General features: G+C 64.6%; 54 protein-coding genes, 1 tRNA gene and 1 pseudogene (1 of these 56 only partly in view). 39 read left to right on the top strand and 17 right to left on the bottom strand.

The genetic code is table 11. The features are described from left to right. From IT472_RS00875 to IT472_RS00865, 3 genes are all read left to right on the top strand, one after another. Positions 1–517, top strand: the 3' portion of a protein-coding gene (locus IT472_RS00875) for a dicarboxylate/amino acid:cation symporter (RefSeq protein ID WP_297176953.1). It extends 800 nt beyond the left edge of the window; only the last 517 of its 1,317 coding nucleotides appear in the window; its start codon lies beyond the left edge, outside the window; it ends in the stop codon at positions 515–517. Positions 518–669: 152 nt separating this feature from the next. Continuing rightward, positions 670–1,275, top strand: a complete 606-nt coding sequence (locus IT472_RS00870) for a DUF3828 domain-containing protein (protein WP_297176949.1) — start codon at positions 670–672, stop codon at positions 1,273–1,275. Positions 1,276–1,410: 135 nt separating this feature from the next. Next, on the top strand, positions 1,411–1,983 hold the full coding sequence (locus tag IT472_RS00865) for a DUF3828 domain-containing protein (protein ID WP_297176946.1): 573 nt from the start codon (positions 1,411–1,413) through the stop codon (positions 1,981–1,983). Positions 1,984–2,212: 229 nt separating this feature from the next. Here the strand turns inward: IT472_RS00865 and IT472_RS00860 are convergent. Then, positions 2,213–2,297, bottom strand: a tRNA-Leu gene (locus tag IT472_RS00860). A 299-nt stretch (positions 2,298–2,596) separates the two neighbouring features. Between IT472_RS00860 and rnr the strand changes: the two genes are divergently transcribed. The 3 genes from rnr to IT472_RS00845 are packed head-to-tail and all read left to right on the top strand — an operon-like array spanning position 2,597 to position 5,939. Continuing rightward, entirely contained in the window at positions 2,597–4,900 is a 2,304-nt protein-coding gene (gene rnr / locus IT472_RS00855; RefSeq protein ID WP_297176980.1) for a ribonuclease R, read from the top strand. A gap of 29 nt (positions 4,901–4,929) precedes the next feature. Continuing rightward, positions 4,930–5,676: a 23S rRNA (guanosine(2251)-2'-O)-methyltransferase RlmB gene (rlmB, locus tag IT472_RS00850; RefSeq protein ID WP_297176943.1), complete on the top strand. Its 747-nt coding sequence runs from the start codon at positions 4,930–4,932 to the stop codon at positions 5,674–5,676. Continuing rightward, on the top strand, positions 5,676–5,939 hold the full coding sequence (locus IT472_RS00845) for a hypothetical protein (protein ID WP_297176940.1): 264 nt from the start codon (positions 5,676–5,678) through the stop codon (positions 5,937–5,939). The genes rlmB and IT472_RS00845 overlap by 1 nt, the downstream gene beginning before the upstream one ends. 68 nt (positions 5,940–6,007) lie before the next feature. Here IT472_RS00845 and rnt read toward each other — a convergent pair whose 3' ends face one another. Continuing rightward, entirely contained in the window at positions 6,008–6,700 is a 693-nt protein-coding gene (gene rnt, locus IT472_RS00840; protein WP_297176937.1) for a ribonuclease T, read from the bottom strand. 64 nt (positions 6,701–6,764) lie between these two features. Between rnt and IT472_RS00835 the strand changes: the two genes are divergently transcribed. Further along, entirely contained in the window at positions 6,765–6,977 is a 213-nt protein-coding gene (locus tag IT472_RS00835; protein WP_297176935.1) for a hypothetical protein, read from the top strand. Between the two features lie 304 nt (positions 6,978–7,281). On the opposite strand, the gene nth is transcribed toward IT472_RS00835, so the two are convergent. From nth to IT472_RS00820, 3 genes are all read right to left on the bottom strand, one after another. Beyond that, positions 7,282–8,001, bottom strand: coding sequence for an endonuclease III (nth, locus tag IT472_RS00830; RefSeq protein ID WP_297176933.1), 720 nt, complete (start codon positions 7,999–8,001; stop codon positions 7,282–7,284). After that, on the bottom strand, positions 7,998–8,372 hold the full coding sequence (locus IT472_RS00825) for a hypothetical protein (protein WP_297176930.1): 375 nt from the start codon (positions 8,370–8,372) through the stop codon (positions 7,998–8,000). The genes nth and IT472_RS00825 overlap by 4 nt, the downstream gene beginning before the upstream one ends. A 106-nt stretch (positions 8,373–8,478) precedes the next feature. Beyond that, the gene (locus IT472_RS00820; RefSeq protein WP_297176927.1) at positions 8,479–9,261 is read right to left on the bottom strand and encodes an enoyl-CoA hydratase-related protein; all 783 of its coding nucleotides are present in this window, start codon (positions 9,259–9,261) and stop codon (positions 8,479–8,481) included. A gap of 220 nt (positions 9,262–9,481) precedes the next feature. Here IT472_RS00820 and IT472_RS00815 point away from each other — a divergent pair, with 220 nt between their 5' ends. From IT472_RS00815 to IT472_RS00795, 5 genes are all read left to right on the top strand, one after another. Then, positions 9,482–10,225 (top strand): FKBP-type peptidyl-prolyl cis-trans isomerase N-terminal domain-containing protein, encoded by a 744-nt coding sequence (locus IT472_RS00815; protein WP_297176924.1) that lies wholly within the window; start codon positions 9,482–9,484, stop codon positions 10,223–10,225. Positions 10,226–10,374: 149 nt separating this feature from the next. After that, entirely contained in the window at positions 10,375–11,001 is a 627-nt protein-coding gene (locus IT472_RS00810) for a CoA pyrophosphatase (protein ID WP_297176921.1), read from the top strand. Continuing rightward, complete coding sequence (locus IT472_RS00805) at positions 11,001–11,849, top strand: sulfurtransferase (RefSeq protein ID WP_297176918.1); 849 nt, start codon at positions 11,001–11,003, stop codon at positions 11,847–11,849. The genes IT472_RS00810 and IT472_RS00805 overlap by 1 nt, the downstream gene beginning before the upstream one ends. A 3-nt stretch (positions 11,850–11,852) precedes the next feature. Then, the gene (gene arsC, locus IT472_RS00800) at positions 11,853–12,212 is read left to right on the top strand and encodes an arsenate reductase (glutaredoxin) (protein WP_297176916.1); all 360 of its coding nucleotides are present in this window, start codon (positions 11,853–11,855) and stop codon (positions 12,210–12,212) included. Between the two features lie 36 nt (positions 12,213–12,248). Further along, positions 12,249–12,662, top strand: a complete 414-nt coding sequence (locus tag IT472_RS00795) for a DUF6157 family protein (RefSeq protein WP_297176913.1) — start codon at positions 12,249–12,251, stop codon at positions 12,660–12,662. Between the two features lie 134 nt (positions 12,663–12,796). Here the strand turns inward: IT472_RS00795 and IT472_RS00790 are convergent, their stop codons facing one another. The 3 genes and pseudogenes from IT472_RS00790 to uvrA all read right to left on the bottom strand — a co-directional run. Beyond that, positions 12,797–13,555: an enoyl-CoA hydratase/isomerase family protein gene (locus IT472_RS00790; RefSeq protein WP_297176910.1), complete on the bottom strand. Its 759-nt coding sequence runs from the start codon at positions 13,553–13,555 to the stop codon at positions 12,797–12,799. A gap of 68 nt (positions 13,556–13,623) precedes the next feature. After that, the gene (locus IT472_RS00785) at positions 13,624–14,043 is read right to left on the bottom strand and encodes a thioesterase family protein (protein WP_297176907.1); all 420 of its coding nucleotides are present in this window, start codon (positions 14,041–14,043) and stop codon (positions 13,624–13,626) included. 53 nt (positions 14,044–14,096) lie between these two features. Beyond that, positions 14,097–16,934: pseudogene (uvrA, locus tag IT472_RS00780) on the bottom strand (excinuclease ABC subunit UvrA); the annotation flags it as partial. A gap of 227 nt (positions 16,935–17,161) precedes the next feature. Here uvrA and rplU point away from each other — a divergent pair. From rplU to IT472_RS00760, 4 genes are all read left to right on the top strand, one after another. Beyond that, entirely contained in the window at positions 17,162–17,479 is a 318-nt protein-coding gene (rplU, locus tag IT472_RS00775) for a 50S ribosomal protein L21 (RefSeq protein WP_297176905.1), read from the top strand. 12 nt (positions 17,480–17,491) lie between these two features. After that, positions 17,492–17,752 carry a 50S ribosomal protein L27 gene (gene rpmA, locus IT472_RS00770; protein ID WP_297176902.1) on the top strand — a complete coding sequence of 87 codons (261 nt, stop codon included), beginning with the start codon at positions 17,492–17,494 and terminating at the stop codon, positions 17,750–17,752. Between the two features lie 224 nt (positions 17,753–17,976). Further along, positions 17,977–19,023: a GTPase ObgE gene (gene obgE / locus IT472_RS00765; protein WP_297176899.1), complete on the top strand. Its 1,047-nt coding sequence runs from the start codon at positions 17,977–17,979 to the stop codon at positions 19,021–19,023. Positions 19,024–19,389: 366 nt separating this feature from the next. Beyond that, on the top strand, positions 19,390–19,842 hold the full coding sequence (locus IT472_RS00760) for a hypothetical protein (RefSeq protein WP_297176895.1): 453 nt from the start codon (positions 19,390–19,392) through the stop codon (positions 19,840–19,842). A 133-nt stretch (positions 19,843–19,975) separates the two neighbouring features. Here the strand turns inward: IT472_RS00760 and rpsT are convergent, their stop codons facing one another. Then, on the bottom strand, positions 19,976–20,245 hold the full coding sequence (rpsT, locus tag IT472_RS00755) for a 30S ribosomal protein S20 (protein WP_297176976.1): 270 nt from the start codon (positions 20,243–20,245) through the stop codon (positions 19,976–19,978). Between the two features lie 210 nt (positions 20,246–20,455). Here rpsT and murJ point away from each other — a divergent pair, with 210 nt between their 5' ends. The 11 genes from murJ to recJ all read left to right on the top strand — a co-directional run bounded on the left by murJ (position 20,456) and on the right by recJ (position 36,163). Beyond that, entirely contained in the window at positions 20,456–22,048 is a 1,593-nt protein-coding gene (murJ, locus tag IT472_RS00750; RefSeq protein ID WP_297176973.1) for a murein biosynthesis integral membrane protein MurJ, read from the top strand. 98 nt (positions 22,049–22,146) lie between these two features. Beyond that, the gene (locus IT472_RS00745) at positions 22,147–23,100 is read left to right on the top strand and encodes a bifunctional riboflavin kinase/FAD synthetase (RefSeq protein ID WP_297176892.1); all 954 of its coding nucleotides are present in this window, start codon (positions 22,147–22,149) and stop codon (positions 23,098–23,100) included. 59 nt (positions 23,101–23,159) lie between these two features. Further along, complete coding sequence (gene ileS, locus IT472_RS00740; RefSeq protein ID WP_297176970.1) at positions 23,160–25,949, top strand: isoleucine--tRNA ligase; 2,790 nt, start codon at positions 23,160–23,162, stop codon at positions 25,947–25,949. Further along, positions 25,949–26,455, top strand: a complete 507-nt coding sequence (gene lspA / locus IT472_RS00735) for a signal peptidase II (protein ID WP_297176889.1) — start codon at positions 25,949–25,951, stop codon at positions 26,453–26,455. The genes ileS and lspA overlap by 1 nt, the downstream gene beginning before the upstream one ends. A 9-nt stretch (positions 26,456–26,464) precedes the next feature. After that, on the top strand, positions 26,465–27,403 hold the full coding sequence (ispH, locus tag IT472_RS00730; protein WP_297176886.1) for a 4-hydroxy-3-methylbut-2-enyl diphosphate reductase: 939 nt from the start codon (positions 26,465–26,467) through the stop codon (positions 27,401–27,403). Positions 27,404–27,536: 133 nt separating this feature from the next. Further along, positions 27,537–28,691, top strand: a complete 1,155-nt coding sequence (gene carA, locus IT472_RS00725; RefSeq protein WP_297176883.1) for a glutamine-hydrolyzing carbamoyl-phosphate synthase small subunit — start codon at positions 27,537–27,539, stop codon at positions 28,689–28,691. Then, positions 28,688–29,806: a hypothetical protein gene (locus tag IT472_RS00720; protein ID WP_297176880.1), complete on the top strand. Its 1,119-nt coding sequence runs from the start codon at positions 28,688–28,690 to the stop codon at positions 29,804–29,806. The genes carA and IT472_RS00720 overlap by 4 nt, the downstream gene beginning before the upstream one ends. A gap of 2 nt (positions 29,807–29,808) precedes the next feature. Further along, entirely contained in the window at positions 29,809–33,072 is a 3,264-nt protein-coding gene (gene carB, locus IT472_RS00715; protein WP_297176878.1) for a carbamoyl-phosphate synthase large subunit, read from the top strand. Beyond that, the gene (gene greA / locus IT472_RS00710; protein WP_297176967.1) at positions 33,069–33,533 is read left to right on the top strand and encodes a transcription elongation factor GreA; all 465 of its coding nucleotides are present in this window, start codon (positions 33,069–33,071) and stop codon (positions 33,531–33,533) included. Before carB ends, greA begins: the two co-directional genes overlap by 4 nt. Positions 33,534–33,545: 12 nt before the next feature. Beyond that, positions 33,546–34,469: a phosphoglycerate mutase gene (locus tag IT472_RS00705; RefSeq protein WP_297176875.1), complete on the top strand. Its 924-nt coding sequence runs from the start codon at positions 33,546–33,548 to the stop codon at positions 34,467–34,469. Continuing rightward, complete coding sequence (gene recJ, locus IT472_RS00700) at positions 34,466–36,163, top strand: single-stranded-DNA-specific exonuclease RecJ (RefSeq protein ID WP_297176872.1); 1,698 nt, start codon at positions 34,466–34,468, stop codon at positions 36,161–36,163. The genes IT472_RS00705 and recJ overlap by 4 nt, the downstream gene beginning before the upstream one ends. On the opposite strand, the gene IT472_RS00695 is transcribed toward recJ, so the two are convergent. After that, positions 36,108–37,295: an acyltransferase gene (locus tag IT472_RS00695; protein ID WP_297176869.1), complete on the bottom strand. Its 1,188-nt coding sequence runs from the start codon at positions 37,293–37,295 to the stop codon at positions 36,108–36,110. The genes recJ and IT472_RS00695 overlap by 56 nt on opposite strands. 155 nt (positions 37,296–37,450) lie before the next feature. On the opposite strand from IT472_RS00695, the gene IT472_RS00690 reads away from it, so the two are divergent. Beyond that, complete coding sequence (locus IT472_RS00690) at positions 37,451–38,329, top strand: LytTR family DNA-binding domain-containing protein (RefSeq protein ID WP_297176866.1); 879 nt, start codon at positions 37,451–37,453, stop codon at positions 38,327–38,329. A 416-nt stretch (positions 38,330–38,745) separates the two neighbouring features. Here the strand turns inward: IT472_RS00690 and thrC are convergent, their stop codons facing one another. The 3 genes from thrC to thrA are packed head-to-tail and all read right to left on the bottom strand — an operon-like array spanning position 38,746 to position 43,462. Next, positions 38,746–40,056, bottom strand: a complete 1,311-nt coding sequence (gene thrC / locus IT472_RS00685) for a threonine synthase (RefSeq protein ID WP_297176863.1) — start codon at positions 40,054–40,056, stop codon at positions 38,746–38,748. Continuing rightward, complete coding sequence (locus IT472_RS00680) at positions 40,053–40,970, bottom strand: homoserine kinase (RefSeq protein WP_297176858.1); 918 nt, start codon at positions 40,968–40,970, stop codon at positions 40,053–40,055. Before IT472_RS00680 ends, thrC begins: the two co-directional genes overlap by 4 nt. 5 nt (positions 40,971–40,975) lie before the next feature. Then, the gene (gene thrA / locus IT472_RS00675) at positions 40,976–43,462 is read right to left on the bottom strand and encodes a bifunctional aspartate kinase/homoserine dehydrogenase I (RefSeq protein WP_297176855.1); all 2,487 of its coding nucleotides are present in this window, start codon (positions 43,460–43,462) and stop codon (positions 40,976–40,978) included. A 376-nt stretch (positions 43,463–43,838) separates the two neighbouring features. On the opposite strand from thrA, the gene lipA reads away from it, so the two are divergent. From lipA to IT472_RS00620, 11 genes are all read left to right on the top strand, one after another. Continuing rightward, on the top strand, positions 43,839–44,876 hold the full coding sequence (gene lipA / locus IT472_RS00670) for a lipoyl synthase (RefSeq protein ID WP_297176852.1): 1,038 nt from the start codon (positions 43,839–43,841) through the stop codon (positions 44,874–44,876). Between the two features lie 306 nt (positions 44,877–45,182). After that, positions 45,183–45,491: a YerC/YecD family TrpR-related protein gene (locus tag IT472_RS00665; protein WP_297176849.1), complete on the top strand. Its 309-nt coding sequence runs from the start codon at positions 45,183–45,185 to the stop codon at positions 45,489–45,491. Positions 45,492–45,523: 32 nt separating this feature from the next. After that, entirely contained in the window at positions 45,524–46,438 is a 915-nt protein-coding gene (gene hisG, locus IT472_RS00660) for an ATP phosphoribosyltransferase (protein WP_297176845.1), read from the top strand. Continuing rightward, positions 46,435–47,733 (top strand): histidinol dehydrogenase, encoded by a 1,299-nt coding sequence (gene hisD, locus IT472_RS00655; RefSeq protein ID WP_297176842.1) that lies wholly within the window; start codon positions 46,435–46,437, stop codon positions 47,731–47,733. Before hisG ends, hisD begins: the two co-directional genes overlap by 4 nt. Next, complete coding sequence (hisC, locus tag IT472_RS00650; protein ID WP_297176838.1) at positions 47,730–48,821, top strand: histidinol-phosphate transaminase; 1,092 nt, start codon at positions 47,730–47,732, stop codon at positions 48,819–48,821. Before hisD ends, hisC begins: the two co-directional genes overlap by 4 nt. After that, on the top strand, positions 48,818–49,897 hold the full coding sequence (gene hisB / locus IT472_RS00645; protein ID WP_297176836.1) for a bifunctional histidinol-phosphatase/imidazoleglycerol-phosphate dehydratase HisB: 1,080 nt from the start codon (positions 48,818–48,820) through the stop codon (positions 49,895–49,897). The genes hisC and hisB overlap by 4 nt, the downstream gene beginning before the upstream one ends. Beyond that, entirely contained in the window at positions 49,894–50,493 is a 600-nt protein-coding gene (gene hisH, locus IT472_RS00640) for an imidazole glycerol phosphate synthase subunit HisH (protein ID WP_297176833.1), read from the top strand. The genes hisB and hisH overlap by 4 nt, the downstream gene beginning before the upstream one ends. Continuing rightward, the gene (hisA, locus tag IT472_RS00635) at positions 50,493–51,227 is read left to right on the top strand and encodes a 1-(5-phosphoribosyl)-5-[(5-phosphoribosylamino)methylideneamino]imidazole-4-carboxamide isomerase (protein ID WP_297176829.1); all 735 of its coding nucleotides are present in this window, start codon (positions 50,493–50,495) and stop codon (positions 51,225–51,227) included. The genes hisH and hisA overlap by 1 nt, the downstream gene beginning before the upstream one ends. Continuing rightward, positions 51,221–51,991 (top strand): imidazole glycerol phosphate synthase subunit HisF, encoded by a 771-nt coding sequence (hisF, locus tag IT472_RS00630; protein WP_297176826.1) that lies wholly within the window; start codon positions 51,221–51,223, stop codon positions 51,989–51,991. Before hisA ends, hisF begins: the two co-directional genes overlap by 7 nt. After that, positions 51,988–52,593, top strand: a complete 606-nt coding sequence (gene hisIE, locus IT472_RS00625) for a bifunctional phosphoribosyl-AMP cyclohydrolase/phosphoribosyl-ATP diphosphatase HisIE (protein WP_297176823.1) — start codon at positions 51,988–51,990, stop codon at positions 52,591–52,593. Before hisF ends, hisIE begins: the two co-directional genes overlap by 4 nt. Positions 52,594–52,629: 36 nt before the next feature. Further along, positions 52,630–53,985: a calcineurin-like phosphoesterase C-terminal domain-containing protein gene (locus tag IT472_RS00620; protein WP_297176819.1), complete on the top strand. Its 1,356-nt coding sequence runs from the start codon at positions 52,630–52,632 to the stop codon at positions 53,983–53,985. A gap of 9 nt (positions 53,986–53,994) precedes the next feature. Here IT472_RS00620 and mtnC read toward each other — a convergent pair whose 3' ends face one another. The 4 genes from mtnC to IT472_RS00600 all read right to left on the bottom strand — a co-directional run. Continuing rightward, positions 53,995–54,690 carry an acireductone synthase gene (gene mtnC / locus IT472_RS00615; protein WP_297176965.1) on the bottom strand — a complete coding sequence of 232 codons (696 nt, stop codon included), beginning with the start codon at positions 54,688–54,690 and terminating at the stop codon, positions 53,995–53,997. After that, on the bottom strand, positions 54,684–55,241 hold the full coding sequence (locus IT472_RS00610) for an acireductone dioxygenase (protein ID WP_297176816.1): 558 nt from the start codon (positions 55,239–55,241) through the stop codon (positions 54,684–54,686). Before IT472_RS00610 ends, mtnC begins: the two co-directional genes overlap by 7 nt. Before the next feature lie 11 nt (positions 55,242–55,252). Next, positions 55,253–55,888 (bottom strand): methylthioribulose 1-phosphate dehydratase, encoded by a 636-nt coding sequence (locus tag IT472_RS00605; RefSeq protein WP_297176812.1) that lies wholly within the window; start codon positions 55,886–55,888, stop codon positions 55,253–55,255. 79 nt (positions 55,889–55,967) lie between these two features. Beyond that, positions 55,968–56,550 (bottom strand): class II aldolase/adducin family protein (locus IT472_RS00600; protein ID WP_297176809.1); only part of this gene is annotated, 583 nt, incomplete at its 5' end.

The following is a 56,550-nucleotide window of genomic DNA, read 5'->3' as shown; positions in this document are numbered from 1 at the left end:
TGCTTTCCCTGGCATGCAGGTTGGTTTCGTCGCATCAAGCAGCTTCGCGGCGTTGCCGGTGTCGCTGCGCTGCTCGATCCACAACCACGGGGTCGACAAGGACTACGCCGCGTTCGCGGTTCCGTTGGGGGCCACGATCAAGATGGATGGCTGTGGTGCGATCTACCCGGCGTTGGCAGCGGTGTTCATCTCGCAATACGCCGGCATCGACCTGACGCTGTCGCAGTACATCACCATCGCGATTGCGTCGGTGCTGGGCAGTTTCGGCACTGCGGGCATCCCCGGCACCGCGGTCATCATGGCCACGGTCGTGCTCAGCGCGGCGAACCTGCCGCTGGAAGTGATCGGCTATCTGTATGCGATCGACCGCGTGCTCGACATGATGCGCACCATGACCAATGTGACCGGGCAGATGCTGGTTCCTGTGCTGGTTGCCCGCGAGACCGGGATGCTGGATCACGAGAAATACGAGGCGGCTTCCACCAATGTCGGGCTGGAATCGGGGGATGCGGCCTGACTCCCGCGCCCCAGTCAGGCTGCTTGCGTTGGAACCGGCCTGCCATTCAGGATGACTGGTCAGCGTGATCCGGGCCTTGACCACGGGCCACAATCCGGTTTTCCTGTTCCGGTTGTCGGTCAAGCCCGCATGTCTACCCACAGGTGTTCGCCATGTTGAGATCAATGGTCATCCTGCTCTCGGTCTTGCTCCTCGCTGGCTGTGGTGACAGTGATCTGTCCGACCCCACGAAGCCGCGTCCGCGCCTGCTGACGTCCGGGCCCGCCGCGGCCGGGAGCGCAGCGCCGGCAACCGGGACGACGCCCGCCGCCGCGCCAGCCGCGGCAGCGACAGAGGAGCCTTCACAGCCCGCCGAGGATTTCGCACGGGAATTCTTCCGGACCTACCTTGATACTTTCGAAGACAAGTCCTGGTTCGGCGACGCGGACCTGATGGCACCCTGGTTCACGCAAGACCTGGCCCGGCTTGCGTTGGCCAACCACGCGGCCTGCCAGAAGAATCACGACGGCTGCATCGAGTTCGACCCGATCATCGACGCGCAGGATTACGACGATGAGATCTATGCAACATTGCACACCGAGAGGCTTGGCGCCGGCGAACCAGTGCGGGTCAAGGTGACGTTCGAAAACCTCGGCAGCACGACGTCGATGACCTATACACTGGTCTTGGTCGATGGCGGTTGGCGGATTTCGGACATCGATTCGTCGAATTACGGATCACTGTCGGTGTTGGTGTCGAAGGGATCGCCTGCGATCTAAGGCAACACTGCCAGCCATGGCCGGCGGGAGTCTCCGGATTGCGGTTCCCGGAAGCGCAGGCAACCATGGATTGACCGCACTTCGGGTTTGTTTTTGACTGCTGTCATCGAAGACCAACTGATCGTGGGGGAAGGAATGCTGCGCACACTCTTTGCCGTTGCCCTCTGCTTTGGATTCACCGCCAGCGCTTGCAGCAATTCGGCTACGCCTGCACGCACCGTGGCAACCGCGACGCCACCGACTGAAGCCGCGATTGCGAACACGCCTGGAAGCCCTGCGGATGAAGTTCAGGAAAGCCAGCCGGCGCCGGCTCCTGAAGACTTCGTGCGTAGCTTCTTCAAGGAGTACCTCGGTACCCTGAGTGACAAGTTCTGGTACAACGATCGCGAGCTGCTGTCTTCCTGGTTCGATGGCGACCTGGTCAACCTTCTGCTGGACAAGATGCCTTGCCAAGAGGGTGTCGCGAATTGCAATCCTGCGTTTGACCCAATACTCGACACTGCCTTGTATGAAGGTGGCGTGCTGCCGACATTGCAGGTGACTCGGTTGGGTGCGGGCCAACCGCCTCGGGTCAGGGTTGATTTCCAGGTTTCCGGTGAAGCCAGGACGATGACCTATACCTTGGCCAAGGACGGTGCGGGTTGGAAGATCAGCGACATCGAGTCGAGCAATTACGGCTCCCTGCGGGGATTCCTGGAAAGAAGGTAGGCAGGTGGCCGCACCGCGAGTTGTACCGGTCTGGGCGCCGCGAACCCTCAAGCTTTCGTAATCGCACCCGGGCACGGAAGGACGTCCTGCCGGACGTTGGCCGGCGCCCGGGTTCTCGCGAATGGATGGGCGCAAGGATTGCTTGCAGTTTGCGGCAACAAAAAAACCGCCATGTCGACGGGTTTCAGGGGATTTTCAGGGCGGCATGGAACTGCCTGAAACTCGACATTGGTGCCCAGGAGAGGACTCGAACCTCCACGGTTTTACCCGCTAGTACCTGAAACTAGTGCGTCTACCAATTCCGCCACCTGGGCAGGTGGTGAGCTGCGCATTGTCCGGTTCGGACGGGGTGCTGTCAACGGCGACATGCCGATATGCCTGGATTCGTTGCCAGTGACCCTGCGACGCTCGCGTGGGCAAGTCCGCCCGAGAACGGGAACGGGGCACGCGGCCATGAGCGGGCCTGTACCATTCACGCATGAGCAAACCTCCCAGCAAGCGCGGCGGCAGTCGTGGCCAGGGATCCGGTGGCAAGCGTGCTGCCGGCACGCAGACCGGACAATCTCCGACATCGGCGGGCAAGCGCCCGCCATGGATGCCGGACTCGATGGCGATGCACGCGCCCCGCAAGGGTGGGCGCGTGGACACCCACCCCACTGCGCCACGCCTCGATCCCCACGCCAAGCGCGAGGCGCAGCGCTATGAATATCCGATCGCCAGTCGCGAAATGATCTTGCAGGTGCTGGCGGCCAACGACGGTCCGATGGATGCCGGCGAGCTGGCAACCAAGCTGGCGCTGACCGCCGAGGATCGCTATGCCGCACTGGAGAAACGCCTGCAGGCGATGCTGCGTGACGGCCAGTTGCTGCAGAACCGCCGTGGTGGATTCGTGCCGGCGTCGAAGACTGCGCTGGTTGCCGGCACCGTGATCGCCAATCCCGATGGCTTTGGTTTCCTGCGGCCGGAGGCCGGTGGCGACGACCTGTTCCTGCCCCCGTTCGAGATGCGCAAGGTCAGTCACGGCGATCGCGTGTTGGCCAGCATCACCGGCATCGACCGGCGCGGGCGCGGGGAGGCCAGCATCGTGGAAGTGCTGGAACGCCGGCTCACCCGCCTGCTCGGTCGATATGCGGAGGAGTTGGGGATCGCCTACGTGGTGCCGGATGACAGGCGCATCCAGCGCAACGTGATGATTCCGCAGGACGCGCGCAACGCCGCCCGGGCGGAGCAGTTGGTCGTGGTCGAAATCACCACGCCGCAGGACGCGCACCGACCGCCGATCGGCCGTGTGCTGGCGGTACTCGGTGACAAGCTCACCGCGTCGCAGGCGGTGGAGGCGGCGATCCACGGCCACGACATCCCGCACGAATTCTCGCCCGAGGTGATGGCGCAAGCCACGGCGGTGCCGCTGGAGGTGCAGGCCGAAGACATCCGCAACAGGGTCGACCTGCGCAACACCCCGCTGGTCACCATCGATGGCGAGGACGCCAAGGATTTCGACGACGCAGTCTGGTGCGAGACGAATGCCGATGGCTTCCGCCTGATCGTGGCGATCGCCGACGTCTCGCATTACGTGCGTCCAGGCACGCCGCTGGATGACGCGGCGCAGTTGCGCGCGACGTCGGTGTACTTCCCCGGTTTCGTGGTGCCGATGCTGCCGGAAACCCTGAGCAATGGCATCTGTTCACTCAATCCGCAGGTGGACCGACTGTGCTTTTGCTGCGAGATGCAGGTGGGTCGCGATGGCATCGTCACCACATCGCGTTTCTTCGAGGCAGTGATGCATTCGCACGCACGGCTCACCTACACCGACGTGTGGAATGCGGTGGGCGAGGGCATTCCGACCGACGACCACGACGCGGCGCAGGCGAAGATCGGCCCGCTGCTTCCGCAGATCCAACGCCTGCACCAGCTCTACAGGGTGCTGGACAAGGCGCGGGCGAAGCGCGGCGCGATCGAGTTCGAAAGCAGCGAAGTGCGCTTCGTGCTCGATGCCAAGGGCGCGGTGGCGCAGGCCGGGATGCTCCAGCGCAATGATGCTCACAAGCTGATCGAGGAATGCATGATCGCGGCCAACGTGCAGGCCGCGTTGTTCCTGCTCGATGCCCGCGTGCCGGCCCCGTACCGCGACCACGACAAGCCGCCGGAATCCAAGTACGCCGACCTGGAGGCATTCCTCAGGGAATTCGCGCTGCGGCTGCCGCCTTGGGCCAAGGTCAAGCCGAAGGATTTTCGCAGCCTGCTGGAAAAGGTCCGCGAGCGCCCCGACGCCGTGCTGCTGGAATCGGTGATCCTGCGCAGCCAGGCGCTGGCGGTGTATGCGCCGGACAACATCGGTCACTTCGGCTTGGCGCTGGAGGCATATGCGCACTTCACCTCGCCGATCCGCCGCTACCCGGACCTGCTGGTGCACCGCGCGATCAAGCACGCGCTGCGCGGTGGCAAGCCCGATGCCTACGGCTACTCCCCGCACGAGATGGCGGCACTCGCGCTGCAGTGCTCGGAGCGCTCACGTCGTGCCGACGAAGCCCAGCGCGAAGTCGACGAGCGTTACCGGGCCGCGTGGATGGAGGAGCACATCGGCAAGGAGTTCGATGGCGTGATCAGCGGCGTGACCAGCTTTGGCCTGTTCATCGAGTTGGACGAGTCCAAGGTCAACGGCTTGGTGCATGTGACCCAGCTGCCGCGTGACTTCTACCACTTCGACGCGGTGCGCAAGACGCTGAGTGGCGAGCGCCGTGGCCACGAATACCGCCTCGGTGACCGGGTGAGGATCGTGGTCCTCAAGGCCAGCGTGGAGGAACGCAAGATCGATTTCCGGCTGGTGGAGGGCGAGGGCCGCGATGGCGACGCCAGGACCGTCAAGCCCCTGCCGGAGCGCGGCAAGCCGGCGAAGCGGGTGAAGCAGGCATATTGAGATCCGATCAGTGCAGGCAGAATAGCCGCATGAACAATTCCTCCCAATGGATCGTCGGTATCAACGCGGTGGCGTCCGCGCTGGAGCACGATGCGGACAACGTACGTGAAGTGCTGCTGGAAGCCGGCGGCAAGAACCCGCGTATCGTCGAGATCGAACAGCAGGCCCGACGCAAGGACATCGACGTGCGCCGGGTTGCGCAGCAGGCGCTGGATGGCGTGGCCGGCGGGGTGCGTCACCAGGGTGCTGCGGCGCGCTATGCCGCGGCCAAGACCTGGGATGAGCATGCGCTGCCGGCGTTGCTGGATGCCGCCGATGGCCGAGCGCTGTTGCTGGTGCTGGATGGCGTGCAGGATCCGCACAACCTCGGTGCCTGCCTGCGCAGCGCGGCGGCGGCAGGGGTGACCGCGGTGGTGTTTCCGAAGGACAAGGCGGTGCAGGTCAATGCCACCGTGCGCAAGACCTCGGCCGGTGCAGCCGACACGCTGCCGATCTTTCCGGTCACCAATCTCTCGCGCACGCTGCGTGAGTTGCAGAAACTGGGCGTGTGGATCTACGGGTTGGCAGGTGAGGCCTCGGTCTCGCTGTATGCCATCGATCTGACAGGCAATGTCGCACTGGTGCTGGGCAGCGAGGGCGAGGGCCTGCGCCGCTTGACCCGAGAGAATTGTGACCAGTTGGTCAAGATCCCGATGCCGGGGGGCTTCGAGAGCCTCAACGTGTCGGTGGCCACCGGCGTGGCCTTGTTTGAAGCCGTGCGGCAGCGGGGGATGTGATGACACTTGCGTGGTACGACGGGGCCGGTCTCGCCGGCACCGGAATGATCCTGCTCGGCTTCGCCCTGTTGCAGGCAGGCAAGCTGTCGGGCACTGGGCTGGTCTACCAGTTGCTCAACCTGTTCGGGGCCGCCGGTGTGCTGGTCTCGCTGCTGGGTACATTCAACCTCTCGGTGTTCCTGCTGGAGAGTGCGTGGATGCTGGTCAGCCTGTACGGCATTGCCCGCTCGCTCGCGGCCAAGCCACCGGCTGCGCCGGCCTGAGGTCTGCCGCATCGCGATCGAAGACCATGGCTGCGCCGCGGGGCGCGCCGAGAATGCCTCGATGCACGCTAGCCGGCGCCAACCATGGCGCCGATGGCTGCTGTGTTGTCCCCGGGCATGGCGACCGACGCCGTGGCCCCCGTCTGCGGCCATGCGTTGGCGATGATGCAGAACAGTCGTGCGGTTTGCTCGGCGTCGTACACCGCCGAATGCGCTTCTTTCGGGTCCCAGCCGATGCCCGCAGCCATCGCTGCGCGTGCCAGTACGGTCTGGCCATAGGCGAGGCCGGCCATCGTCACCGTGTCGAAGACGCTGAACGGATGGAACGGATTGCGTTTGTGCTGAACCCGTGCAACCGCTGCGTTGAGGAAGTTGAGGTCGAAGTGGGCGTTGTGGCCGACCAGGATGGCGCGCTGGCAGTCGTGCTTCTTCGCGGCGGCGCGCACGGGGACGAAGATCGCATCCAGCCCGGTGCGCTCGTCCACCTCGAATCGCAGCGGATGGCCGATCTTGATGCCGGTGACTTCCAGCGATTTCGGATCAATCAACGTGCCAGATGCCGGGGCGATATGGGCATGCGCGGTGGCGCCTGGCACGAAGCGGCCTTCGCCATCCAGGTCAATCGGCACCGCCGCGATTTCCAGCAGCGCGTGCTTGTTCCAGTCGAACCCTCCGGTTTCCACGTCCACCACCACCGGCAGGTAGCCGCGGAAGCGTTCGGCCATTGGGGGGCTTGCACAGTCCGCCGTGGAATGACTCATCCTTGCGGCCTTGTCGTGGCAAACCGTATCAACCCAGGGCCGGAATGGGTCAATGGTGTCCTGCGTGCTCGTCCGCAGCGCGATTCGTGGTTCCGCCTTCATTCGCGGGTTTCATTGCCGCGTGGTGGGCATCGAACTCGGCTTTGCTGATGAAGCCATCACGGTTGCCGTCGATGCCGGCAAAACGTTCGGACTTGCCGTCGTGTACTGCAGCGAACTCGGTGCGGGAAATGCGGCCATCGTGGTCGGTATCGATTTGCGTGAACGTGTGACCTGAGTGTTCGGTGCCACCCATCGCAGCATGGTCCTGTATTCCGCCTTGGTCATGGGCGTGCGCCGGAAGCAGACTGGAGAGTCCAAATAGAAGTGCGGCGGCGAGGGTGGGGGCGAGTGAAGATGCGGAGTGCTGCATGGCAATGGCTTCAATACGGTGGGCGTGCGCTCATCCTAGCAATGCGACTGGGGCTCCGCCAGCACGATCGATGGGTTTCACGGTAAGTCGCCTGAGGCAACGCTGATTCAATCGGCGTTGTCTACCGACCATGGACAGTCGTGCGCTGACAAGTCCAGGATGGACTTGTTCAGCGCAGCCCTGACGGAAGGGCGAACCCACTGTCAGCCGTGTTGACTGGGGTTTTGGCCGACCATTTGCACAGGCTGTTCAGCAGGCAATGGGCGCAGTCCGGCTTGCGCGCCTTGCAGACATAGCGGCCATGCAGGATCAGCCAGTGGTGGGCGTCGCGCGCGAATTCGGACGGCACCAGTTTCACCAGCTTGTCCTCGACCGTGCGCACGTTCTTGCCGGGGGCAAGCCCGGTGCGGTTGGCGACTCGGAAGATATGCGTGTCCACCGCGATGGTGGGTTCACCGAACGCCGTATTGAGCACCACGTTGGCGGTCTTGCGGCCCACGCCTGGCAGAGCTTCGAGGGCTTCGCGGCTGCGCGGCACGTCGCCATCGTGTCGCTCAAGCAACTGCCGGCAGAGCGCAATCACGTGGGCGGCCTTGGCGTTGTACAAGCCAATGGTATTGATGTAGCCCTTCAAGCCGTCTTCGCCCAGCGCCAGGATCGCGGCAGGGGTGTTTGCTCGCGGAAACAACCTGCGGCTGGCCTTGTTGACGCCGACGTCGGTGGCCTGTGCCGAGAGCACCACCGCCACCAGCAATTCGAAGGGGGTGGTGTATTCCAGTTCGGTGGTTGGATGCGGATTGCCTTCACGCAGGCGCGTGAACAGTTCGGCGATATCCTGCCGCGCGAGCTTGCTGCCGCGTGCGGCGCGTAGACTGCGGGACGGGCTCATGAATGCCGGGCCTTGGCCTTGGCCAATGCGCGGGCCAGGGCCTCGGCGGCGACACTTGGCAATGCGGGCGTCGGCGTGGACGTGGCGTCGGGCACTTGGCGGGGGCTCCGCGCTGCGTCGCGTTCGCGCTGGATGCGCCCCAGCCGTGCAGCACGCGCGCGGTGGCGTCCGCGTGCGGCCAGTGCGAAGCGGCGGGCCTCACGCATGGCGACCAAGGCAGCGTTGCACGCGGCGGCGCAGCCCGGACACGGCTGCGCATCCAGCAAGCCCAGCGCCAGCGCCGCATCGAGGTCATCTTCGCCCAGCGCGATCAGCACCGCGTGTGCGGGATGGTTCGATGCGCAGGGGCAGGTGGGGCAGCAGGAGTGCATGGGGACTCGTCATGGACGCAACGGCGGGCATTCTGCCCGCGCATCGCTCCACCGTGCGGGAAGCCACCCCGCATCCGCGGGACTGACAGGGGTGGCGTGGCGATGTTTACTTGCCGGCAAATGTCGGTGTGCGCTTTTCCAGAAACGCCGACGTGCCTTCGCGCATGTCCTCGGTGGCGAACATCAGGCCGAATTGCGCGGACTCGTATTCCAACCCTTCCTCGATCCCGCATTCGCCGCCGATGTTCACGCAGTCCAACATCCCGCGTAGCGCCAACGGTGCGGCCTTGGCCAATTGGCCAGCCAACTGCATCACCGCAGATTCAAGTTCGGCTACGGGGACCACGCGATTGACGATGCCCAGCTGCAGGGCACGCTCGGCATTGATCGGCGCGCCGGTCAGGCACAGTTCCAGCGTCGCCGCTCGCCCACACAGCCGCAGCAGGCGCTGGCTGCCGCCGAAGCCCGGGATCAGGCCGAGGTTGATTTCCGGTTGGCCGACCTTGGCGGTATCGGCGGCGATCCGCAGATGGCAGCACATCGCCAGTTCCAGTCCGCCGCCCAGCGCAAAGCCGTTGACCATGGCGATGACCGGTTTGGACAGCGTCTCCACCCGCCGCATCATGCGGGTGCCGCGCAGCGAGAAATCGCGGCCCTGCACCGGGGTCAGGGTGTTCATCTCGCTGATGTCGGCACCGGCCACGAAGACCTTGGGGCCGGCACCGGTCAGCACCACCACGCGCACCTCGGGGTCGTGGTCGGCTGCCGCGAACGCGGCATCCAGCGCATCCAGCGTGTCGGCGTTGAGCGCGTTCAGCTTGTCCGGGCGGTTGATACGGATGGTGCGGATGCCCGCGGCGGTGTCGATGAGTAGCAGGTTGTCGGTCATGGGCGGTCCAAGCAGTCCAGGAAATTGCGTGAATGAAGGAACGTCCCCTGCCGTCGCTTGTCGCAGAGGAGCCTCAGTAGCCGTTAAGGGCTGTGGCGGTTATCCTAGCGTGTCCCGTTGGCGGCTTGCCGCCTGCTACCGGCAATTCTCCCCGGCCTCGGCCGGTTTTCCCCCTTCCGGGCCGCGATCGCGGTCCTTTCCCTAGCGAATGAGGTTCTGGATGAAGCTTCATGTGATTGCTGCCAGCGTGGCGGCCCTGCTTTTGAATGCTGGTGTCGCCACTGCGCAAGCCCAGACTGCCCCGGCAGCTGCTCCTGCCGCGCGTCCGGCAGCAACGGCACCCGCCGCCCCGGCCCTGCCGGTGGTCGACAAGACCCATGCCAGCTATGCACTGGGCTGGAACCTCGGTCAGGAATTGCGCTCCGGAGGCGAGCCGATCGATATCGCCACTGTCGTGCGTGGCCTACAGGATGCGTTCGGCAACAAGCAGCCGGCTTACACCGACGACCAACTGCGTACCGCCTTCGGCGGCTACCAGCAGAGGATGGAAGCCAAGGCGCAGGCGGCCTTCCGCAAGGCACTGGATGACAACAAGGCGCAGTCCGCCGCGTTCATCACCCAGTACAAGTCCCAGCAGGGCGTGGTCACCATGCCCAGCGGCATCATGTACCGGATCGTCAGGCCCGGTACCGGTGCCAAGCCGACTGCCAACAGCGAGGTACAGATCGCTTTCCGCAGTTTCCTCGGCGCGGTGGGCGTGGCACTCAGCGGGGTGCAGACGCCGCCGCCGTTCAAGGTTTCACAGGCACCAATCCCGGCAATCCGCGACACCCTCCCACTGATGCAGCAGGGTGCGGTCTGGGAAGTTGTCATTCCGCCGGGCGGTGGTCTGGGTTCGGGTCAGAATTCCCAGTTCGCACAGCAGGCGATCGTGATGCAGGTTGAATTGGGTTCCGTGAAGTAACGAGCCTGTCAACTGGCAGGCGTGGAGATTCGTCACGCCGCCCGCACTGTGGCATCGATGCGCCGGACTCGTGCCGGCGCATCGTGTTTCCGAGATTGGCCGAGAGTGTCGAATTGCATGGGGAGACCGGTTGATTGGACGCTGGCGTGATGGGGCCAGAACGGCTTGCAGGATGCCTGCGGCAAGCCGTCTACCCTCCCGAAACCCCTCCGGCCTCTCCACCATGGAACCTGGGGGACCTGGAGGGGCTCGCGCTGGACGCGGACCCGCGGCCGGCTGCGGTCCTGGTCGGCGTCATCGCGCGTCCTGCGGGTTCCAGCGTCCTGTTGACGCGGCGCACCGAACAATTGCGCCATCACGCGGGCCAGGTCAGTTTTCCCGGCGGGCGCATCGAGAGTTCGGATGCGAGTCCGGTTGCTGCGGCATTGCGCGAAGCGAACGAAGAAATCGGCCTGCAGTCCGGGCAGGTGCGGGTGCTGGGTTACCTCGATCCCTACCTGACCATTACAGGATTCCAGGTCTTGCCCGTTCTCGCCTTGATTCGCGCTGATTTCGTTGCGCGGGCGAACCCGGACGAGGTGGCCGACGTGTTCGAAGTGCCGCTGGAGTATCTGCTTGATCCGGCGTGTCTCGAACGGATTGAGATCAACTTTGGCGGGCGTGCCCGCCATGTGCTGCAATACCGGTATGCTGCACACCGGATCTGGGGTGCGACTGCGTCGATCCTGTACAACCTGCGCGAGCGGCTTGCGGGCGTGGAGCAAGGAGGGACGTGATGGCAGGATGGACGACATTGGTGCAGCCAGAGGTCCTGGCGATGGCGCTGGAGCGCCGCGACCTCGTGATCGTCGATTGCCGTTTTTCGCTGCTCGATCCCAAGCAGGGCGAGCAGGAATGGCTGCGCTCGCGGGTTCCGGGTGCGGTGTATGCGCATTTGGAGAGGGACCTGTCCGAAATCGGCTTGGCCGGGCAGGGACGGCACCCGTGGCCGACGATTCGGCCATTCCTGGACCGCCTGCGTCGCTGGGGCGTGACGCCGACCACTCAAGTCATCGTGTATGACGGCGGGGATGGGGCCATCGCTTCCCGGCTGTGGTTCATGCTTATGGTGATGGGACACGAGAAAGTTGCGCTGCTCGACGGCGGCTGGACGCGCTGGACCTCACTGGGCTTGCCGGTGTCCACCTCGATGCAGCAGATCCCAGGTGCATCGTTCATCAGTGGCAGCTTCGATGCCAGTCGCTTGGTCGATGCCGATGCCGTGGCGGCGCATCTCGCCTTGGGCGGATTGCTGATCGATGCGCGGGCACCGGAACGCTTCCGCGGTCAGGAGGAGCCGTTGGATCGAATTGCCGGCCACGTTCCGGGCGCCATCAACCGTCCGTATGCAATGAACCTTGAAAACGGTCGTTTCAAATCCCCGGTCCGTCTTGCGGCCGAGTATCGCGAGTTGTTGGGCGGCCTTGCACCTTCGGAAGTGGTGGTGATGTGCGGATCGGGAGTCACGGCTTGCCACAACCTGCTGGCGATGGAGCGCGCTGGTTTGAAGGGCGCGAAGTTGTACGCCGGCTCCTGGAGCGGTTGGATTTCGGATCCGACCCGCCCGGTGGTGACGGGGAGTTGACGGATGCCGAAACAGCAGCGCGTCGAGATCTGGCATCGCACCACCTGCGGCAATTCGCGCGGGGCCTTGGATCTCATCCGCCAGGCCGGCATCGAGCCGGAGGTCGTCGATTACATCAACAACCCGCCCGACAAGGCGCGCCTGCGGCAGGCCATCGCCGCTGCTGGCTTGCGCGTGCGCGATGCGCTTCGCAGCAAGGAGCCTGCCTACGCGGAGCAGGGGCTGGATGATCCTGCGCTGAGTGACGATGCCTTGCTGGATGCGATGGTGGCAACGCCCATCCTGATCAACCGGCCGTTCGTGTTCACCGCCAAGGGCGTGCGCCTGTGCCGGCCGCCGGAGACGGTGCTGGAGCTGCTCTGACGCGTAGCGCAGTGGTTCGCCGCAGGTGGGGCGACGATGAATTATTTCAACACCTTCATCGAGGTTGCCGCCGACTGCAAAGCCACGCAAGGCGTGCCGCCGAAACCGCGCGCGGGTAAACCCACGGTGGCTGAGCTGGAATACGCGCTGATTTCGCAGGCGCCGTATGCACACACCCAAGAGGACGTGCAGTTTCACGTGCATGCCAGTCGAGCGGGCATCTCGGCAGGGCAATTGGCGGCCAGCGGTGTGCGGCTGCGCGAGGATTTCTTTTCCAAGCCGATGGCGTGCATGCGCACGTCGCCGCTCGCGAAGACCCACGGCTGGGGCTTGCATTTCGATGAGCGAGGCCAGGTGGCTTTGGTCTCGGTCGATACGGCGCGCTACCGGGCGCTGGCTGACGATCCGACGCTTGCGCATACCCGTGCGATGCGCAGCAGGCGTGCGTGATCAGACTGGCGTGACCAGACGCGTGCCGGCGCCGGGATCACGCGTCGGGGCACCGGGTTGGCATCGGCAGCGAGGAAGGCCGTCGTGGCGTTTCCGCAAGCTTGCGTCCCTCGGCCTTCGGCCTCGGTGCGATCCTACTTCCCGATCCGCGCCAGCATCGCCCGCAGCCCGGCTTGCGTGTCCGGATGGGTCCAAGCGGTGACGAAGCGATCAAGGTCGATGCGTTCCGGCGCCAGCGCTGCGACCACGTCGCGTCGGGCAATTGCACGGGTCTGCAGCATCGGCTCGCGTGGGAGTTGGGTGAGGGCCGCAAGCCAAGCCTGCGCACGACGCTCCACCTCTTCAGCCGCCGCGAGTTCGTCAACAAGGCCGATCGACAGCGCCTCCTGTGCATCCGGCATGTGCCCCGCCACCAGCAGGCGCTCGGCCCGATGTGGGCCGACCACGCGCGCCAGCAGGGCTTGGATGCCCTCCGGCGCCACCAGGCCCACCTGGGTTTCATTCAGACCGATCCGGAACGGGCCTTCGGCCAGCACCCGGTAATCGCAGCACAGGGCCAGCACGCAGCCGCCGGCGGGCGCGTGGCCGGCCATCGCCGCGATCACCGGCACCGGGCAGGCGGCCAAGGTGCGGGCGGTTTCGAAGAATGCCTCCCAAGCCTGCAGCAGGGCGTTCCGGTCCGCCTCCAGCGACAGCAGGTAGGGCACGTCCAATCCAGCGGAAAACACCTTGGCTCCCCCGGCCAGAACGATGCCGCGTGCGCCATCGGCGACCGCCGAACGCAGTGCGTCGGTGATTGCCTGACACAGCCCTGGGTCAAGTGCGTTGACCGGTGCGCGCGCCATGCGCAGTTGCTGGATGGCGCCGTGGATGGAGCGTTCGACCAAGGACATGGGCAGATCCGGGGCAAATGGGTTTCAGATGTGGCGAATGCGACGCCAGGGTGCGGGCAGGCGGGTGATCAGGCAATGACCTGCAGTCGTTCGGCTGCCCGGCGCACGCTTCCGGGCAGTGGCGTGGGACGACCGCTGTGACGGTCGATCCAGACAGCGACCACGTTGCCGTCGCAGTGCAGGCTGCCATCTTCGGCGAGGATGCGATGCCCGATCACCATGCTGCTGGTTCCGAGTTTCTCGATGAACAACTCCACGTCGATCTGCGACGGATAGCCGATGGAACGCCTGAAGTTGAGTGTTGCCGAAGCGATCACCGGCCCGCTGGAGTCCGTCACCCAATCCTCCCCGATGGTTTCGAACCATTCGATCCGCGCCTGTTCCAGGAAGGTCAGGAAGCGGGCGTTGTTGACATGGTTGAAAGCGTCCATGTCGCTCCATCGCAGTGCGATGCGGGAACGGAACGTGTTGGAGGTGCCCTGGTTCATGCCGACTCCGTAACGGTGCGGTTGGAGGGTTCGGGTGACTTGGATCGCCCATGCAGCAGTTGGGCGAGGAAATGTCCGGTGTGCGAGCCGGGATGGGATGCGATGGTTTCCGGCGTGCCGGCAACAACGATGGAGCCCCCACCGTTGCCGCCCTCGGGTCCAAGATCGACGATCCAGTCCGCGGTCTTGATGACGTCGAGATTATGTTCGATGACGATGACCGTGTTGCCATCGTCACGCAATCGATGCAGCACCGCGAGGAGTGCTTCGATGTCGTGGAAGTGCAGCCCGGTGGTGGGCTCGTCGAGGATGTACAGGGTGCGACCGGTGTCGCGCCGCGAAAGTTCCTTGGACAGCTTCACCCGCTGCGCCTCGCCGCCGGACAGGGTGGTCGCGCTTTGGCCGAGCTTGACGTAGGACAGCCCGACATCGATCAGGGTTTCCAGTTTGCGTGCGATCGAGGGAACTGGCTGGAACAGGTCGAGAGCTGCCTCCACCGTCATTTCCAGCACGTCGTGGATGCTGTGGCCCTTGTAGTGGATTTCCAGTGTCTCGCGGTTGTAACGCCTGCCTTGGCAGACATCGCATGGAACGTAAACATCCGGCAGGAAGTGCATCTCCACCTTGATCAGGCCATCACCCTGGCATGCCTCGCAGCGGCCACCACGAACGTTGAATGAGAAGCGCCCTGGTGAATAACCGCGCGCGCGCGCTTCGGGGGCCTGGGCAAAGAGTTCGCGCAGTGGCGTGAACAGTCCGGTGTAGGTGGCCGGGTTGCTGCGCGGGGTGCGTCCGATCGGCGACTGGTCGATCGCCACGACCTTGTCGAACAGGTCCAGTCCAAGGATGTCGGAACAGGGTGCTGGCGTGTGCGAGGCGCCGTTGATTTCGTTGGCGGCGAGCGCGTACAAAGTGTCGTTGATCAGGGTTGATTTCCCGGACCCGGAGACGCCGGTAATGCAGGTGAACAATCCCGATGGGATTTCGAGGTCCACGTCCTTCAGGTTGTTCCCGCAGGCACCCTTGAGGTGAAGCATCCGTTTGCGGTTCGGTACGTTCCGGTGTGCCGGGATTTCGATCTGCTTGCGCCCTGACAGGTATTGCCCGGTGAGCGAGCGCGGCGCGGAGAGCACATTGTCCAGCGACCCCTGCGCGACCACTTCACCACCGTGGATGCCGGCACCCGGGCCGATGTCGACGATGTAATCGGCAAGCCGGATCGCTTCCTCGTCGTGTTCCACCACCAGCACCGTGTTGCCGAGATCGCGCAACCGGGTGAGCGTAGCCAGCAGGCGCGCGTTGTCGCGCTGGTGCAGTCCAATGCTGGGCTCGTCAAGCACGTAGGTGACACCGACCAATCCGGCGCCGATCTGGCTGGCGAGGCGGATGCGCTGCGCCTCGCCACCGGACAGGGAGTCTGCCTTGCGCTCGAGGGTCAGGTAGTCCAGCCCGACGTCGACGAGGAAGCCCAGCCGCTCGCGGATTTCCTTGACGATTCGAGTGGCGATCTCGCCGCGCCAGCCGGGTAGCGTCAATGCATCGAAGAACACCAGAGCCTTCCCGATCGGCAGGATTGCGATTTCCGGTAACGGCCGGCCGGCCACGTATACGTTGCGTGCCTGCCGGTTGAGGCGGGTGCCGCTGCAATCCGGGCAGGGGCGCTGGCTGATGTACTTCGCCAACTCCTCCCGCACCGCCGCGCTCTCGGTTTCCCGATAGCGCCGCTCGAGGTTCGGCAGGATGCCTTCGAAGGCATGTCGGCGCTGGACCTTGCGTCCGCTTTCGCTGACATAGGTCAGGTTGATGGTTTCCTCGCCGCTGCCGTTGAGGAGCACGTCGCGGATGTGGCTCGGCAAGTTCAGCCATGGGGCATCGACGTCGAACAGATAATGCCGTGCCAGCGAGGTGATCATCGAAAAGTAATAGGCGTTGCGTCGATCCCAGCCGCGCAGGGCACCAGCGGCCAGCGACAGTTCGGGACGTGCCACCACCTTGTCGGGATCGAAGAACTCGGACACGCCAAGTCCGTCGCAGGTCGGGCAGGCGCCCATCGGTGAATTGAACGAGAACAACCGCGGCTCCAGTTCCGGCAGCGAGTAATCGCAGTTCGGACAGGAGTAGCGGGACGAGAACAGCAGCGGAGCCCGCCCGGCGTCATCCATCGATTGCACGATGGCGATGCCGCCGCCAAGCTTGAGCGCAGTCTCGAATGATTCGGCGAGCCGTTGTCGCAGGTCGGCGCGTGGCTTGAATCGGTCGATCACCGCCTCGATGGTGTGCTTGACCCGCAGCGCCAGCGGCGGCACTGCGTCGATCTCGTGGATCACGCCATCGACGCGGACGCGGGTGTAGCCCTGCGCACGGAGCTGGTCGATGACCTGGACGTGCTCGCCCTTGCGATCGCGCACCACCGGCGACAGCAGCATCCAGCGTTGCTCTGCCAATACCGGGTCGGCCTCCATTTCCTGCACTTGGTCGACCATCTGGCTGACCGTCTGCGCCTCCAGTGGGAAGCCGTGGTCCGGGCAATGTGGTGTGCCCACGCGTGCGTACAGCAGGCGCAGGTAGTCATGGATTTCGGTGATGGTGCCGACGGTCGAGCGTGGATTGTGGCTGGTGGATTTCTGTTCGATCGAAATCGCCGGTGACAATCCCTCGATGTGGTCGACGTCGGGCTTGTCCATCACACTGAGGAACTGCCGCGCATACGCTGACAGCGATTCCACGTAACGGCGCTGACCCTCGGCGTAGATGGTGTCGAATGCCAGTGACGACTTGCCCGACCCGGACAGCCCGGTGATCACGATCAGCGCGTCACGCGGCAGGTCGAGGTCGATGTTCTTTAGGTTGTGCGTCCGTGCACCGCGGATGCGGATGAAGTCCAGCGCCATCAGGTGGTTCCAGCGGGTGTGGGGAGGCCGACACTCGCGTCGGCCAATCGCTAAGCCTAGCGAGGCGGCGAATCATGGGCAAATCGCCAGTGGATCCGCCGGGGGTGAGCCCGTGGATGCGGAGGGTTTGACGCTAACCAGCTGAATCCATTACAATTCCGCTTCTGTACGCGCGGTTGTGCGGCAGATCCCCAAGAAGAACGACAGAATCAACGAGGAAACCCACCATGTACGCAGTGCTGGTCACTGGCGGTAAGCAATACCGCGTGATGCAGGGCGAAACGCTCCGCGTCGAACTGCTCGAAGCCGAAGCCGGCAGCGAGATCAAGCTGGACAACATCCTGATGCTCGGCGATGCCGACGGCATCACCCTCGGCGACGCGCTCAAGGGCGCCTCGGTCACCGCGAAGGTCGTCGGCCACGGCCGCGCCGACAAGGTGCGCATCGTCAAGTTCCGCCGCCGCAAGCACCATCGCAAGCAGATGGGCCACCGGCAGCACTACACCGAAATCCAGATCACCGGCATTGCCGGTGGCAGCAAGTAAGGAGACGCCGTCATGGCACATAAAAAGGCTGGTGGTTCGACCCGCAACGGTCGCGACTCGAATCCGAAGTACCTCGGCGTGAAGATCTACGGTGGCCAGGCCATCGAAGCCGGCAACATCATCGTGCGCCAGCGCGGCACCCAGTTCCATCCGGGCGCAGGCGTCGGCCTCGGCCGCGACCACACCCTGTTCGCGCTGATCGACGGCACGGTGGAGTTCTCCACCAAGGGCCCGAAGAAGCGCCGCACCGTCAGCGTCGCCGCCGCGCAGTAAGCGCCGCGGCAGGCTGATGCGAGGAGCCCCGCTTCGGCGGGGTTTTTCGTTGGGGAGCCGGGATTCGGGATTCGGGATTCGGGATTCGGGATTCGGGATTCGGGATTCGGGATTCGGGATTCGGGATTCGGGATTCGGGATTCGCAAGAGCCATAGCGACAGAATAGCCACACGAGCCCGCCCCGCCACACACTAGCTCTTCCCAATTTCCAATCCCCAATCCCATGAAATTAGTCGACGAAGTTGAAATCACCGTGACGGCCGGCAACGGCGGCAACGGCTGCGTGGGCTTTCGGCGCGAGAAGTTCATCCCGCTGGGCGGGCCGGACGGCGGCGACGGCGGTGACGGCGGCGATGTCTGGCTGGTGGCCGACGAGAACCTCAACACCCTGGTCGATTTCCGCCACCAGACCCAGTTCAAGGCCCAGCGCGGCGAGAACGGGATGGGCAGCCAGAAATACGGCAAGGCCGGCGAGGACATCACCATCACCGTGCCGGTGGGCACCGTGGTGCACAACGTCGGCACCGATGAAGTCATCGGGGATCTGACCGAACATGGCCAGCGCCTGCTGGTGGCCAAGGGTGGCCAGGGCGGGCTGGGCAATATGCACTTCAAGAGCTCGACCAACCGCTCGCCCCGGCAGTCCACGCCGGGCGGCGAGGGCGAGAGCCGGTTGCTGCGCCTGGAATTGAAACTGCTGGCCGATGTCGGCCTGCTGGGCTTTCCGAACGCCGGCAAATCCACCTTCATCCGCGCGGTCTCGGCGGCGACGCCGAAGGTGGCCGACTACCCGTTCACCACCCTGTATCCGAACCTCGGCGTGGTCAGCGTGGAGCCGGGGCGCAGCTTCGTGATCGCCGACATCCCCGGCCTGATCGAAGGCGCCGCCGACGGCGCCGGCCTCGGCAGCCTGTTCCTGCGCCACATCCAGCGCACCCATCTGCTGCTGCACCTGGTCGACATCGCACCGATGGAGTTCGAAGGGCAGGCCACGCTTTCGCCCGCGCAGCAGGTCCGCGCGATCGAACACGAACTGCGCAAGCATGATCCGGAACTACTGGACAAACCGCGCTGGCTGGTGCTGAACAAGGCCGACCTGATGTTCGAGGACGAGGCGCGTGCCGCCGCCGAAGCCATCGTGGCCGAGCTCGGCTGGAAGGAGCCGTGGTACCTGGTCTCGGCCATCGGCCGCGAAGGCACCTGGCCGATCATGCTGGCGGTGCAGGCGTTCTTCGACCGGCTGCGGGAGGAAACAGCGAGCGCTGAGTGACTTCGAGAGCCAGGCCACATGTCGCTCTCCGGGGAGGTCGTAATTCTGTCGTACGGCAGAAGCACCATAGTGTCGACCGCCTCGGTCCCTACTGCCTCAGGAAGAGGCTTCAGCTTGCTTGCCAGCACTGCAATTGGGCCGAATTGTGGGCCACTTGGCTTGGACGTGAGTGAGATGGCCGCGTTTCCTGATGAATGTCCGAGGGCCGTCGCTCCCCCAGGTTCGCCACGCGCGCGCCGTATCGTTGAAAGTATCGGAATTATCGGCGTCATCGGATCACTCATCTTCGTTGGAATCGAGATTCGTCAAAACTCGATCGCGACTCGGGCGTCGACGGATGCGGCCATCGCAGATGCCTACCTGTAGTTGAATCTTGCTCTGGCAACCGATCCGGTTTTGGCGTGTGTATTTGCCACCCAAACCGATAACCCCGCGACGGCATCTGCCTCGGACAGGGAGCAGATGCTGGGTTATTGGCGCGGCCTGTTCCAGATCTGGTCAAATGTGCATAGGCAGCACCTCAATGGAACTGTTGATCCGATGATTTACGCTTCCGTCGAGCGAGAAATTCGCAGCTACGCCGGCCAGTTTTCGGTGGGGGCAGCCACCAACAGGATCGAAGCACGCAGGCGGTTGATGTTCTGGGCGTGGCAAAGCGAGAAATTCCAGTTCAGTGAGGATTTCAGCACCTTCGTAGATGGACTGATCAATGCCAACACCAGCGCTCGTCGTGCTGAAGATCAGACTGTCGTGCAGGGTGCTTCCACAGATGGCATGCCGCAACCAGGGCAGGTGACCGCAGGTCCGTGCAGGGGCTAATGCCTGTATCGTGATTGCTTGTTATTTTCCCGGCGTTGCTTGATCTTCGTCCAAAGGCGTGGTGGATACCAGTCACAAAAAAAGCCCGGCTTGCGCCGGGCTTTCGCTGCGTGCGGTTACCTCGATGGAGGTATCAGGCGGCCTTGATCGCCTTGATCCGCGCGGTCAGGCGCGACTTGTGGCGGGCGGCCTTGTTCTTGTGGATCAGGCCACGCGCGGCGAAGCGGTCCAGCAGCGGCTGGGCGACGGTGAACGCCTCGGTGGCGGCGGCGGCGTCGTTGGCGTTGAGGGCCTTGAGCACGCGCTTGACAGCGGTGCGCAGCTGCGAGCGCTGGGCTACGTTGCGGGCATTGCGCACGACCATTTGCTTGGCGCGCTTCTTGGCGGACTTGATGTTGGCCACGGGAAAATCCTGGGGTTTCTGGGGCGTTGACGCCGGGGTTTTGGCATGGAGCGCGAACCACTGGCACAATGCCGCGCGGATCGACGAACCGGAAAGACCGCCAATTATGAGGGTTTTGATGCGCAAGGTCAATGCGGCGGGGCGGTTGGCGGTTCGGGCCGGGGTCAAGCGATGAGCGGCGGAGCAACCGAGGCTGGCAAACCGCGCGGGATGCTGCGCGGGGTGGTCTCGTTCGGGGCCATGACCATGGTCAGCCGGATTTTCGGGCTGATCCGCGACCGCCTGATCGGCCACTACTTCGGCGCCAACGCGATGACCGACGCGTTCTGGGTGGCGTTTCGCATTCCCAATTTCATGCGCCGCCTGTTCGCAGAAGGCTCGTTCTCCACCGCCTTCGTGCCGGTGTTCACCGAGTTCAAGGAAACCCGCAGCAAGGCCGAACTGAAGGAGCTGATGGCGCGCACGGCCGGCACCCTCGGCGGGGTGCTGCTGATCGTCACCGCACTGGGCATGTTGTGCTCGCCCTTGCTGGCCTCGCTGTTTTCCAACCACGCCGAGCCGGTGCCGGGGCAGCAGGCGCTGATCGTCCGCCTGCTGCTGCTGACCTTCCCGTTCCTGCTGTTCGTCTCGCTGACCGCGCTGGCCGCCGGCGCACTCAACAGCTACCACCGCTTCGGCCTGCCGGCGTTCGCCCCGATCATCCTCAACCTGTGCATGATTCTGGGTGCGATCTTCGGCGCGCAGCTGACCGATCCGCCGATCATGACCCTGGGCTGGGCGGTGCTGGCGGGCGGAGTGCTGCAATTGCTGTTCCTGTTTCCGCAGCTGGCCCGGTTCGACCTGCTCGGCCTGCCGCGCTGGGGTTGGCGGCACGCCGGGGTGCGCAAGGTGATGACGCTGATGGTGCCGACCCTGATCGGCTCGTCGGTGGCGCAGATCAACCTGCTGTTCGACACCTTCCTCGCCGCCAAGCTCGCCTCCGGCTCGCAGAGCTGGCTGTCGACCGCGGATCGCTTCCTCGAACTGCCGCTGGGCGTGTTTGCAATCGCCCTGGGCACGGTGGTGCTGCCGACCCTGTCGCGGCACCACGTCAACGACGACCGCGCGGCGTTCTCGAAGTCGCTGGACTGGGGCCTGCGCGTCACCTTCCTGATCATTGTGCCGGCGATGCTGGGGCTGATGCTGCTGGCACTACCGCTGGTCTCGACCGTGTTCCAGACCGGGCTGTTCGATGCCTTCGCGGCCGAGATGACCGCGCTGTCGGTGTTCGGATTGAGCTTCGGCCTGCCCGCATTCGCCTTGGTCAAGACCGTGCTGCCGGCGTTCTATGCACGCCAGGACACGAAAACACCGATGCGTGCCGGGATCGCCGCACTGGTGGCGAACATGGTCTTCAACGTGGCCCTGCTGGCCTTGCTGTACGTATGGAAAGTGCCGCCGGAAGCGCAGGCCAAGGGGATCATGGCCGGCCTGGCCAGCACGCCGGGCCTGCATTTCGCACTGGGGATCGCCTCGGCCTTGTCCAGTTACCTCAACCTCGGCCTGTTGCTGTATTGGTTGCGCAAGGCGAAGGTCTACGATCCGATGCCGGGCTGGGGCCGGTTCCTGTCCAAGCTCGGGATCGCCAACCTGACGATGGCGGCGGCGGTGCTGGGCGGCCTGCAGCTGGCGCCGGCTTTCCCCGCCATGGATGCATGGATGCGGGTGTGGTGGCTGGCCGGGCTGGTGGGCGGCGGCGCGGTGGTGTACGCGCTGGCGATGCTGGTGCTGGGCTTTCGGCCGCGTGATTTCCGCGAGCATTGAGGCGGGCCGCAGCCCGCCAGCAGGGCTATACTGCACTGCAATAATTCCGTGGATTCAACCTTTTTAGACGGTCGGGAAACCGGCCCATCCTGAGCCGCATGCCTTTCCTGTTCCGCGACGCCATCGGGCGGGCCCTGTGCCCGCAAGGCAGCGTGGTTTGCATCGGCGCCTTCGATGGCCTGCACCTGGGGCATCGGGCGCTGATCGACCGCGCGGTCGCGCGCGCGCGCGCACTGGGCGTGCCGGCGGTGGCGGTAGGCTTCGAGCCGCTGCCGCGCGAGCTGTTTACGCACGGCGTAAAGCCGCCGCGGCTGATGCTGGTGGCCGACAAGATTGCCGGACTGCGCGACTTGGGCGTCGATGGCATCGGTCTGCTGCGTTTCAACCGGGCGCTGGCGGCGATGGCCGCCGCGGATTTCGTGCGCGAAACCTTGGTTGCGCGGCTGGCCGCACGCGAAGTGTGGGTGGGGCCGGGTTTTCGCTTCGGCCACGCCCGGGGCGGCGATCTGGCGCTGCTGCAGGCCCTGGGCGCGCCGGCGGGGTTTTCCGCCCAGGCCATTGCGCCGGTGCTGCAAGGTGGCGAGCGCATTTCCAGCACCCGCATCCGCGCGGCGCTGGCGGCAGGCGATTTTCCCACGGTTGCGCAATTGCTGGGGCGGCCCTACGCCATCGGTGGGAGGGTGGTGCGCGGGCGTCAGCTTGGGCGCACCCTCGGCTATCCCACCGCCAATCTGCGTTTCGCCGGCAAGACCCCGGCGCTGCGTGGCATCTACGCCACCCGCGTGCATGGTGTTTCCGCCGCGCCGTGGCCGTCGGTGTCCAGCTTCGGCACCCGGCCCACGGTCGACGGCGTCGAGCCGCTGCTGGAAGCGCATCTGTTCGATTTCGATGGCGACCTGTACGGGCGCCGGATCGAAGTCGAGTTCGTCGCCCATCTGCGCGACGAAGAAAAATTCCCCGACCTGGCCACGTTGACCGCGCAGATGCAGCGCGATGATGCGCAGGCGCGGGCCATCCTCCTTCAATACGAACCGCAGCGAGTGTTTGCGTGAGCGACCAAAGCGAAAATCCGTACAAGGCCACCATCCTGCTTCCGGACACCGCGTTTCCGATGCGCGGCGATCTGCCCAAGCGCGAGCCGGACGCGCTGGCGCGCTGGGAGTCCGAAGGCCTGTACGCGCAGATCCGCGCCGCCGCCAAGGGTCGCCCTCAATTCGTGCTGCACGATGGCCCGCCGTATGCCAATGGCGCGATCCACCTCGGTCACGCGGTCAACAAGATCCTGAAGGACATCATCGTCAAGTCGAAGACCCTGGCCGGGTTCGACGCGCCCTTCATCCCCGGTTGGGATTGCCACGGCTTGCCGATCGAGATTGCGATCGAGAAGAAGTTCGGCAAGGTCGGCGTCAAGCTCGATGCCACCGAGTTCCGCCAGAAATGCCGCGAGTACGCGCGTGAACAGATCGACGTGCAGCGCCGCGACTTCAAGCGCTTGGGCGTGCTTGGCGATTGGGAGCACCCGTATCGAACGCTGGACTTCCAATTCGAGGCAGACGAGATCCGTGCGCTGGCGAAGATCGTGGACAACGGCCACCTGCTGCGCGGGGTGAAGCCGGTGTACTGGTGCTTCGACTGCGGCAGTGCGCTGGCCGAGGCCGAGATCGAATACCAGGACAAGACCTCGCCGGCGGTGGACGTGGCTTATGCCGCGCGCAACCCGCAGCAGGTCAGCCGCGTGTTTGGCAGCGAATTGCCAGAAGGGGTCGAGTTGGCGCTGCCGATCTGGACCACCACGCCGTGGACCCTGCCGGCCTCGCTGGCGATCTCGCTGGGGCCGGACCTGGACTACGTGTTGGTGGAAGGCCCCACCAAGGCCGATGGCACGCGGCGATGGCTGATCCTGGCCAATGCGCTGGCCGAGAAGACGCTGAAGCGCTACGGCGTGGATGCGGTGATGATCCTCGGCCGTGCCACTGGCGAGAAACTCGAAGGCCTGGTGTTTGCGCACCCGTTCTACGCCGAGCGCGACATTCCTGTTCTGGTAGGCGACCACGTCAGTGCCGAAGACGGCACCGGCGCGGTGCACACCGCGCCCGGCCATGGCCAGGAGGACTTCGCGGTCGGCCAGAAATACGGCCTCATCGCGAAATACACGGCCGCGCAACTCAACCCGGTCGATGGTCGTGGCGTGTATCTGTCGTCCACGCCGAAGGCGGGCGATGTCGATCTCACCCAGCTGCACGTGTGGAAGGCCAACGATGCCATTGTCGAAGTGTTGCGCGGCAATGGCGCGCTGCTGGCCTTCGCGCCACTCAAGCACAGTTACCCGCATTGCTGGCGGCACAAGACCCCGGTGGCGTTCCGCGCCACCCCGCAGTGGTTCATTTCGATGGAGCAAGCCAGCCTGCGTCGTGATGCCTTGGCCGCGATTGAGTCGGTCAAGTGGTATCCCGAATGGGGTCAGGCACGCATCGCCGGGATGGTGGATGGGCGCCCGGATTGGACGATCTCGCGCCAGCGCACCTGGGGCGTGCCGATTGCCTTGTTCGTGCATCGCGAAACCGGCAACATCCACCCGCTCAGCGTCGCATTGATGCGTGCCGTGGCCGAACGGGTGGAACAAGGTGGAGTGGACGCGTGGTACGCGCTGGATGCCGCCGAACTGCTCGGCGACGAGGCCGCGCAATACGACAAGATCACTGACATCCTCGATGTCTGGTTCGATTCCGGTGTCACCCACGAATGCGTGCTGAAGCCGCGTGGCCTCGGCAAGCCGGCCGATCTCTATCTGGAAGGCTCCGATCAACACCGCGGCTGGTTCCAGAGCTCGCTGCTCACCGGGGTGGCGCTGGACAAGGTGGCGCCGTATCGGCAATGCCTGACCCATGGCTTCACCGTCGATGAGCATGGCCGAAAGATGTCCAAGTCCTTGGGCAACGGCATCGAGCCGCAGGACATCATGAACAAGCTGGGCGCGGACATCCTGCGCCTGTGGATCGCCAGCACCGACTACAGCAACGAGATGTCGCTGTCGCAGGAAATCCTGAAGCGCAATGCCGATGCCTACCGGCGCATCCGCAATACCGCACGCTTCCTGCTCGGCAATCTGCACGGCTTCGATCCGGCGCGTGACTTGCGCGCGCTCGACGACATGGTTGCGTTGGATCGCTGGATCGTGCATCGCGCCTGGCAGGTGCAGGACGAGATCACCCAAGCCTATGCGAACTACGATTTCGCATCCGTGGTGCAGGCGCTGATGAACTTCTGCAGTGTCGATTTGGGTTCGCTCTATCTCGACGTCACCAAGGATCGCCTCTATACGATGGCGGAGGATTCGCACGGACGCCGCAGCGCGCAATCGGCGATGTTCCGTATCGCGGAGGCGTTCACCCGTTGGATCGCACCGATCCTGAGCTTCACCGCCGACGAATTGTGGGGCCACCTGCCCGGCGAACGCGGCGGTAATGTGTTGCTGGCAACCTGGTACGACGGGCTGGCGGCGCTGCCTGATCAGGCAGCGCTGTCGGCCAACGACATGGATACGCTGCTGGCATTGCGTGAACAGGTTGCAAAGGTCTTGGAGCCGATGCGCGCGGCTGGCGAAATCGGTGCTGCCCTGGATGCCGAGATCGAGTTGCGCTGTGGCGTGGCCAACCAGAACCGGCTTGCGCCGTTGGTCGATGAGTTGCGTTTCCTGTTGATCAGCGGGGACGTGACGCTGGTGCCCGATGACGATACCACCGGTGACATCGACGTCAGCGCACGCGCCACCGACAAGCCCAAGTGCATCCGCTGCTGGCACCATCGCGAGGACGTGGGGACGCATGCCGCGCACCCATCGTTGTGCGGGCGCTGTGTGTCGAACGTGGACGGTCCGGGCGAAACGCGGGTGTGGTTCTGATGAAGGCGACCCAGCCAAGTGCATTGCCGTGGTTGTTGGCCTCGGCCCTTGTCATCACGCTTGACCAGTGGAGCAAGGCGTGGGTGCTCGCCAGCTTGCCTGAACACACTGCGGTGCCGGTGATCGATGGTTTCTGGAACTGGTACCGCACCTACAACACCGGCGCGGCCTTCAGCTTCCTGGCCGATGCCGGTGGCTGGCAGCAGTGGTTCTTCATCGTTCTGGCCTTTGCCATCAGCGGCGTGCTGGTGTGGATGCTGGCGCGCACCCCGCGCGGCGACTGGAAGCAGGCGCTGCCACTGGCGCTGGTGATCGGCGGCGCGCTCGGCAACGTGATCGATCGCTTCCTGCACGGCCATGTGATCGATTTCATCCAGTGGTACGTCGGCACGCACTACTGGCCGGCGTTCAATATCGCCGACAGTGCCGTGGTCTGCGGTGCCGTGGGACTGGCCCTGGCCTCCGGCCTCGTTCCGGTCAAGTCCAAGCCGACGGTGAAACCGTAGACTGAGCGCATGGATGTCCTGCTCGCCAATCCCCGCGGTTTCTGCGCCGGTGTCGACCGCGCCATCGAGATCGTCAAGCGCACCCTGGAGATCTATGGGGCGCCGATCTACGTGCGCCACGAAGTGGTCCACAACAAGTTCGTCGTCGATGACCTGAAGGCGCGTGGTGCGGTGTTCGTCGAGGAATTGGACGAAGTGCCGGATGGCGCGACGGTCATCTTCTCGGCCCATGGCGTCTCTCAGGCCGTGCGCAGCGAGGCCACGCGTCGCGGCCTGCGCGTGTTCGATGCCACCTGCCCGCTGGTGACCAAGGTGCACCAAGAGGTGGGGCGCCAGAATCGGCGCGGGCGCGACATGGTGTTGATCGGCCATGCCCGCCACCCGGAAGTCGAGGGCACGATGGGGCAGTGGACCGCCAGCGGGCAGACCGGGACGATCCATCTGGTCGAAGACCTCGATGACGTGGCATCCCTCGCGCTGGAGCAGCCGGACAACTGCGCTTACACCACCCAGACCACCCTCAGCGTGGACGACACTCGCGACATCATTGCCGCCCTTCGTGCGCGCTTCCCCGAGATCCTGGGCCCCAAGCACGACGATATCTGCTACGCCACCCAGAACCGCCAGGATGCAGTACGCGAGTTGGTGCGCGGCGGCTGCGACGCGGTGCTGGTGGTCGGTTCGCCCAACAGCTCCAATTCCAACCGCCTGCGCGAACTGGCGCAGCGCGAGGGGGCGGCCGCGCTCCTGATCGACAGCGCCGAGGAAATCGATCCGGCCTGGGTTGCCGGGCATCGACATATCGGCGTCACCGCCGGCGCCTCGGCCCCGGAGGTGCTGGTCCAGGGCGTGTTGGCGCGCCTGCGTGAACTTGGCGCTCCGGACGTGCAGGAGCTGCGCGGTGAACCGGAGACCATGATCTTCGCCCTGCCGAGGGAGTTGCGCTGACGGCGTTCGCCTGGGTTTGGGCTAGCGTGAGAGACGGCCTGCCGGTACAATTTCCCCTCGCCTGAACACTCGCTGCTCCGGATCGGCCCCCGCCGCTTCGGCGCTTTTTTGCAACCTGACGCAAGGCGACGCAATGAATATCCCCGCCATCCTCGCGCTTGAAGACGGAACGGTCTTCGAGGGCATTTCCGTGGGTGCCCCCGGTTTGTCGGTGGGCGAGGCCGTGTTCAATACGGCGATGACCGGCTATCAGGAGATCCTCACCGATCCTTCCTATGCCCGCCAACTGGTCACCCTGACCTATCCGCATATCGGCAATACCGGCTGCACCGAGCAGGACGACGAAGCTGGCAAGGCCTGGGCCGCTGGCCTGATCGTGCGCGACGTGCCGCGCCGGCCCAGCAACTGGCGCAGCCAGGTGGCGCTGCCGGAGTGGCTTCAGGCGCGCGGGATCGTGGCGATTGCCGATATCGACACCCGCAAGCTGACCCGGCTGCTGCGTGAACGCGGTGCCCAGAGCGCGGCCCTGCTGGCTGCTTCCCGGCACGACGAAACGCTCGATGTCGATGCTGCCATCGAAGCCGCACGCAAGTTCCCCGGTTTGACCGGCATGGATCTGGCCAAGGTCGTCAGCACCACCGCAGCGTATCGCTGGAACGAGGGCCAGCTGGATCTCGACCGCAATGCGTTCGTCTCCACCACGCCGAAGTTCAAGGTCGTGGCTTATGACTTCGGTGCCAAACGCAACATCCTGCGCATGCTGGCCGAACGCGGCTGCGACGTGCACGTGGTGCCGGCACAGACACCTGCCAGCGAGGTGCTGGCGATGAATCCCGATGGCGTGTTCCTGTCCAACGGCCCCGGCGATCCGGCCGCTTGCGACTATGCGATCGCGGCGACGCGCGCATTCGTTGCGGCGAAGATTCCGCTGTATGGCATCTGCCTTGGCCACCAGTTGCTGGGCCTGGCGATCGGTGCGAAGACCATGAAGATGCCGCACGGCCACCACGGTGCCAATCATCCGGTGCAGGATCTCGACAGCGGTCGGGTGATGATCACCTCGCAGAATCACGGTTTCTGCATCGACGAGGCGAGCCTGCCGGCAAACGCCCGCGTCACCCATCGTTCGCTGTTCGACGGCACCAACCAGGGCATCGAATTGGTCGATGCGCCGGCGTTCAGTTTCCAGGGCCACCCGGAAGCCGCGCCCGGGCCGCATGATGTGGCACCACTGTTCGACAAGTTCGTGTCGATGTTGGGCGAAGCGACGGGACGCGGCGCCCGATGAAGCCGTATCTGGTTGCCGCGACAGACAGGAATGGCCGGCGCGATACCTTCGCGCGCGATGCGGCATCGCCTGAACACCTGGTCGCCGTGCTGGAACGCGAGGGCTTTCGTGAAATCGAACTGATTGATGACGAAATCACCGCCAGCCTGCGCGCGCAGTGGCCGGAAAACCTCAAGCCGAAGTCTGCGTCCGAGTATCAATTCGAGGCGCGACTTCGCAAGGGCCCAGTACCGAACGGCACTTGGTGGTGGCAGGCCGTGCGGAACAATTGGCTGCTATTGGCGCTGGCGTTCGCAGGCATTGCATGGGGCGTGTGGCGGGGAAGTCCCGGCACAGTCATCTCTGTGCTGGCCGTGGTGGCACTGTGGTTCTGGCTTGTGGTGCGTGGACAGGCCTTGGCGAAGGAGTACAACGCGCTGCTTGCCGCCTTCGCACGCGGCGAACTGGACGAAGCGGATGCCGTCATCGAACGGCTGCTGGCCTCGTCGACGGTACGGGGCAACGACCAGATGTGCGCCGACCTGCTGTACAAGCGCGCTTGCGTATTGGCCCGCCGGGGTCGTCTGGAAGACGGATTGGCGTTGGTGGGGTCCCTGGAACAGGCTCCGCATGCCGGAAATGGCGTGCATCTGTCGATGGTGGCGTCGATCCACTATGCGGCGGATCGCCTCGACGACTTCATCGACGGGCTTGAGCGCGCCTGCGAGGCGTCGGGTCGGAACAGCACCATGCTGCTCGACCTTGCTTTCGCGCATGTGCGCATGGGTGACCCGAAGCGGGCGATGGTGCTGTTGTCGGACGTGCAGCCGAAATTGCTGCCTGCGATACAGCAACCGGTGCATCGTGCGATCACGGGCATCGCGCACCTGCGCGACGGCGAACCTGCGCAGGCCGCCGCGATCTTGCAGGAAGCGGTCACCGCGCTTGACGCCTTTGCCGCGAATCCGGCGGTGTGGCCCTTCAACGGCATGCTGTCGGGATACCTGGCGCTCGCCCTGCTCGGTTGCGAGCGGCCCGAGGACGCGCACGCCGCGCTCGCCCCCTGGCGACAGGTCGCCCTGTATTGTCTCGAACCCACCAGCCGGCAACGGCTCGCCAGCGAACTACCGGAATAGCCATGCCAAAGCGCACAGACATCAAGACCATCCTCATCATCGGCGCTGGCCCGATTGTCATTGGCCAGGCCTGCGAGTTCGACTACTCCGGCGCGCAGGCCTGCAAGGCCCTGCGCGACGAGGGCTACCGGGTGGTGCTGGTCAACAGCAACCCGGCCACGATCATGACCGATCCGGACATGGCCGACGCGGTCTACATCGAGCCGATCAATTGGCAGACGGTCGAGAAGATCATCGCCAAGGAAAAGCCCGACGCGATCCTGCCGACCATGGGCGGGCAGACCGCGCTGAACTGTGCGCTGGACTTGGCCGACAACGGCGTGCTGGAAAAGTACGGCGTCGAGCTGATCGGTGCCAAGCGCGATGCGATCCGCACCGCCGAGGACCGCGAACTGTTCAAGCAGGCGATGACCGAAATCGGGCTGGATAGCCCGAAGTCGGAAGTGGCGAAGTCCTACGAACAGGCGCTGGAGATCCAGGCCAAGGTCGGCTTCCCCACCATCATCCGGCCCTCGTTCACGCTGGGCGGCACCGGTGGCGGCATCGCCTACAACCGCGAGGAATTCGAGGAGATCGTCAAGCGCGGTCTCGAACTCTCGCCGACCCACGAAGTGCTGGTCGAAGAGTCGGTGCTGGGCTGGAAGGAATTCGAGATGGAGGTGGTGCGCGACACCGCCGACAACTGCATCATCGTCTGCTCCATCGAGAACTTCGACGCGATGGGCGTGCACACCGGCGACAGCATTACCGTTGCCCCGGCGCAGACCCTGACCGACAAGGAATACCAGCGCCTGCGCGATGCCAGCATCGCGGTGCTGCGCAAAATTGGTGTTGATACCGGCGGCAGCAATGTGCAGTTCGGCATCAATGCCAAAGACGGCCGCGTGGTCGTCATCGAGATGAATCCGCGTGTCTCGCGGTCGTCGGCGCTGGCATCGAAAGCCACCGGCTTCCCGATTGCCAAGGTGGCGGCCAAGCTGGCGGTCGGTTACACGCTGGATGAACTCAAGAACGAGATCACCGGCGGCCTGACCCCGGCCTCGTTCGAGCCGTCGATTGATTATGTCGTCACCAAGATTCCGCGGTTTGCGTTCGAGAAATTCCCGGCCGCCGACGCACGCCTGACCACCCAGATGAAGTCGGTGGGCGAGGTGATGGCGATCGGCCGCAGCTTCCAGGAATCGCTGCAGAAGGCCTTGCGCGGGCTGGAGATTGGCAAGACCGGGCTGGATCCGACGGGGCTCGACCTCGGCTCCGACGAAGGCCTGGTGACCTTGCGTCGTGAATTGAAGGAGCCGGGCCCGGAGCGCATCTTCCATCTTGCCGACGGCTTCCGTGCCGGCTTGAGCGTGGAGGACGTGCACGCACTGTCCTTCGTCGATCCATGGTTCCTCGATCAGATCGAGGAATTGATCGATGCCGAAATGGACGTGGTGCACCGCGGCCTCGATGGGCTCGACGGCAAGCGCCTGCGCGCGCTCAAGCGCAAGGGCTTCTCCGATGCGCGCATCGCCCAGCTGGCCGGCACCAATGAAACCGCGGTGCGCGCGCTGCGCAAGGCCTTCGGCGTGCGCCCGGTCTACAAGCGGGTGGACAGTTGCGCTGGCGAGTTCGCCACCTCCACCGCCTACCTGTATTCGACCTATGAGGACGAGTGCGAGGCGAATCCGAGTGATCGCAGGAAGATCATGGTGCTCGGCGGCGGCCCCAACCGCATTGGCCAGGGCATCGAGTTCGATTACTGCTGCGTGCACGCCGCGCTGGCACTGCGCGAGGATGGGTTCGAGACCATCATGGTCAACTGCAACCCGGAAACCGTCTCCACCGATTACGACACCTCGGATCGCCTGTATTTCGAGCCGCTGACGCTGGAAGACGTGCTGGAAATCGTCGAGCTGGAAAAGCCCTATGGCGTGATCGTGCAGTACGGCGGGCAGACCCCGCTGAAGCTGGCCAAGGCGCTGGAAGCCAACGGTGTGCCGATCATTGGCACCTCGCCGGATTCGATTGATCTGGCCGAAGATCGCGAACGTTTCCAGAAGCTGGTCGACCAGCTTGGCCTGAAGCAGCCGCCGAACCGCACCGCGCGCAGCGCCGAAGAGGCGCTGGCCCACGCCCGCGAGATCGGCTACCCGCTGGTGGTGCGCCCAAGCTATGTGCTGGGCGGACGGGCGATGGAGGTGGTGCATGCCGATGCCGATCTCGAACGCTACATGCGCGAGGCGGTGAAGGTCAGCCACGATTCACCGGTGCTGCTGGATCGTTTCCTCGATGCGGCGGTCGAAGTGGATGTCGACGTGATCGCGGACCGCGACGGCAACGTGCTGGTGGGCGGGGTGATGGAGCACATCGAGGAAGCCGGCGTGCATTCCGGCGACTCTTCATGCTCGCTGCCGCCGTATTCGTTGTCGAAGCGCACCCAGGAGCGCCTGCGCGAACAGGTGGTGGCCTTGGCCAAGGCGCTGCACGTGATCGGCCTGATGAACACCCAGTTCGCGGTCCAGGTCGGCATGCCCGATGGCGGCGAGGAGGACACCATCTACCTGCTGGAAGTGAATCCGCGCGCCAGTCGTACCGTGCCGTTCGTGTCCAAGGCGATCGGGCGGCCGCTGGCCAAGATCTCGGCCCGTTGCATGGCCGGCCAGACCTTGGCCGAGCAGGGTGCTATCGAGGAAATCGTGCCCTCCTACTACTCGGTGAAGGAAGCGGTGTTCCCGTTCGCCAAGTTCCAGAACGTCGATCCGATCCTCGGCCCGGAAATGCGTTCGACCGGCGAAGTGATGGGCGTGGGCCTCAGCTTCGAGGCGGCCTTTGCGCGTGCCGAGGAGGCCGCCAACATCAAGGCACCGCAGCCGGGCAAGGCCTTCATCTCAGTGCGGGACCCGGACAAGGCGCGCGTGTTGCCGGTCGCCCGTTACATGCTGGAACGCGGCTTCAGCATTGTCGCCACCGGCGGCACCGCCCATTACCTGAGCGAACACGGCGTGGCCTGCGACAAGATCAACAAGGTCGCCGAAGGCCGGCCGCATATCGTCGACCTGATCAAGAACGGCGAAATCTGCTATATCGTCAACACGACCGAAGGACGCCAAGCCATCGCCGACTCGTTCTCGATCCGTCGCGAGGCGCTGCAGGCGCGCGTGACTTATTCCACCACCGTGGCAGGCGCAAGCGCGCTGCTGCATTCACTCGACCACCGCGGCAAGGGCGACGTGCTCTCGCTGCAGGAATTGCACAAGGAGCTCGATCCATGCCGGTCCCGATGACGGCCAAGGGCGCGCAGCGTTTACGCGCGGAATTGGAAGAACTGAAGTCGGTCAAGCGACCGGCGGTGATCGAGGCGATCGCCGAAGCGCGTGCGCACGGCGACCTCAAGGAAAACGCGGAATACCATGCCGCGCGCGAGCAGCAGGGCTTCATCGAAGGGCGCATCAAGCACCTCGAAGCCGAGCTGTCGCATGCGCAGGTGATCGACGTCGCCCAGCTCGCCGCCGGCGACAAGGTGGTGTTCGGCGCCACCGTGGTGCTGGTCGACTGCGATACCGACGAAGAAAAGACCTACCAGATCGTCGGTGACCTCGAAGCCGACATCAAGCAGGGCCTGATCGCGATTTCCTCGCCGGTCGCGCGCGCCATGATCGGCAAGCACGAAGGCGATGCCATCACCATCGAAGCGCCTGGCGGCACCCGCGAGTACGAGATTGTGTCGGTTGCCTACAAGGGCTGAGTCGTGCCTCGCTTGACCCTGCTGCTGCCGTCGACCGTGAGGTTTGCCAGTAGCACCTTGCCGATGGCCTTGTCCAAGCGGCTCGGTCGGGCCGACCAGGGGCAGGGTGGCGTGGGCGAGCTGGCCTTGCTGGCGCGCCATTTCGACGTGCTGCCGCGCGGTTGGCCAGCGGCGGCACTGACCCGCCTTCTCGATACCGGAGATGAGGACGTGCGCCTTGGTGCGTGGCTGCGCGTCGATCCTGCGCATATCCGGCCCGACATCAACGGCGCGCGCTTGCTCGGCATTGGTCGCACCGTCGGTCTGGATCAGGACGATGTGGAGGCGCTGTTGCCGGCGTTGAAGCCGTTGTTTGGCGACTTCGGTTTCCAGTTGGACGCGCCGCATCCGACCCGCTGGTACCTGCGGTTGCCACGCGAAGCGAAATTGCCGGCGTTCGCCGCGCCAGAGGATGCCTTGGGCGACGATATCTTCGATCACCTTCCGGATGGCCCGGAAGCGCGGCGCTGGCGGATTCTGCAGAACGAAGTGCAGGTGTTGCTGCACAACCATCCGCACAACGCGGCCCGCCTTGCATCGGGTCGGGTCGCGGTGAATGCCCTGTGGTTCTGGGGAAGCGGGGTATTGCCTGATGCACTGTCCAGTGATGCACTGACGATATTTTCAGACGATTCCGCTGTGCAGGGCGCGGCGCGATTGGGCAAGCTGCAAGGCATGCCGTTGTCCGCTTTCCAACACGGTACCGAACACGACGCCTTGGTCGATTTGCGTGGACAGCGTGATCCGCGTCAATTGCTCGATGCGTGGCTGGTGCCGGCTGCACGGCTTGCCGACAGGCGAGCTGTGACGTTTGATTTTGCCGATGGCCGGGCCTTCCATCTGAGGCCAGGCCAGCGCTGGCGAATCTGGCGCAGGCCGCTGGCCGAGCTGGCATGACCGTGCCGCGCCGCATTGTTCGCCGGCCATTCGTCGAACCAGCCGGCGATTGGCCTGCCCACTGGCCCGACGTTTTGCGTCGCGTGCATGCTGCGCGCGGCAGCGATGGTCGCAGCGCGATGCCAAAACTTGGGGATTTGTTGCCACCATCGCAACTCAAGGGCATTGATGCGGCGACGGCATTGCTGGCAGCGGCCATCGCCCGCGACGCACGAATCCTCGTGGTGGGGGATTTCGATTGTGATGGCGCCACCGCCTGCGCCGTCGCGGTGCGTGGGCTGCGTCTGCTGGGCGCAAGGACGCTGCTGCAGGCGGTGCCAAACCGCATCCTCCACGGTTACGGATTGACTCCCGGACTGGTGGAAGAACTGTCGGCGCTGCAGCCCGATCTCGTGGTGACGGTCGATCACGGCATCGCCTGCCACGCGGGGATTGCGGCTGCCAAGGCACTGGGCTGGCAAGTCCTGGTCACCGACCATCACTTGCCCGGCCCAACGCTGCCGGCCGCCGATGCCATCGTCAACCCCAACCAACCCGGTTGCACCTTCCCCAGCAAGGCGCTGGCGGGGGTTGGGGTGATGTTCTACCTGCTGCTGGCATTGCGGGCTGGATTGGGCGTGCAGGCCGAGCTTGCGTCGTTGCTGGATCTGGTGGCGGTGGGGACGGTCGCCGACATGGTGCCGCTGGATACCAACAACCGTGCCTTGGTGGGTGCGGGCCTGCGCCGGCTGCGGGCGGGGCAGGGCTGCGCTGGCCTCAATGCCTTGATCGAGGCGTCAGGTCGCAAGGCTGCAGCCCTGTCCACCACTGACATCGGTTTCAGCATTGGCCCGCGCATCAACGCTGCCGGAAGGCTCGAGGACATGGGCATCGGCATCGAATGCCTGCTCACCGATGATCCGCGCCAAGCGCGTGAACTGGCGTCGGTTCTGCACGGCATCAACGAGGAGCGCCGCGTCCTGCAGGCCACGATGCAGGACATGGCCGACGCCAGTCTCGACGGCATCGATACCCGTTTCGCGGCGTGCCTGTTCGATTCCGAGTGGCATCCGGGCGTGGTCGGACTGGTGGCGTCCAAGCTGAAGGAGCGCCTGCACCGGCCAGCGATCGCGTTCGCTCCGGCCGAACCCGAAAGCGAGGTGCTGCGTGGCTCGGCGCGCTCGATCCCGGGCTTCCATATTCGCGACGCGCTGGCCTTGGTCGATGCGCGCCATCCGGGCCTGATTACGCGCTTTGGCGGGCATGCGATGGCGGCGGGGATGAGCCTGCCACGTGATGCATTCCCGACCTTCCGGGATGCCTTTGCGCGGGTTGCCCGCGAGCGATTGAGTGCGGACATGCTGACCGAGGACCTCTGCAGCGATGGCGCATTGGCCGCAGGCGAATTCCACATCGACACCGCACTGGCCCTGCGCGACGGTGGTCACTGGGGCCAGGGTTATCCCGAGCCGCAGTTCGACGGTGAGTTCGACGTGCTGAACTTCCGCGTCCTCAAGGATCGCCACCTCAAGCTGGAGCTTGGTCTCGATGGCAAGCGCTTCAACGCGATCCAGTTCAATGGCTGGGATGGCGATGCGCCGCCATCACGCGTGCGCATCGCTTATCGCATCGTGCCGGACGACTACCGTGGCTTCGATGCTATCCAGCTCGTGGTTGCGCATCGGGAGCCGGCAAGCACTTCGGTTCCAGCTTGAGGCCAAACAACGGCCGCAGCCAGCCGACGTGGCGGATGCCTTCGTGGCCGAGCAGGCACAGCGCAAAGGTTGACAGGATCAACAGTGGGCCTTCGACCGCAGGCGCGAGGTGCAGTGGCTTCAGATTGTGTGCGAGGACCACGATCACCGTCTGGTGGAGGATGTAGAACGGGAACACCGCAGTGGTCAGGTAGCGCAGCAACGGGCTGTCCTTCGGATTGCAGGCGCGTGCATAGCCGAGGATGGCAGCGATCGCGCTCCATTCCATCACGCCCCACAGCGTGCGCAGGATGGCGACAGGGCCGTCCGGGATCGTATCGAAGTCGTCGAACTGCAGGTAGCCCGCGATCATCACGGCATAACTGGCCAGCGCCAGAGCCAGCATCCAGTGTCGGCTGCGACGCAGTTGTTCCCATGCTGTGTCCGCGTTCACCAGCAAGTAACCGAGCGCAAAGACCAGCCCATATTGCACATGGTTGTAGGCATCATCGGTGAGGTCATGGGTGGACGGGAAATGCGGATAGACCAGCACCCGCGCCGCGACCAGCCACAGCATCGGCCACAGCAGGATCCCGCGACCGCTGCAGGCGGACCGTATCCACCCGGCCGCCTTTGTGCGCCACGCCCTAGGCAGCCATCGGCACACGACCCAGAGCGCCAGGGTGTAGGTCCAGAGGTAGGCGACAAACCACAGGTGGTTCCAGGTCGGCCCGTCAACGCAATCGTGCGGTGCCATGCAGTAGATGTCGCCGCCTTGAAGGTATTGGCTCATGAAGCCCAGGTAGCCGGTGTGATAGCCACCCGGGACCTTTTCGACCAATTCCAGAAACGCCTGCGGCGGCACCACCACGTACATCCCGAACAACAGGGGCAGCAGCAGGCGCCACGAACGCTGGCGCAGGAAGCCGCTGGGCAGTTTCGCCTTCAGAAACGCGGTGGCCACCCCCGACACCAGGAACAGCAGGGAGAGCCGCCAAGGCGCACTCAGTACCATCAACGGTTCCAGTGCGGGCACCAATTCCGGGCTTTTGACGTGCCAATCCCAGCGCACGTAGTACATGCCGACGTGATAGGGGACGAGCAGGGCGAAGGCGAGAATGCGTACCCAGTCGAGGTCGTGGCGGCGTTGCATGCGGGCGGTTCCGGTGCGGGCGTGGGCGCATGGTTCACGCCGGCCCGGGGTCCGCTCCAGCCTGAAGTGACGGCCAGACGCGGGTTTGGGACAAGCCGCGGGATGCGGGGACGAGTCGGGGATGAGAATGTCGACCCCACCAATACAATGCGCGAATGGATCAATCGCCGCCGACCCGCTACCAGCGCTACCAATCCTGGCGACGCATCGTCGAACCCGGGTTCTGGATCGCGCAGTGCTTGGTCAGCGCGGTGGCCAACAGCATCACGGTGAACATGGATGTTCGGCGCGCACATCTGGCCTTCACCACCTGGCAGCCCGTGGTCTGGGAAGCGAGCTCAGCGATCACGGCCTTGGCTCTGGTACCGGCCTTGGTCTGGTTCACCCGCCGCTACCCGCTGCATTTGGACACCTGGCGGAGGATGCTGCCGATGCACCTGCTGGGCAGCATGGCTTGGTCGATCCTGCATGTGGCCGGGATGGTGGCGATTCGGAAGCTCGCATACGCCAGCCAGGGCGACCACTACGACTTCGGAGTCTGGTGGTGGGAGTTTGGCTACGAATACCTGAAGGATGTGCGTTCTTACGCCGCGGCAGTGCTGATCATCGAGGGCTATCGTTTCCTCCTGCGCCGCTTGCAAGGCGAGGCCAGCCTGCTGGGATCTCCTGACGAAGGGCAGCCAGTGGAGCCGGTGGATCGACCGGAACGCTTCCTGATCCGCAAGCTGGGCCGTGAATTCCTGATCCCCGCCAATGACATCGAGTGGTTGCAGGCTTCCGGCAATTACGTGAACCTGCGCGTGCGCGGTCATGACTACCCACTGCGCAGCACGCTCGGCGGGATCGAGGCCAAGCTCGACCCCACTCGGTTTGTCCGCGTCCATCGCAGCTACATGGTCAACCTGGACTGCATCGCCTCCATCGAGCCGCTGGACACCGGCGATGCCCGCGTGCATATGCAAGATGGCGCCAAATTGCCGTGCAGTCGAACCTATCGTGGCGAGTTGCGGCAGCGGGTGGGTGTGGAGGGCTGAGGAAGTACTCGGCAATGCAGTGGTTGCGCCGGCCACGGGCTGCGCCAGACGAATTGGCCGAAGTGTGGTCGGGGCGCCGGCGCGGCGACTGCACGTGGCCGATCGAATCGCGCAGGATTGGCGTGGCGGCGATACGGTGCAACGCATCGTTGTCCATCGCCAGAATGCGCGATGACTTTCAGCCATTGTCCGGAAGGATTGGCGGACCCTGACGCGCAGACAGTCGTCCACAAGGGCTGTGTCGATGGTGACATCCGGTGGATCAGGAAGACCTGAACAATCCGATCCTGGAGTTGTCAGTCCACGTCGAGCCCGGCACAGGCCAGGTCGCGACTCTCACGAATCAATCACGGCCAGATGGATTCATGGCCGACCATCCATGGTCGGCAGGCAACGCCGACAACATCAGCGTTGTCCTAACAGGTGGGTTCGTCAGCATCGATACGCAATGCAGTACGCAGTGCGTCGGCGTCATTGGCCATCGGCTGGGCATGGCTTGGACGTGACAGCATGCTGGACAGGCTGGCCGGCAGTGATACCGTGCGCCCGATCAACGGCTCGACCACCTCCGGGAACTTTGCCGGGTGCGCAGTGGCGACAACGGCCCAGTCGCCGGCTTCGCCCCTGGCACGCAGGCCATCCAGCACGGCGGTTGCACAGGCCGTGTGCGGACACACGACGTGGCCACGTTTCTCCAGTGTCCGCACGATGGCAGCGCGGATCTGGTCGTCGTCGATTGACTCGGCGCGCAGCGTGGCTCGAAGAACGGCGGGGTCAGGATGGAGCGCCTGCAGGCGTTCGAAATTGCTCGGCGCGCCGACGTCCATCGCGTTGGCAAGCGTGGCGATGCCGGGCCGTGGTGTGTAACCGGCGCCCGCGAAGAATTCCGGCAGCACGCGGTTGGCATTGCTGGCCAGCGCGATGTTGGCGATTGGCATGCCCATGTGCCTGGCCAGCAGGCAGGCAAGCGCGTTGCCGAGATTGCCTGTGGGAACGACGAAGTTCAAAGTCCTTCCAGTTCGACGCCAATGACTCAGCGCGGCGTGGGCGTAGTAGGCGGACTGTGGCAATAGGCGTCCGAGGCTGATGCTGTTGGCCGTTCCCATTGGTACAGCGCGTCGGAACTCGGCGTCTGCCAGCAGGGTCTTGGCGAGGCGTTGGCAGTCGTCAAAGCTGCCGTCCACTCTCAGTGCGCGAACATTGCCGCCGAGGCTGCCAAGTTGGTGGGCTTGTCGTGGTGAAACTCGGCCATCGGGATACAGAATGGCGACGCGAAATCCCGGGCGATCGTGGAAGGCGGCTGCCACCGCTGCGCCGGTATCACCGGAGGTGGCGACCAGGATCGTCAGGGGTGTTTCATTGCGGGGCAGTGAAGCCAGGCACCCGGCGAGGAATCTCGCGGCGTAATCCTTGAATGCGGCGGTTGGGCCATGGAACAGTTCGAGAAGGAAGTCCCCTTCCTGGCCGAACGCGACCAACGGCGGGTCGATGTCCAGTGCGCTGTTGCAGATCCCGGGTAGCGCCTGTTCCAGCGTGCCACCGGCGAAGAACGGATGCAGCAGGCGCAGCCCGACCTGGGCGAGGCGGTGATCGTCGTCGAACGCGTTGGGCGTGAAACGAGGCCATGCCTCCGGCAGGTACAGTCCACCGTCCGGAGCCAATCCGGCGACGATGGCGTCGGCGATAGGCAGCGCAGGTGCGTGGCCGCGGGTGCTGAAGGCCTTCATGACAACACCCGCGAGGCGGGGCCGGCGATCGGGGTCAGCAGGAGATCGCTGGCCAAGCCGTGACTGGCGAAGCAGGCACGCATGGCTTCCCCCGCACGCTGTGCTTCGGGCAGGCTTTCGCACCAAGCGAATACGCTGGGACCGGCACCGGAAATGCTGGCGCCCATCGCACCTGCATCCAGTGCTGCCTGCTTCACGTCGGCGAACCCCAGGATCAGGGGTGCCCGTCGCGGTTCCACCAGCACGTCGGACAAGCCTGCGCGTACCAGATCGACATCCCCACGCTCGCAACCGAGTAATACCTGGGCCAAGTTCGCGCTCTGGGCCACGAACTCGCGCAGGGCGTAGGCACCGGCGAGGGCCGCACGCGCGTGCCGGGTTTCCAGGATGGCGTGTGGATGAACCACGGCAGCGTGCCAGTTGGGCGGAACACGCACCGGCGTCATCGTGGTGTCCGTGGTCAACACCAGACCGCCGAGCAGCATCGGGCCTACGTTGTCGCCGTGGCGTCCTCCGCTGGCGGCGGCTTCGCCGGTCAGCGCATGCGGATACAGTGCCTGCGGCGACAGCGGTGCCTCGAGCAGGGCATTGGCGGCGACCAATGCGGCCACGCAGGAAGCCGCCGAACCTCCGAGGCCCGAACCGAGGGGAATGCCCTTGTCAAGTTCGAGTTCGAAGCCGAAGGGAAGGTCGAGCGCTTCACGCAGCGCGATCAGGGCGACACCTGCGGTGTTGCTTGCAGCGTCCAGTGGCAGGTTGGTGACGCAACCACGGATCGCTGTGATGCGCACTTCGCGGGCATCGATGCGTCGCACGGTTGCCACGTCGCCGATGGTGGCAATGCTGTGGCCGAGGATGTCGAAGCCGACCCCGGCATTGCCGACTGAGCCGGGTGCGAAGGCACGGGCGAACATGGCGCTCACAGGCGTGCCCCCAGCGCTGCTGCCAACCGCAGCAGGTCGGAAAACACGCCGGCGGCCGTCACTTCCGGTCCGGCGCCGGGGCCCTGCACGACCAGCATGTTGTCGCTGTAGCGGCGGGTGGTGAACGACACGCAATTGTCCGTCAGGCGAAGGTGGGCGAAGGCGTGGTCGGCCGGGATTGTTTGCAGGGCGACGGATGCGCGTCCTTCGCTATCCAGGCGGGCGACATAACGAAGCACGCCATCGTGCGAGCGGGCATGGTCAAGTGCTGCCTGCATCGGGGTGTCGAGTGCGTCCAGCCCGGACATGAAGGCGTCGCGATCGGCTCCACGCAATCGATCAGGGACCAGGCTTTGCACCTGGACATCAGCCAGCGACAACAGCATCCCGGCTTCGCGCGCGAGGATCACCAGCTTGCGCGCAACGTCAGTGCCGGAGAGATCGTCGCGTGGATCGGGTTCGGTGTAGCCAAGTGCGTGGGCCTGCCGCACCAGATCGGAAAACGGTTGGCTACCGTCGAAGCGATTGAACAGCCAGGCCAGCGTGCCTGAAAAGATGCCGTCGATGGCGATGAGGGAGTCGCCGGTGTCGAGCAGGTCGCGCAGGGTCGAGATCACTGGCAGTCCAGCGCAGACTGTTGCCTCGTAGCGAAAGCGCGCGCCACTTTTCTCGCACGCTGCGCGGATGGCTTCGTGGCGTTCCAGCGGGCCTGCGCCGGCCTGTTTATTGGGGGTGATGACGTGGATGCCGGCGGCCAGCCACTGCGGATAGTGGCTGGCGACCGCGTCGCTGGCGCTGCAATCAATGATGACCTTATGCGGAAGGTGGGTGGCGTGCAGGTGCGGCGCGATGGCGTCGAGGTCGGCAGGATTGGATGCTCCCTGGCACCGTTCCCGCCAGCTGCTGCCATCGCCGTGGTCGAGCGTCCATATCTGGCTGCTGGTGGCCAAGACCCGCAGGCGCAGGTCGACGTTGGCATCGCGGCGCAGGCGAGGCATGGCTGCCTCCAATTGGTCAAGCAGGGCCGCACCGACCTTGCCTAGGCCGATGACTGCCAGTGCCAGGGTTTGCGGTGAGAGCCAGAAGGCCGCATGGGCCGCACGCAGCGCACGGATGGCGTCATCGTTGGAAAGTGCGACCGAGATGTTGCGCTCGGACGCACCTTGGGCAATTGCCCGAACGTTGACTTGTGCCCGCGCCAGTGCGTCGAACAATCGTGCGGCCACGCCGGGCGTTCCGGCCATGCCGTCCCCGACCGCTGCCAGCACGCTGATCCCGGTAAAGGCAGTGACGCCGTGCACTTGGCCACCGGCCAATTCCCGGTCGAAGGCCGTGGCCAGTGCAGCACGCGCGGATTCGGCCTGGTCAGCATGCACCACGCAACAGATTGAATGCTCGGAGGATCCCTGCGAGATCATGACCACCGATACGCCAGCAGTACGCAGTGCGCCGAAGGTGCGTTCGGCGGTACCCGGCACGCCGATCAACCCGGCGCCCTCGAGACAAACCAGCGCGAGGCCGTGGTTCAGCGTCAGACCCTTGACCGGCCCGCTGCCGACCGGGTCACCCTCAGCGTCGATGCGGGTACCGGGGTGCTCGGGGCGAAACGTATTGCGCATCCGGATCGGCAGGTTGTTGGCTATGGCCGGTGCCAACGCCTGCGGATGGATTACCTTGGCCCCGAAATACGCCAACTCGCAGGCTTCTCGGTAGCTCATGGCCGCAATTGGCACCGCCTCCGGAACCAGGCGGGGATCGGCCGACAGCACGCCATCGACGTCCGACCAGATGTGCAGTACATCGGCGTCGAACAGGCTCGCGAAAATCGCTGCTGAATAGTCGCTGCCGTTGCGGCCCAGCGTGGTGGGCAATCCGGATTCATCGCTGGCGATGAATCCGGTGACGTTGATGCGCGCATTCGGGTGCAGTTGCCGCCATTCGGCGAGTTGCCTCGTGCTGGCATCGCGATCGACCACGGCGCCGAGTTCGGTGTGGCGTACCTGCAACACGATGCGTGCGTCGAGCAATGCGTAGTCCGCGCCGCGTTCACGCAAGTGGGCATTGAGCAGACTGGTCGACAGCAATTCTCCCATGCCACTGATGCGCGCCAGAGCGGTGGGGCCGGGTTGTCTCAGCAGTGCAGCCGCCTGCAGCAACACCCCCAGTTCGTCGCACAGTGCATCCACTTGCGCCAACGCCTGTTCCGGGTGCTGGAGCAGGGCAGATGCTGTGTCGCGGTGGCGCGTGCGGATGGCCGCGAGTCCCTGCGCCCAGTCGGTGCCAGAGGTTGCGGCGCGGTCGAGCGCAACCAGTGCGTCGGTGGTTCCCAGCATGGCCGAAGTGACCACGACTTGGCGCGTGCTTTGGTCGGCAAGAAGCAGGTCGGCCACGCGGCGGATGCAGCCGGCATCGGCCAAGGAACTTCCGCCAAACTTGTGCACGCTGCATGCGGCAGCAGCGGATTGCGATGCAGGTGAATCCATGGAGCCTCCGGTGGAGGCCCGCGCTGCGCTCATGACGGGTTTGCGCCCCGCCTCTTCGCTGCGGGGCCAATGTCTGGGTAGAAGTTTTATCCAGGCATGAGCGACCGCACCGGTGGGGTACCGGTGATGGTAATGGTCGTAGTCGTCATGCGGAGGGACATGGCCTGACTATGCTGCAGTGCAGCGGGAGTTGTCAAGCGTGCGAAGGATTTGCGAGTGCTGCACGGATCCGCTTGGCCGCGGCCCATATTCCGTCCGGATGAAACGTAAAGAGGCGTCGGTTGTTATCATGCGCCAATCGCGTGGACAACCTTCAGGTTGACCTTCGGTGCGACAAGTGCGACCGCTTCTTTTTGACGTCAGGCCCTGAAACAGCATGAGCGATTCCAGCAACGACATCGAACGCCCGTCTCCGGGCAGCAAGTTCGTTAGCCCACAGGGCACGCCAGCGATCAAGGACGGCATCAAGCCCAACAAGTTGAGCGCACTCCCAGACGTCGATCGCAAGCCGACGTGGTTGCGGGTGAAGTTGCCCACCGGTGCGCGTTTCCAGGAAATTCGCGAAATCGTGCAGAGCCACAGGCTGTCGACCGTCTGTGCCGAATCCAAATGCCCGAACATCGCCGAATGCTGGGGACGCGGCACCGCCACCTTGATGCTAATGGGCTCGGTGTGCACACGCGCCTGCAAGTTTTGCTCGGTGTCCACCGGAAACCCGAACGGCTGGCTGGACCCGCTGGAACCGGCCAGCGTTGCTGATGCGGTTGCATTGATGCAACTCAAGTACGTGGTGTTGACCTCGGTGGATCGCGATGACTTGCCTGACGGCGGCGCCGGCCACTACGCATCCTGCATTCGCGCCATCCATGACCGCATGCCGCAGACCGCAGTGGAAGCTCTAACGCCGGACTTCGGCGGACAAACCGAACACGTCGCCACCGTGCTCGATGCAGGTCTGGCTACCTTCGCCCAGAACGTTGAAACGGTGGAACGACTGACCCATCCGGTGCGCGATCCGCGCGCCGGCTACTGGCGCACCATCAACCTGCTCAAGTTCGCCAAACAGCACGCTCCACATACGGTGGTCAAGACCAGTTTGATGCTTGGCTTGGGCGAAACCGACGATGAGATCGAACGCACCTTTGACGACCTTCGCACGGCAAACGTGGACGTGGTGACCATGGGTCAGTACATGCGCCCAACCAAGAACCACCTGCCTGTGGAACGGTTCGTCACTCCCGATCAATTCCGCCAGTACCGGGACATGGCGCTTGCCAAGGGTTTCCTCGAAGTCGTTTCCGGCCCCCTGGTGCGTTCCAGTTACCGCGCGGAACGCGTGTTCGAGCACAATAACGTCGGCCTCGATCCCATCATCGTCGAAGGTATCAACGAAGCGGCATCCCAGCGCTGCTGAACAAGATCCATCCTTGACGACGGCAAAGGTCGGCATCGCCGATCGTGGAATCAATGCGCATCCGCTCCGATCGTAACGAGGGAGCAGTGGTGTGTGGGGGTGGCGGAGGTTCCATTCCGCGGACGTATTGCGCAGCGAACGACACTGCAATCAGGGCGGTGAGTGGGGCACTGCGCTTCGGCCAGCCTATTGCTATTCCGGGTGTTGTCAGTGGGGCAATTGCGTGTTATCGTAATAGCGCGTTAATACGCTGGCGCAGGACACAGCGTGCATCTTGAGACACCCAACCACTGGGACAGGTCAACCATGAAACAGCGCCCCGAGCCGGTATTGCCCTATGACGCTTCCGTAGCCATCGGCGCATTGGCGCATGCGCTGTCCATGCTGAAAGGTGCTGCAGAAGTCCGTGCCTTCTTGGAGGATCTGTGCACGCCGGCCGAGCTGGAGGCGATGGGTGACCGCTGGAAGGTTGTGCCGTTGCTGATCCAGGGTGTCCCTTATCGTGAAATCCACGAGCGCACCAAGGTCAGCGTGACCACCACCGGTCGTGTTGCGCGGACGTTGGAACGAGGTGCTGGCGGATACCTCGCCGCCGTACGCCGTCTTGGACTGTAGGCAACTGACATATCAAATTGAGTACCCACAACATGAGTCCTGCAGCCAACCCTGCGGTGCGTGATCGACTGCGTATCGCGATCCAAAAAAACGGGCGTTTGAGTGAGCCAGCGCGCGCACTATTGTCTTCGTCAGGACTCAGTTGGCGTGAAAGCCGCGACAAGTTGTTTTGCTACGGCGAATCGCTGCCGGTCGACCTGCTTCTGGTACGCGATGACGACATCCCCGGGTTGATTGCCGAAGGCGTGTGTGATCTCGGGATCGTCGGGCGCAACGTGCTGGATGAGGAGATCGATGGACGTGCCGCCAATGGCAATTCGGCTAACTTCCGTGAATGGCGGGCGTTGGGTTTTGGTGGTTGCAGGCTCTCCGTTGCGGTGCCGGAAAGTTGGGACTGGCAAGGTGCGCAACAACTCGCCGGGAAACGTATCGCCACTACGTACCCCAATCAGCTGCGCAGATGGCTACGGGCGCAGCAGTTGGAAGCTGACATCGTGGTACTCAACGGTTCGGTGGAAATCGCACCGCGCCTTGGGCAAGCCGATGTGATTTGCGATTTGGTGTCCAGTGGCGCCACGCTCGCCGCAAACCAGCTCAAAGCCGTGCAAGACGTGATGTTGAGCGAGGCGGTGTTGGCGGGGCCGGTGCAGCCGTTTGGTGATGTGCGTGCTGAACTTGCGGACTTGCTGTTGCGTCGGATGGATGGCGTGCTGCGCATCCGCGATAGCAAATTGTTGTTGTTCCAAGCCGCGCGTGACAGCTTGCCACAGGTGTTGCAGCTCTTGCCGGATGCCGAGCCGCCCACGATGTGCGCGGTGGATGGCGCCGACACGCTGGCGCTGCAGGCGCTCTGCCATGGCGCGATGACCTGGCAGCGGCTGGAAGACCTCAAGCGTGCAGGCGCGCGTGGGTTGATGGTGTTGCCCGTGGAGCGGATGCTGGCATGAATATCCTGGATTGGAATCGGCTGGATAGTGCTGCGCGCGACTCGCTGTTGCAGCGCCCGGTGCAAGCCGTATCGGATCGGGTGCGCAAGGGCGTGCAGGCGATCTTCGCCGAGGTGGATGCGCGAGGCGATGCGGCATTGTTGGACTACACGATGCGTTTCGATGGTGTGGCGCTTGCGGAGTTCGAGGTCGGCGAGGACGAGCTCAGCTCAGCCTCAACGCGGGTGCCGGCCGAGGTACGCCACGCAATCGTCGAAGCGGCTGGGCGCATCGAAGCCTTCCATCGTGCGGGCATGGCAGGGAGCTATGCCGTGGACACCGCGCCGGGGCTGCGCTGCGAACGGGTGCAGCGACCGATACGGCGGGTCGGCCTGTACGTGCCTGCGGGTAGCGCACCGCTGCCATCAACTGCGTTGATGCTGTGCGTTCCGGCGCGCCTGGCCGGTTGCAAGGAGATTGTGCTGTGCACGCCGCCGCGTGCGGATGGGAGTGCGGATCCGGCGGTGTTGCTGGCTGCGCAACAGGCGACAGGCGTGCGCGTGTTCAAGCTGGGTGGTGCCCAAGCCATCGCGGCGATGGCGCTGGGGACTGAAACGGTGCCGCGCTGCGACAAGCTGTTCGGTCCTGGCAATGCATGGGTGGATGAGGCCAAGCGACAGGCGGCACAGCGTCCCGGCGGGCTGGCCATCGACATGCCGGCGGGGCCATCGGAAGTGCTGGTGATCGCCGATGCCGGGGCGAACCCGGCGTTCGTTGCGGCTGATCTGTTGTCGCAGGCGGAACATGGCCCGGATTCGCAGGTGCTGTTACTCAGTGACGATGATGCGCTGCTGGAGGCGGTGATGGACGAGATCGCCACACAGTTGCCACAACTGCCCCGTGCCGACATCGCGACGCGTGCGCTGGTCAGTTCGCGGTTCCTGAAGGTGGCGTGCATCGCGCAGGCAATCGAGATCAGCAATGCCTATGCCCCGGAGCACTTGATCCTGAGCGTGCGCGAGCCGACGGCATGGCTGGCGGACATCGACAATGCCGGCAGCATCTTTCTCGGCGATTTCACACCGGAAGCACTGGGTGACTACTGCAGCGGCAGCAACCATGTGCTGCCTACGGGTGGCGCGGCGCGGGCGTGGAGCGGGTTGTCGGTGGCGAGCTTCCAGAAAGCAATTACCGTGCAGGAGGCAACGCGCGGAGGAATCGCCAATGCAGGGCCCTGCGCGGCGACCTTGGCGCATGCCGAAGGGCTCACGGCGCACGCACGAGCGGTGGAGTTGCGCTTGGAGCAAGCCGCATGAGCAGCACGGTGGAGTCACTATTGCGCGCCGACCTGCGCGACTTTGCGGGCTACAAATCCGCGCGCAGCGATACGCTGATTGGACGCATCTGGCTCAATGCCAATGAATCGGCGTGGGCGAACGCCGCGGATACCGATTCGCGCCTGCGTCGCTATCCGCAGCCGCAGCCGGAAGCACTCTGCGCACGGTTGGCGCAGTTGTATGGCGTCGCTCCAGTGCAGTTGCTGGTGGGGCGGGGCAGCGACGAGGGCATCGATTTGTTGCTTCGCGCCTTCTGCGCGCCGGGGCAAGGCCGGGTGGTGATCGCGCCGCCGGTATTCGGCATGTACGCGGTATGCGCAAGATTGCACGGTGCCACCGTGGTCGACGTGCCGCTTCGCGATGGCAGTGCCGGACTGTGCGCAGACCTTGCGGCAATGGGCGACGCCGCGCTGGCGCAGGGGGCCAGCCTGCTGTTCCTGTGTACGCCGGGCAATCCCTCTGGCGAATTGTTGGCGCTTTCCGACATCGCTGCATTGGCGCGGCGACTGCGCGAACGCTGCATCGTGGTGGTGGACGAAGCCTACATCGAATACGCCGATGCGCCATCGGCAACGACGCTGCTGGAGGCGGGCGACAACATCGTCGTACTGCGCACGCTTTCGAAGGCGCATGCACTGGCTGGTGCGCGGGTTGGCTGTGTACTTGCTGGCCCAGCATTGATCGAGGCGCTGCGCCGCTGCCAGGCACCGTACCCGATGCCGCAGCCGGTGGTGGACGCAGCGATGGAGGCACTGGAAGCTGGCGCGCTGGCATTGACGCGTAGTCGGATGGCGGCGGTGCGCGAAGCCCGGGCGCGGCTGGCCGATGGGCTGCGTGGATTGCCATCGGTGCGGAGGGTGTACCCCGCGGCAGGTAACTTCCTGCTGGTGCGTTTCATGGATGTCAGTGCGGCGTTCGCCGCGCTGCTGGCGGCGGGCGTGGTGGTGCGCGACATGCGCGCCATGCCGCAGTTGGGTGATGCGCTGCGGATTACCGTGGGGACCCGTGAGGAATGCAGGCGGGTGCTGGCAGCGCTGGAAGCGGTTGGCGCGGAGGCGGCGGCATGAGTCTTCGGCCCGTCTTGTTCGTGGATCGCGACGGCACCCTGATCGAGGAGCCGGCGGATTTTCAGATTGACGCGTTCGAGAAGCTGCGCCTCGTGCGCGGCGTGATTCCAGCGATGCTGAAAATTCGCGATGCCGGCTACGACTTCGTGATGGTCAGCAACCAGGATGGCCTTGGCACCGACGCCTTTCCACGGGAAGATTTCGATGGCCCGCATGCGCTGATGCTTCAGATATTCGAAAGCCAGGGCATCGTGTTTCGCGATGAATTCATCGACGCGAGTTTCCCGTCGGAGAACAGTCCGAACCGAAAGCCTGGCATCGGCATGTTGACCGGCTATCTGCAAGATCGATCGATCGACTGGGCGCGTAGTGCGGTTGTGGGTGACCGTCCCACCGATATTGACTTCGCACGGAACATGAACATCCGCGCCTTCCAGTTGCAGACCGCGCAGTTCGGCGGGAATTGGGATTGGGCCGAGATCGCTCATGCGTTGGCCAATGCGCCGCGCTGCGCCATCGTGCAGCGCGATACCAAGGAAACCAGGATCCGCGTCGCGGTTGATCTGGATCGCATCGCCGAGCCGAAGATCCGCACCGGGCTTGCATTCTTCGATCACATGCTGGAGCAGATCGGCAAGCATGGCGGCTTCGCACTTGAGATCGAAGCCGAGGGCGATCTTCACATCGATGAGCACCACACCGTGGAAGACACCGGATTGGCGCTCGGGCAGGCGCTGCGTGAGGCGCTGGGCGACAAGCGTGGAATCGGTCGCTATGGTTTCACCCTGCCGATGGACGAAAGCCTGGCCAGCGCAGTGCTGGATTTTTCCGGCCGTCCGTACTTCGTGTTCGATGGGCGCTTCAGCCGCGAGCGCGTCGGCGACCTGCCGCTGGAGCTGGTGCCGCATTTCTTCCGTTCGCTGTGTGATGCGGCGGGGCTGAACCTGAATCTGAAGGTCGAGGGCGAGAATACCCACCATCAGGTTGAAGCCTGCTTCAAGGTGCTGGCGCGCGCGCTACGGCAGGCGGTCCGGCGCGAAGGCCTGGAACTGCCTTCGACGAAGGGCGCACTGTGAGCGTGGTCGCTGTCATCGATGCCGGCGGGGCGAATTTCGGTTCTGTCTGCTATGCGTTGGAGCGCCTTGGGGCCACACCCGTGGTCGTGCGCGATGCCGATGGATTGCGCGGCATGCAGCGGGTCATCCTGCCCGGCGTGGGGGCGGCGGCATGCGCGATGGCGTTGCTGCGCGAACGCGGCTTCGTCGAAGTGTTGCCGACCCTCGGAGTGCCGTTGCTGGGGATCTGCCTCGGGATGCAATTGCTTTTCGAATCCTCGGCAGAGGGTGAGGTGGGCTGCCTTGGCCTGCTGCCTGGACGGGTGCACAAGTTACAGGGGTCGACCGGCTTGCGGGTGCCACACATGGGCTGGAATGGACTGGAGCCACTGCGGCCATCCCCCTTGTTGGATGGCATCGAGGGCGATGCACACGCCTATTTCGTGCACGGCTATGCCGCGCCGGTGACGGATGATTGCGTTGCCGCATGCACGCATGGCGAACGCTTTGCCGCGATGGTGCAACGTGGGCGGGTTGCCGGTGCGCAGTTCCATCCGGAACGTTCGGCATCGGTGGGTGCGCGTCTGCTTGCGAATTTCATGGAATGGAACCCGTGATGAGTTTTTCCATTTACCCGGCCATCGATGTACGCGGCGGACGCGTGGTGCGCCTGCGACAGGGCGATTACGCCGATGAAACACGCTATGGCGAGGACCCACTGGCCTTCGCCCGGCGTTATGCCGAGGCCGGCGCGACATGGCTGCATCTGGTCGATCTGGATGCAGCCAAGGCCGGCGGATATACCTTGCTGCCGCTGCTGACAAGGATCGTGGCCAGCACCGGCCTGCAGGTGCAAACCGGTGGCGGCGTGCGCATCCGCGGGGATGTGCGGGCGCTGCTGGATGCGGGTGCAACGCGGGTGGTGGTGGGTTCGCTCGCGGTGCATGAGCCGGACGCCGTGATCGATTGGCTGGATGAATTCGGCAGCGAGGTGCTGACAATCGCGCTGGACACCCGGAAAGATGCCGACGGTCAGTGGCGCTTGCCCGTGCACGGCTGGACGCGAACCTCCGAGGAAATGCTGGAGTTGCTGTTGGCGCGCTATGCCAACGCCGGCCTACGCCATGTGCTGTGCACCGACATCGCCCGCGACGGCATGCTGACCGGCCCCAATCTGGACCTGTATCGGCATCTCTGCGTCGCGTATCCCGGCGTGCAGGTGCAGGCCAGTGGTGGTGTGCGCGACGTGCGCGACGTCGTTGACGCCCGTGCGGCGGGCTGCGCGGGTGCGGTGCTGGGCAAGGCGTTGCTGGACGGGCGGTTGGCATTGGAGGAGGCGCTGGCATGTTGAGCCGGCGCATCATTCCCTGCCTCGACGTGCGCGATGGCCGGGTGGTCAAGGGCGTGCGCTTCCGTGATCACGTCGACATGGGAGGAATCGTCGAACTGGCGACGCGCTATCGCGATGCCGGTGCCGACGAGCTGGTGTTCTACGACATCAGCGCCAGCCCGGAAGGGCGCAGCGTGGATCGCGACTGGGTGGTGCAGGTGGCACGCAAACTTGATATCCCGTTCTGCGTTGCCGGCGGCATCCGCAGCGTGGCTGAAGCGCGGGAGGTGCTGCGCGCGGGTGCCGACAAGGTCTCGATCAATACCCCGGCGCTCGAACGCCCGGACCTGATTGTCGAACTTGCCGACGCCTTCGGCGTGCAATGCGTGGTGGTCGGCATTGATTCGGTCCGCGAAGCCGATGGCCAATGGCGGGTGCGCAGCCACACCGGCACACCGGACACGATGCGGGCACCGGGCTGGCGCACGCTGGACTGGGTGGTCGAGGCGCAGCGGCTGGGCGCAGGCGAGTTCGTGCTCAACTGCATGGGTAGCGACGGCGTGCGTGCGGGCTATGACATCGAACAGCTGTGCGCGGTGCGTGCGGTCTGCACGGTGCCGCTGGTGGCCTCTGGCGGCGCGGGCGCACCACAGCACTTCGCCGATGCGTTCCTGCAGGCCGACGTGGACGGCACGCTGGCCGCCAGCGTGTTCCATTCCGGCGCGCTGGCCATTCCCGAACTCAAGCGCACCTTGCGCGGACGCGGCATACAGGTGCGCCTATGAACTCGAAGTTCGACATCGAATCGCTGGCGTGGGACAAGCAGGACGGCCTGCTTCCGGTGATCGTGCAGGACGCGACCAGCCTGCGCGTGCTGATGCTCGGCTATATGAACCGTGAAGCGCTGATGGCCACCCTGGCCTGCGGCAAGGTCACCTTCTTCAGCCGCAGCAAGCGGCGGTTATGGATGAAGGGCGAAACCTCGGGCAATGTGCTGGAACTGGTGGGTGTTGCGACCGATTGCGATGCCGACACCTTGTTGGTGCAGGCGCACCCGCACGGACCCACCTGCCATCTTCAGCGCAGCAGCTGCTTCACTGAGGCGCCTGGCGATGCCTTGGCCGAGCTGGATGCGCTGATCGCAACACGTGCGCGCGAACGCCCGGACGGCAGCTACACCACGAAACTGTTTGCCGAGGGCGTGCGCCGGATCGCCCAGAAAGTGGGTGAGGAGGGCGTGGAAACGGCATTGGCGGCGGTGGCGCAGGACAATGAGGCGCTGCTGGGCGAGGCCGCCGACCTGCTCTACCACCTCGCCGTGCTGCTGCGTGCGCGTGGCCTGTCGCTGGCCGATGCCCGGCAGGTATTGGCGGCACGGCGCGGATGAACATCGCGGGCGGCGGCGTGCAGGCATAATTGCCGGATGCATCGCCATCTATTTTTCGTTCTACTGTTGCTCGCCCCGGCCGTCCAAGCGCAGACGACGGCCTGCGTGCCGGTCGCGGTGGAAGCACCGCAGCCCTTGCCACAGGCAGATAACTGGCATGGCCCGGGTTGCATGGTCTATCGGCGCGTGCCCGCCAGCGTGCGCAGTGATGCAGCACAGGTGCTGGTGTTCGGCGATCCGCAGCCACGCTCCGTCGAACAAGTCGATTATTTCCTGCGTGACATCGTGCAGCCCCTGCGCGGGCGTACCCGGGCTAGTTTGGGCCTGACCTTGGGCGATCTGGTGGACGATGCGCCGGATTTGTTGCCCGCGGTCAAGCAGGCCACCGAATTGCTCGGCCTGCCGTGGATGTTCGCACCCGGCAACCACGACATCGACCGCGGCACGACCAACGACGCGACCGCGCTGACGGTGTTCCACCGCTTGATCGGCCCGGACACGCAGGCACGGCAGACCGCGCTCGCCAACTTCGTGGTGCTGGACGACGTGATCACCCTGCCCGGGCAGAAGCCGGCCTACATCGGCGGCCTGCGCGAGGATCAGTACGCCTTCCTGCAGCGTTACCTGCCCACGCTGCCGAAGGACAAGCTGCTGGTGCTGGCGATGCACATCCCGTTGTTCGACAAGGTCGACGAGAAGAACTTCCGCGATGCCGATCGTACCCGTCTATTCGCCTTGCTCGCGCCGTTTCCGCATGTGCTGGTCCTGAGCGCGCACAGCCACGGCCAGCGCAATGTCTTCCACGACGCCAGCGATGGCTGGCTGGGCGCCGTGCCCCTGCATGAGTTCAACGTCGGCGCGGCCTGCGGTGCGTACTGGAGTGGTGTGAAGGATGCCGAAGGTATTCCCGATGCGCGAATGGGCGATGGCAGCCCGAATGGTTATGCGGTGCTGACCCTCAAGCCTCAGGGCGGCTACGCCCTGGAATGGCATGCGGCGCGCGACCCGGCGGACACCCAGATTGGCCTGCACGCGCCCAAGGTCCTGCGTCGTGGCGCCTATCCGGCCTGGGGTGTGTTCGCCAATTACTACATGGGCGATGACGCCTCACGGCTGGAGTTCCGGGTCGATGATGGGGAGTGGAAGCCAATGAAGAAGGTCGATCTGCCGGATCCGAGCTTGACCGAGGAAAACATGCGCGATGACCTGGCCGAAGCCCTGCGCGGTTTCGACCGTTCGCCCGAGGCCGAGATTTCCCCGCACCTCTGGCGTGCGGCGCTGCCCACGAATCTTGCGGCTGGCGCCCACCGGATCGAGGTGCGTGCGTTTGATCGCTGGCGCGGCGTGCTCACCGCGACAACAAGCTACACGCTGTTGGATGCGCAGCCCTGAGCCTTTGGTTCAGGGCATGATCTCGGCGAACGATTCCACCCGACGATGTTCGTGCGTGGCCTCGCCAAGGCGTGGGGTCGGGTAATCCTCGCGTCGATCCAGCAAGACCGTGCGCAGGCCGGCGTCGCGGGCGGCATCGAGTTCTGCCACCACATCGGACAGGAAAAGGATGTCGCCGGGTTCCCGCGCCGCCCGTGTAGCGATGGTGCGGTAACTGTCGGCCTCGCGCTTGCCACCGACCTCGGTATCGAAGAAGCCGGAAAACAGCGGGGTCAAGTCGCCGGAATCCGTGTGCGCGAACAACAGCTTCTGTGCCGGCACTGAACCTGAGGAATACACGGCGAGCACATGCCCTTCGGCATGCCAACGTCGCAGCGCCGGGACGACATCCGGATACAGGGGTGCGGTGAAATCCTTGTCACGATAGCCTGCTTCCCAGACCATGCCTTGCAGCGCCTTCAGCGCGGTGTGCTTGCGGTCGGTATCGATCCAGCCCTGCAGGGTCTCCACGATCACCGCGTCCTGACAGGCACTGGCGGCAATCTCGATCGCCACATGGTCCAGCCAGCGACGCACCTCCGGGTCGTGGCCGTGGTCGCGAACGAAGCCCGGCAGGGCCGCCCGTGCGTACGGGAACAGCACGTCCTTGACGAAGGAAATGCTGCTGGTGGTGCCTTCGATGTCGGTGAGGATGGTGGTCAAGATGCCTGGGCCGGTTGATAGCGGGAGAACCTCCGGGAAATGTCGCTTCCGGTGAAATAACCCACCCACCCGTCCGGCTCGGTGAAGAACCGGATGGCCACGAAACTCGGCTCCTCGCCCATGTCGAACCAGTGGGTAGCACCGTCTGGCACCGAAATCAGGTCCCCCGTTTCGCACACCACTTCGTACACTCTGTCGCCCACATGCAGGGAAAACTGCCCGCCTCCGGCCACGAAGAACCGCACCTCGTTTTCCTTGTGGGCATGCTCGTCGAGGAATTTTGCGCGCAGGGCCACGCGGTCGGGATGGTCGGGAGCGATGCTGACCACGTCGACACTCTGGAATCCGTGCGCGGCCACCAGTCGGTCGATATCCTCCCGGTAGGCGGCCATCACCTGTTCTGGTGCATCCCCCGGCTTGACCGGGTGCGTGGGTGTCCAGCGTTCGAAAGCGACGCCGATTTTTTCCAGCGCAGCCACGATCGCCACGTGGCAGTCCGTGGTCTGGAGTGGTGTATTCGGGTTGTCTTCGGCAAAGATACGAAGTCGACTCATCGGTGGTCTCCTCAGGTGCGCAGTCGGCGCATCTCCAGTTCGCATCCCAACAGGAATTCGAATGCATCCAGATGCCGCCTCGCCTCGCTGATGTCCTGTCCCCAGGCGTACAGGCCGTGGCCGGCGATCAGATAGCCCCAGCTGTTGGGTTCGGTCAACGCAGCGTCCACGCTGGCGGTCAGTGTGTCCATGTCCTGAGAATTGGGCACCACCGGGAGATCCAGCGTTGCTTCATGGGTGGTGTGCCCGCGAAGCGCCTTGAACAGTTCGTAGCCGCGGAGTCGTACCCGGCCTTCTTGTTCATACAGCAGCCCGGCGATGGTCTGGGTGGGGGAGTGGGTGTGCAGCACCGCGCCGACGTTCGGGAAACGCCGATACAGGTGGGTGTGCAGCGCTGCTTCGGCTGACGGGCGGTGGTGGGTGGCCACTGCGTTGTTGGTCATGTCCACGACCATGATGTCGGCTTCGGTCAGTCGCCCCTTGTCCTTGCCTGAAATGGTGATGGCCGCGTGGTCTGCATCCATGCGGATGGAAAAATTGCCCGCTGTTGCAGGCGTCCAACCCCTGGCAGCCAGCTCCCGAGTATGGGAAATGATCTGCGCCGCGCAGCCGGCATACAGGTTGTGGTCGAAGGCAGTCGTCGTCATGCGTGCATTCTAGCGAGTGCCAACCCCCTCACTCATGGCAACCGGTTTGTCCGTCATGCGCTGATCCCCATCGAATCGGTCAATGCCCCCGGTGTTGCTGCCCGTAGGTCTTGAACTTTTCCAGTACCGCGTCCATCTCTTCCTTCGACAGGTTTTTTGTTGCCCCCAGCGTGCGTGCCAGCATGTACTGGCGTGCGAGGTTCTCCACTTCCTCTGCCAATGCATAGGCCTCGGCGAGGGTCTTGCCGGTGGTGACTTGCCCATGGTTGGCCATCAGGCAGGCATGCAGACCATTGGCCATTGCGCGCAGGATGTTGTCGGAAAGCTTGGCGGTGCCGAAGGTGGCGTAATCGGCGCAAGGAATGCGGTCGCCGCCGCCCACTGCGACCATGTAATGAAAGGCGGGGATGCCCTCGCCGAGGCAGGCCAAGGCGGTGGCATGGGTGGAATGAACGTGGACGACCGCGTTCATCGCCGGGAACGCACGCAGGATGTCGACGTGGAAGCGCCATTCGCTGGATGGGATCAGCTGCCGCGGCCGGCAGCCGCCTTCGGCGTCCAGATGGACGATGTCCTCGGGCTGCAGGCGGTCATAGGCGCGCCCGGTCGGCGTGATCAATAGACCCTCACCCCAGCGCAGGCTGGCATTGCCGGACTTGTTC

Origin of the sequence: Thermomonas sp. (assembly GCF_020850895.1) — a bacterium.
Taxonomy (GTDB): Bacteria; Pseudomonadota; Gammaproteobacteria; order Xanthomonadales; family Xanthomonadaceae; genus Thermomonas.
Note: the sequence above shows the minus strand (reverse complement) of the source record. Positions and strands in the feature narration are given on the sequence as shown.

Coding starts and splice junctions, on each gene's coding strand:
- IT472_RS00870 (WP_297176949.1), top strand. CDS start 670: ATGTTGAGATCAATGGTCATCCTGCTCTCGGTCTTGCTCCTCGCTGGC.
- IT472_RS00865 (WP_297176946.1), top strand. CDS start 1,411: ATGCTGCGCACACTCTTTGCCGTTGCCCTCTGCTTTGGATTCACCGCC.
- rnr (WP_297176980.1), top strand. CDS start 2,597: ATGCACGCGCCCCGCAAGGGTGGGCGCGTGGACACCCACCCCACTGCG.
- rlmB (WP_297176943.1), top strand. CDS start 4,930: ATGAACAATTCCTCCCAATGGATCGTCGGTATCAACGCGGTGGCGTCC.
- IT472_RS00845 (WP_297176940.1), top strand. CDS start 5,676: ATGACACTTGCGTGGTACGACGGGGCCGGTCTCGCCGGCACCGGAATG.
- rnt (WP_297176937.1), bottom strand. CDS start 6,700: ATGAGTCATTCCACGGCGGACTGTGCAAGCCCCCCAATGGCCGAACGC.
- nth (WP_297176933.1), bottom strand. CDS start 8,001: ATGAGCCCGTCCCGCAGTCTACGCGCCGCACGCGGCAGCAAGCTCGCG.
- IT472_RS00825 (WP_297176930.1), bottom strand. CDS start 8,372: ATGCACTCCTGCTGCCCCACCTGCCCCTGCGCATCGAACCATCCCGCA.
- IT472_RS00820 (WP_297176927.1), bottom strand. CDS start 9,261: ATGACCGACAACCTGCTACTCATCGACACCGCCGCGGGCATCCGCACC.
- IT472_RS00815 (WP_297176924.1), top strand. CDS start 9,482: ATGAAGCTTCATGTGATTGCTGCCAGCGTGGCGGCCCTGCTTTTGAAT.
- IT472_RS00810 (WP_297176921.1), top strand. CDS start 10,375: ATGGGGCCAGAACGGCTTGCAGGATGCCTGCGGCAAGCCGTCTACCCT.
- IT472_RS00805 (WP_297176918.1), top strand. CDS start 11,001: ATGGCAGGATGGACGACATTGGTGCAGCCAGAGGTCCTGGCGATGGCG.
- arsC (WP_297176916.1), top strand. CDS start 11,853: ATGCCGAAACAGCAGCGCGTCGAGATCTGGCATCGCACCACCTGCGGC.
- IT472_RS00795 (WP_297176913.1), top strand. CDS start 12,249: ATGAATTATTTCAACACCTTCATCGAGGTTGCCGCCGACTGCAAAGCC.
- IT472_RS00790 (WP_297176910.1), bottom strand. CDS start 13,555: ATGTCCTTGGTCGAACGCTCCATCCACGGCGCCATCCAGCAACTGCGC.
- IT472_RS00785 (WP_297176907.1), bottom strand. CDS start 14,043: ATGAACCAGGGCACCTCCAACACGTTCCGTTCCCGCATCGCACTGCGA.
- rplU (WP_297176905.1), top strand. CDS start 17,162: ATGTACGCAGTGCTGGTCACTGGCGGTAAGCAATACCGCGTGATGCAG.
- rpmA (WP_297176902.1), top strand. CDS start 17,492: ATGGCACATAAAAAGGCTGGTGGTTCGACCCGCAACGGTCGCGACTCG.
- obgE (WP_297176899.1), top strand. CDS start 17,977: ATGAAATTAGTCGACGAAGTTGAAATCACCGTGACGGCCGGCAACGGC.
- murJ (WP_297176973.1), top strand. CDS start 20,456: ATGCTGCGCGGGGTGGTCTCGTTCGGGGCCATGACCATGGTCAGCCGG.
- IT472_RS00745 (WP_297176892.1), top strand. CDS start 22,147: ATGCCTTTCCTGTTCCGCGACGCCATCGGGCGGGCCCTGTGCCCGCAA.
- ileS (WP_297176970.1), top strand. CDS start 23,160: ATGCGCGGCGATCTGCCCAAGCGCGAGCCGGACGCGCTGGCGCGCTGG.
- lspA (WP_297176889.1), top strand. CDS start 25,949: ATGAAGGCGACCCAGCCAAGTGCATTGCCGTGGTTGTTGGCCTCGGCC.
- ispH (WP_297176886.1), top strand. CDS start 26,465: ATGGATGTCCTGCTCGCCAATCCCCGCGGTTTCTGCGCCGGTGTCGAC.
- carA (WP_297176883.1), top strand. CDS start 27,537: ATGAATATCCCCGCCATCCTCGCGCTTGAAGACGGAACGGTCTTCGAG.
- IT472_RS00720 (WP_297176880.1), top strand. CDS start 28,688: ATGAAGCCGTATCTGGTTGCCGCGACAGACAGGAATGGCCGGCGCGAT.
- carB (WP_297176878.1), top strand. CDS start 29,809: ATGCCAAAGCGCACAGACATCAAGACCATCCTCATCATCGGCGCTGGC.
- greA (WP_297176967.1), top strand. CDS start 33,069: ATGACGGCCAAGGGCGCGCAGCGTTTACGCGCGGAATTGGAAGAACTG.
- recJ (WP_297176872.1), top strand. CDS start 34,466: ATGACCGTGCCGCGCCGCATTGTTCGCCGGCCATTCGTCGAACCAGCC.
- IT472_RS00695 (WP_297176869.1), bottom strand. CDS start 37,295: ATGCAACGCCGCCACGACCTCGACTGGGTACGCATTCTCGCCTTCGCC.
- IT472_RS00690 (WP_297176866.1), top strand. CDS start 37,451: ATGGATCAATCGCCGCCGACCCGCTACCAGCGCTACCAATCCTGGCGA.
- thrC (WP_297176863.1), bottom strand. CDS start 40,056: ATGAAGGCCTTCAGCACCCGCGGCCACGCACCTGCGCTGCCTATCGCC.
- IT472_RS00680 (WP_297176858.1), bottom strand. CDS start 40,970: ATGTTCGCCCGTGCCTTCGCACCCGGCTCAGTCGGCAATGCCGGGGTC.
- thrA (WP_297176855.1), bottom strand. CDS start 43,462: ATGGATTCACCTGCATCGCAATCCGCTGCTGCCGCATGCAGCGTGCAC.
- lipA (WP_297176852.1), top strand. CDS start 43,839: ATGAGCGATTCCAGCAACGACATCGAACGCCCGTCTCCGGGCAGCAAG.
- IT472_RS00665 (WP_297176849.1), top strand. CDS start 45,183: ATGAAACAGCGCCCCGAGCCGGTATTGCCCTATGACGCTTCCGTAGCC.
- hisG (WP_297176845.1), top strand. CDS start 45,524: ATGAGTCCTGCAGCCAACCCTGCGGTGCGTGATCGACTGCGTATCGCG.
- hisD (WP_297176842.1), top strand. CDS start 46,435: ATGAATATCCTGGATTGGAATCGGCTGGATAGTGCTGCGCGCGACTCG.
- hisC (WP_297176838.1), top strand. CDS start 47,730: ATGAGCAGCACGGTGGAGTCACTATTGCGCGCCGACCTGCGCGACTTT.
- hisB (WP_297176836.1), top strand. CDS start 48,818: ATGAGTCTTCGGCCCGTCTTGTTCGTGGATCGCGACGGCACCCTGATC.
- hisA (WP_297176829.1), top strand. CDS start 50,493: ATGAGTTTTTCCATTTACCCGGCCATCGATGTACGCGGCGGACGCGTG.
- hisF (WP_297176826.1), top strand. CDS start 51,221: ATGTTGAGCCGGCGCATCATTCCCTGCCTCGACGTGCGCGATGGCCGG.
- hisIE (WP_297176823.1), top strand. CDS start 51,988: ATGAACTCGAAGTTCGACATCGAATCGCTGGCGTGGGACAAGCAGGAC.
- IT472_RS00620 (WP_297176819.1), top strand. CDS start 52,630: ATGCATCGCCATCTATTTTTCGTTCTACTGTTGCTCGCCCCGGCCGTC.
- IT472_RS00610 (WP_297176816.1), bottom strand. CDS start 55,241: ATGAGTCGACTTCGTATCTTTGCCGAAGACAACCCGAATACACCACTC.
- IT472_RS00605 (WP_297176812.1), bottom strand. CDS start 55,888: ATGACGACGACTGCCTTCGACCACAACCTGTATGCCGGCTGCGCGGCG.